Source organism: Peptoniphilus asaccharolyticus DSM 20463 (assembly GCF_900176115.1).
Taxonomy (GTDB): Bacteria; Bacillota; Clostridia; order Tissierellales; family Peptoniphilaceae; genus Peptoniphilus; species Peptoniphilus asaccharolyticus.
This window is the reverse complement of record NZ_FWWR01000009.1, coordinates 692,057-749,727: the sequence shown is the minus strand read 5'-3', so window position 1 is coordinate 749,727 and position 57,671 is coordinate 692,057. Positions and strand designations below refer to the sequence as shown.

56 protein-coding genes, 1 tRNA gene and 2 pseudogenes (2 of these 59 running past the window's edge) are annotated in these 57,671 nt (G+C 33.8%); 54 read left to right on the top strand and 5 right to left on the bottom strand.

The genetic code is table 11. The annotated features are described in order from the left end of the window. From B8869_RS04340 to B8869_RS12430, 3 genes are all read left to right on the top strand, one after another. A protein-coding gene (locus tag B8869_RS04340; protein ID WP_084230488.1) for a hypothetical protein crosses the window boundary here: on the top strand, window positions 1-232 show its final stretch. Its footprint begins 338 nt before the window's first position; only the last 232 of its 570 coding nucleotides appear in the window; its start codon lies beyond the left edge, outside the window; it ends in the stop codon at window positions 230-232. 2 nt (window positions 233-234) lie between these two features. After that, window positions 235-786: a hemerythrin domain-containing protein gene (locus B8869_RS04335; RefSeq protein WP_084230487.1), complete on the top strand. Its 552-nt coding sequence runs from the start codon at window positions 235-237 to the stop codon at window positions 784-786. Window positions 787-921: 135 nt separating this feature from the next. Then, entirely contained in the window at window positions 922-1,137 is a 216-nt protein-coding gene (locus B8869_RS12430) for an MBL fold metallo-hydrolase (RefSeq protein WP_412458528.1), read from the top strand. On the opposite strand, the gene B8869_RS11695 is transcribed toward B8869_RS12430, so the two are convergent. Next, entirely contained in the window at window positions 1,036-1,251 is a 216-nt protein-coding gene (locus tag B8869_RS11695) for a hypothetical protein (RefSeq protein WP_084230486.1), read from the bottom strand. The genes B8869_RS12430 and B8869_RS11695 overlap by 102 nt on opposite strands. 134 nt (window positions 1,252-1,385) lie before the next feature. Between B8869_RS11695 and B8869_RS04325 the strand changes: the two genes are divergently transcribed. The 6 genes and pseudogenes from B8869_RS04325 (at window position 1,386) to B8869_RS04305 (ending at window position 11,513) form a co-directional block, all read left to right on the top strand. Beyond that, window positions 1,386-1,462: transfer RNA gene (locus B8869_RS04325), tRNA-Pro, on the top strand. Between the two features lie 248 nt (window positions 1,463-1,710). Beyond that, complete coding sequence (locus B8869_RS04320) at window positions 1,711-8,382, top strand: S8 family serine peptidase (RefSeq protein WP_084230485.1); 6,672 nt, start codon at window positions 1,711-1,713, stop codon at window positions 8,380-8,382. Window positions 8,383-8,535: 153 nt separating this feature from the next. After that, the gene (locus tag B8869_RS04315; RefSeq protein WP_084230484.1) at window positions 8,536-8,727 is read left to right on the top strand and encodes a hypothetical protein; all 192 of its coding nucleotides are present in this window, start codon (window positions 8,536-8,538) and stop codon (window positions 8,725-8,727) included. Further along, on the top strand, window positions 8,700-9,059 hold the full coding sequence (locus tag B8869_RS04310; RefSeq protein WP_084230483.1) for a magnesium transporter MgtE N-terminal domain-containing protein: 360 nt from the start codon (window positions 8,700-8,702) through the stop codon (window positions 9,057-9,059). The genes B8869_RS04315 and B8869_RS04310 overlap by 28 nt, the downstream gene beginning before the upstream one ends. After that, window positions 9,034-9,300 (top strand): annotated as a pseudogene (locus B8869_RS12015) (transposase); the annotation flags it as partial. The gene B8869_RS04310 and the pseudogene B8869_RS12015, both read left to right, overlap by 26 nt. 101 nt (window positions 9,301-9,401) lie before the next feature. Beyond that, entirely contained in the window at window positions 9,402-11,513 is a 2,112-nt protein-coding gene (locus B8869_RS04305; RefSeq protein ID WP_084230482.1) for a hypothetical protein, read from the top strand. On the opposite strand, the gene B8869_RS04300 is transcribed toward B8869_RS04305, so the two are convergent. Then, window positions 11,426-12,412 (bottom strand): IS30 family transposase, encoded by a 987-nt coding sequence (locus tag B8869_RS04300; protein WP_084229742.1) that lies wholly within the window; start codon window positions 12,410-12,412, stop codon window positions 11,426-11,428. The genes B8869_RS04305 and B8869_RS04300 overlap by 88 nt on opposite strands. A gap of 89 nt (window positions 12,413-12,501) precedes the next feature. On the opposite strand from B8869_RS04300, the gene B8869_RS04295 reads away from it, so the two are divergent. The 14 genes from B8869_RS04295 to B8869_RS04230 all read left to right on the top strand — a co-directional run bounded on the left by B8869_RS04295 (window position 12,502) and on the right by B8869_RS04230 (window position 28,626). After that, on the top strand, window positions 12,502-16,317 hold the full coding sequence (locus tag B8869_RS04295) for an S-layer homology domain-containing protein (protein WP_159445234.1): 3,816 nt from the start codon (window positions 12,502-12,504) through the stop codon (window positions 16,315-16,317). Window positions 16,318-16,677: 360 nt separating this feature from the next. Beyond that, complete coding sequence (locus B8869_RS04290; protein WP_084230480.1) at window positions 16,678-17,346, top strand: GNAT family N-acetyltransferase; 669 nt, start codon at window positions 16,678-16,680, stop codon at window positions 17,344-17,346. A 14-nt stretch (window positions 17,347-17,360) separates the two neighbouring features. Next, complete coding sequence (locus B8869_RS04285; RefSeq protein ID WP_084230479.1) at window positions 17,361-17,645, top strand: ArsR/SmtB family transcription factor; 285 nt, start codon at window positions 17,361-17,363, stop codon at window positions 17,643-17,645. Window positions 17,646-17,906: 261 nt separating this feature from the next. Next, the gene (locus tag B8869_RS04280; protein WP_084230478.1) at window positions 17,907-18,695 is read left to right on the top strand and encodes an electron transfer flavoprotein subunit beta/FixA family protein; all 789 of its coding nucleotides are present in this window, start codon (window positions 17,907-17,909) and stop codon (window positions 18,693-18,695) included. 4 nt (window positions 18,696-18,699) lie between these two features. Next, the gene (locus B8869_RS04275; RefSeq protein WP_084230477.1) at window positions 18,700-19,683 is read left to right on the top strand and encodes an electron transfer flavoprotein subunit alpha/FixB family protein; all 984 of its coding nucleotides are present in this window, start codon (window positions 18,700-18,702) and stop codon (window positions 19,681-19,683) included. Window positions 19,684-19,870: 187 nt separating this feature from the next. Beyond that, on the top strand, window positions 19,871-21,085 hold the full coding sequence (locus B8869_RS04270) for a glycosyltransferase (protein ID WP_084230476.1): 1,215 nt from the start codon (window positions 19,871-19,873) through the stop codon (window positions 21,083-21,085). A 7-nt stretch (window positions 21,086-21,092) separates the two neighbouring features. Then, the gene (locus B8869_RS04265; RefSeq protein WP_084230475.1) at window positions 21,093-21,548 is read left to right on the top strand and encodes a copper amine oxidase N-terminal domain-containing protein; all 456 of its coding nucleotides are present in this window, start codon (window positions 21,093-21,095) and stop codon (window positions 21,546-21,548) included. Window positions 21,549-21,718: 170 nt separating this feature from the next. Continuing rightward, window positions 21,719-22,804, top strand: a complete 1,086-nt coding sequence (gene serC, locus B8869_RS04260) for a 3-phosphoserine/phosphohydroxythreonine transaminase (RefSeq protein ID WP_084230474.1) — start codon at window positions 21,719-21,721, stop codon at window positions 22,802-22,804. Window positions 22,805-22,816: 12 nt separating this feature from the next. After that, the gene (locus B8869_RS04255) at window positions 22,817-23,983 is read left to right on the top strand and encodes a phosphoglycerate dehydrogenase (protein ID WP_084230473.1); all 1,167 of its coding nucleotides are present in this window, start codon (window positions 22,817-22,819) and stop codon (window positions 23,981-23,983) included. A gap of 9 nt (window positions 23,984-23,992) precedes the next feature. Continuing rightward, window positions 23,993-25,225, top strand: a complete 1,233-nt coding sequence (locus B8869_RS04250) for a DUF1015 domain-containing protein (RefSeq protein ID WP_084230472.1) — start codon at window positions 23,993-23,995, stop codon at window positions 25,223-25,225. Window positions 25,226-25,324: 99 nt separating this feature from the next. Next, a complete protein-coding gene (locus tag B8869_RS04245) occupies window positions 25,325-25,816 on the top strand; it encodes a D-glycero-alpha-D-manno-heptose-1,7-bisphosphate 7-phosphatase (protein ID WP_084230471.1) in 492 nt (163 codons plus the stop codon). Window positions 25,817-25,905: 89 nt separating this feature from the next. Next, a complete protein-coding gene (locus tag B8869_RS04240; protein ID WP_084230470.1) occupies window positions 25,906-27,333 on the top strand; it encodes a leucyl aminopeptidase in 1,428 nt (475 codons plus the stop codon). Window positions 27,334-27,536: 203 nt separating this feature from the next. After that, window positions 27,537-28,157 carry a YoaK family protein gene (locus B8869_RS04235; protein WP_084230469.1) on the top strand — a complete coding sequence of 207 codons (621 nt, stop codon included), beginning with the start codon at window positions 27,537-27,539 and terminating at the stop codon, window positions 28,155-28,157. A 172-nt stretch (window positions 28,158-28,329) separates the two neighbouring features. Beyond that, complete coding sequence (locus B8869_RS04230) at window positions 28,330-28,626, top strand: hypothetical protein (protein WP_234989741.1); 297 nt, start codon at window positions 28,330-28,332, stop codon at window positions 28,624-28,626. A gap of 33 nt (window positions 28,627-28,659) precedes the next feature. Here B8869_RS04230 and B8869_RS04225 read toward each other — a convergent pair whose 3' ends face one another. Both B8869_RS04225 and B8869_RS04220 read right to left on the bottom strand, forming a co-directional pair. Next, on the bottom strand, window positions 28,660-29,904 hold the full coding sequence (locus B8869_RS04225) for a coproporphyrinogen-III oxidase family protein (RefSeq protein ID WP_084230468.1): 1,245 nt from the start codon (window positions 29,902-29,904) through the stop codon (window positions 28,660-28,662). Window positions 29,905-29,913: 9 nt separating this feature from the next. After that, window positions 29,914-30,816 (bottom strand): radical SAM protein, encoded by a 903-nt coding sequence (locus tag B8869_RS04220; protein WP_084230467.1) that lies wholly within the window; start codon window positions 30,814-30,816, stop codon window positions 29,914-29,916. Between the two features lie 275 nt (window positions 30,817-31,091). On the opposite strand from B8869_RS04220, the gene B8869_RS04215 reads away from it, so the two are divergent. From B8869_RS04215 to B8869_RS04115, 21 genes and pseudogenes are all read left to right on the top strand, one after another. Then, the gene (locus tag B8869_RS04215; protein ID WP_144017936.1) at window positions 31,092-31,418 is read left to right on the top strand and encodes a hypothetical protein; all 327 of its coding nucleotides are present in this window, start codon (window positions 31,092-31,094) and stop codon (window positions 31,416-31,418) included. Window positions 31,419-31,533: 115 nt separating this feature from the next. Next, window positions 31,534-32,247 (top strand): hypothetical protein, encoded by a 714-nt coding sequence (locus B8869_RS12010; RefSeq protein WP_234989740.1) that lies wholly within the window; start codon window positions 31,534-31,536, stop codon window positions 32,245-32,247. Window positions 32,248-32,262: 15 nt separating this feature from the next. Continuing rightward, window positions 32,263-32,823, top strand: coding sequence for a GNAT family N-acetyltransferase (locus tag B8869_RS04205; RefSeq protein ID WP_084230465.1), 561 nt, complete (start codon window positions 32,263-32,265; stop codon window positions 32,821-32,823). A gap of 215 nt (window positions 32,824-33,038) precedes the next feature. Next, window positions 33,039-33,716 (top strand): hypothetical protein, encoded by a 678-nt coding sequence (locus B8869_RS04200; RefSeq protein WP_084230464.1) that lies wholly within the window; start codon window positions 33,039-33,041, stop codon window positions 33,714-33,716. 99 nt (window positions 33,717-33,815) lie between these two features. Further along, on the top strand, window positions 33,816-34,262 hold the full coding sequence (locus B8869_RS04195) for a 2-thiouracil desulfurase family protein (protein ID WP_084230463.1): 447 nt from the start codon (window positions 33,816-33,818) through the stop codon (window positions 34,260-34,262). Next, on the top strand, window positions 34,255-34,623 hold the full coding sequence (gene crcB / locus B8869_RS04190) for a fluoride efflux transporter CrcB (protein WP_084230462.1): 369 nt from the start codon (window positions 34,255-34,257) through the stop codon (window positions 34,621-34,623). Before B8869_RS04195 ends, crcB begins: the two co-directional genes overlap by 8 nt. Before the next feature lie 197 nt (window positions 34,624-34,820). Next, window positions 34,821-35,807, top strand: coding sequence for an IS30 family transposase (locus B8869_RS04185; RefSeq protein ID WP_084229742.1), 987 nt, complete (start codon window positions 34,821-34,823; stop codon window positions 35,805-35,807). Between the two features lie 62 nt (window positions 35,808-35,869). Further along, window positions 35,870-36,097 carry an acyl carrier protein gene (gene acpP / locus B8869_RS04180; protein ID WP_084230461.1) on the top strand — a complete coding sequence of 76 codons (228 nt, stop codon included), beginning with the start codon at window positions 35,870-35,872 and terminating at the stop codon, window positions 36,095-36,097. Continuing rightward, complete coding sequence (locus tag B8869_RS04175; RefSeq protein ID WP_084230460.1) at window positions 36,097-36,543, top strand: acetyl-CoA carboxylase biotin carboxyl carrier protein; 447 nt, start codon at window positions 36,097-36,099, stop codon at window positions 36,541-36,543. The genes acpP and B8869_RS04175 overlap by 1 nt, the downstream gene beginning before the upstream one ends. Continuing rightward, a complete protein-coding gene (locus tag B8869_RS04170) occupies window positions 36,544-37,923 on the top strand; it encodes an acetyl-CoA carboxylase biotin carboxylase subunit (protein WP_084230459.1) in 1,380 nt (459 codons plus the stop codon). Continuing rightward, the gene (locus B8869_RS04165) at window positions 37,924-38,805 is read left to right on the top strand and encodes an acetyl-CoA carboxylase carboxyltransferase subunit beta (RefSeq protein ID WP_084230458.1); all 882 of its coding nucleotides are present in this window, start codon (window positions 37,924-37,926) and stop codon (window positions 38,803-38,805) included. Further along, the gene (gene accA / locus B8869_RS04160; RefSeq protein WP_084230457.1) at window positions 38,792-39,559 is read left to right on the top strand and encodes a carboxyltransferase subunit alpha; all 768 of its coding nucleotides are present in this window, start codon (window positions 38,792-38,794) and stop codon (window positions 39,557-39,559) included. The genes B8869_RS04165 and accA overlap by 14 nt, the downstream gene beginning before the upstream one ends. Window position 39,560: 1 nt before the next feature. Then, window positions 39,561-40,454, top strand: a complete 894-nt coding sequence (locus B8869_RS04155; RefSeq protein WP_084230456.1) for a beta-ketoacyl-ACP synthase 3 — start codon at window positions 39,561-39,563, stop codon at window positions 40,452-40,454. A gap of 1 nt (window position 40,455) precedes the next feature. Continuing rightward, entirely contained in the window at window positions 40,456-41,382 is a 927-nt protein-coding gene (locus B8869_RS04150; protein ID WP_084230455.1) for an NAD(P)H-dependent flavin oxidoreductase, read from the top strand. Beyond that, window positions 41,367-42,404: an NAD(P)H-dependent flavin oxidoreductase gene (locus B8869_RS04145; protein ID WP_084230454.1), complete on the top strand. Its 1,038-nt coding sequence runs from the start codon at window positions 41,367-41,369 to the stop codon at window positions 42,402-42,404. Before B8869_RS04150 ends, B8869_RS04145 begins: the two co-directional genes overlap by 16 nt. Then, window positions 42,397-43,302 (top strand): ACP S-malonyltransferase, encoded by a 906-nt coding sequence (locus B8869_RS04140; RefSeq protein WP_084230453.1) that lies wholly within the window; start codon window positions 42,397-42,399, stop codon window positions 43,300-43,302. The genes B8869_RS04145 and B8869_RS04140 overlap by 8 nt, the downstream gene beginning before the upstream one ends. Before the next feature lie 2 nt (window positions 43,303-43,304). Continuing rightward, a complete protein-coding gene (gene fabG, locus B8869_RS04135; protein WP_084230452.1) occupies window positions 43,305-44,036 on the top strand; it encodes a 3-oxoacyl-[acyl-carrier-protein] reductase in 732 nt (243 codons plus the stop codon). After that, window positions 44,033-45,256: a beta-ketoacyl-ACP synthase II gene (gene fabF / locus B8869_RS04130; protein WP_084230451.1), complete on the top strand. Its 1,224-nt coding sequence runs from the start codon at window positions 44,033-44,035 to the stop codon at window positions 45,254-45,256. The genes fabG and fabF overlap by 4 nt, the downstream gene beginning before the upstream one ends. A gap of 2 nt (window positions 45,257-45,258) precedes the next feature. Next, the gene (fabZ, locus tag B8869_RS04125) at window positions 45,259-45,678 is read left to right on the top strand and encodes a 3-hydroxyacyl-ACP dehydratase FabZ (RefSeq protein WP_084230450.1); all 420 of its coding nucleotides are present in this window, start codon (window positions 45,259-45,261) and stop codon (window positions 45,676-45,678) included. A gap of 174 nt (window positions 45,679-45,852) precedes the next feature. After that, window positions 45,853-46,839 (top strand): annotated as a pseudogene (locus B8869_RS12425) (IS30 family transposase). A 36-nt stretch (window positions 46,840-46,875) separates the two neighbouring features. Further along, window positions 46,876-47,280 carry a MarR family transcriptional regulator gene (locus tag B8869_RS04115; RefSeq protein ID WP_084230449.1) on the top strand — a complete coding sequence of 135 codons (405 nt, stop codon included), beginning with the start codon at window positions 46,876-46,878 and terminating at the stop codon, window positions 47,278-47,280. 70 nt (window positions 47,281-47,350) lie between these two features. On the opposite strand, the gene galU is transcribed toward B8869_RS04115, so the two are convergent. Next, entirely contained in the window at window positions 47,351-48,202 is an 852-nt protein-coding gene (gene galU / locus B8869_RS04110) for a UTP--glucose-1-phosphate uridylyltransferase GalU (RefSeq protein WP_084230448.1), read from the bottom strand. Window positions 48,203-48,288: 86 nt separating this feature from the next. Between galU and B8869_RS04105 the strand changes: the two genes are divergently transcribed. From B8869_RS04105 to B8869_RS04060, 10 genes are all read left to right on the top strand, one after another. Beyond that, window positions 48,289-48,858, top strand: a complete 570-nt coding sequence (locus tag B8869_RS04105) for an HD domain-containing protein (protein WP_084230447.1) — start codon at window positions 48,289-48,291, stop codon at window positions 48,856-48,858. 9 nt (window positions 48,859-48,867) lie between these two features. Continuing rightward, window positions 48,868-49,545 carry a response regulator transcription factor gene (locus B8869_RS04100; protein ID WP_084230446.1) on the top strand — a complete coding sequence of 226 codons (678 nt, stop codon included), beginning with the start codon at window positions 48,868-48,870 and terminating at the stop codon, window positions 49,543-49,545. Continuing rightward, window positions 49,523-50,947, top strand: a complete 1,425-nt coding sequence (locus B8869_RS04095; protein ID WP_084230445.1) for a sensor histidine kinase — start codon at window positions 49,523-49,525, stop codon at window positions 50,945-50,947. The genes B8869_RS04100 and B8869_RS04095 overlap by 23 nt, the downstream gene beginning before the upstream one ends. Before the next feature lie 151 nt (window positions 50,948-51,098). Then, on the top strand, window positions 51,099-51,530 hold the full coding sequence (gene mraZ, locus B8869_RS04090; RefSeq protein ID WP_084230444.1) for a division/cell wall cluster transcriptional repressor MraZ: 432 nt from the start codon (window positions 51,099-51,101) through the stop codon (window positions 51,528-51,530). A gap of 5 nt (window positions 51,531-51,535) precedes the next feature. Next, the gene (gene rsmH, locus B8869_RS04085) at window positions 51,536-52,471 is read left to right on the top strand and encodes a 16S rRNA (cytosine(1402)-N(4))-methyltransferase RsmH (protein WP_084231054.1); all 936 of its coding nucleotides are present in this window, start codon (window positions 51,536-51,538) and stop codon (window positions 52,469-52,471) included. Window positions 52,472-52,484: 13 nt separating this feature from the next. Beyond that, window positions 52,485-52,901, top strand: coding sequence for a septum formation initiator family protein (locus B8869_RS04080; protein WP_084230443.1), 417 nt, complete (start codon window positions 52,485-52,487; stop codon window positions 52,899-52,901). Between the two features lie 11 nt (window positions 52,902-52,912). Then, complete coding sequence (locus B8869_RS04075; protein ID WP_084230442.1) at window positions 52,913-55,303, top strand: penicillin-binding transpeptidase domain-containing protein; 2,391 nt, start codon at window positions 52,913-52,915, stop codon at window positions 55,301-55,303. A 5-nt stretch (window positions 55,304-55,308) separates the two neighbouring features. Continuing rightward, a complete protein-coding gene (mraY, locus tag B8869_RS04070) occupies window positions 55,309-56,322 on the top strand; it encodes a phospho-N-acetylmuramoyl-pentapeptide-transferase (protein WP_084230441.1) in 1,014 nt (337 codons plus the stop codon). 5 nt (window positions 56,323-56,327) lie between these two features. Then, on the top strand, window positions 56,328-57,623 hold the full coding sequence (gene murD / locus B8869_RS04065; RefSeq protein WP_084230440.1) for a UDP-N-acetylmuramoyl-L-alanine--D-glutamate ligase: 1,296 nt from the start codon (window positions 56,328-56,330) through the stop codon (window positions 57,621-57,623). Further along, window positions 57,610-57,671 carry the 5' end (the start) of an FtsW/RodA/SpoVE family cell cycle protein gene (locus B8869_RS04060; RefSeq protein ID WP_084230439.1) on the top strand. 1,042 nt of this gene lie beyond the right edge of the window, so only the first 62 of its 1,104 coding nucleotides appear in the window; the start codon lies at window positions 57,610-57,612; its stop codon lies off the right edge, out of view. Before murD ends, B8869_RS04060 begins: the two co-directional genes overlap by 14 nt.

Below are 57,671 nucleotides of genomic sequence, written 5' to 3'. Positions count from 1 at the left end.
TCTTGTGAGTTCGAAATTTTTAGATGGTATGCCATGTGATGGTTCGATAACTGTTTTATCAGACGAAGATGACGTTGAGTTTGTAGTATATAAAGATGTGCATGCAGATATTTGGAATAAGTATGCAGGTGTTGAAACATATTGGACATTGAGAGATGAGTTTGTAAGAGGCGTTTTAAACGGCAAGTACACACTTGAGAAAAGAGATAATATATACTCTATAAGAGGTTGATAATGAAAGCTATAGATTATTTAGTAGAAGAGCATGACGAGATATTAGTATTTACAAATAGGCTCGAAGAAGAATGCTTAAAAATAATGGAAGATAAAATAATAGACGAAGAATTTTTCAGAGCTTCAATTAAATTCATAAGACAGTATGCAGATGGAGTTCACCACAAAAAAGAAGAGGATATACTCTTTAAATATATGGAAGAAAACTTGGGTGTTGCTGCTGGTAAGTTAGTCAGAAGTGGGATGTTGGTAGAACACCAATTTGGAAGAAGCTATTGTCTAAACATAGAAGAAAACTTGAATAAGTATTTGGAAGATAAAAAGGAAATTTATATTTTACAAATATTAGCAAATTCTATGGGATATGTAAATCTTTTAAGAGCACATATAGAAAAAGAAAATACTGTAGTATATCCATTTGGAGAAAAGAATTTATCTAATGAATTAAAAGAGAAGATAGAATTGGAATTTGATGAAACTATATCTAAAGAAAAAGAATTAGATAAAGAAAAGTTAAAATTGAAAAAAATTATTTTTAAAGGGGAGCTTTAGGCGGCGTTTTTTCTTGCGGAGAAAAGTCGGCGAAGGGTATGAATCCAAAGAAGTGAGTAAAATGAATATCATGCCCTTGCCGGCACTGTCGGACAATTACATTTGGATCATAGAAAAAACAATCGCATCGTCGTCGTGGATCCCTCAGAAGCGGATCTGCCTCTTCAGCTCATAAAAAGCAAAGGATACATTCTTGAAGCCGTGCTCCTGACCCACAAGCACCAAGACCACATCGGCGGCGTGAGGAAGCTAGCTTTCTTCCACCACCAAGCCGCCGTCGGCTCGGGCCTGCTTCGCCAATGCCAAAAAGACATCGCACATCTCATCACAATTTTCTGCCATGGCTTCTAAAAAAAGATCGCAGAGCTCATGATCGGCGGCAAAGCGGCGATACAACTGTGCCGACTCCGATTTGTTTTCGGCCAACAATTCCAAAATGGCCCTTCCGTTTACTCTTAAACTCATAAACTCTCCTCCGTTCATCGCTCCTATTGTACTCGATAAGAGTGCATGATAGAAGAGCTTCGACGAAAAAATAAAAATATAGACAAGTGCACTTGCAAAGACGGAGTAAAGTTGTTACAATACCATTGTTTTATCGAGATGTGGCGCAGTTTGGTAGCGTACATGTCTGGGGGACATGGGGTAGCAGGTTTAAATCCTGTCATCTCGACCAATAAATGAGAGCTGAATCGTAATGACGGTTCGGCTCTTTTTTTGTGCCGCAAAGAAAAAAGGTGCGGTGGTTGAAAATGGCTTCGCGGGGCGAATTCCTTCATAAAGTGGAAAATTCTATTAAAAACTGGATTCATTTTAGTGAAAATTTATCTTGACGATATCGGGGGGACAGTCATATACTTTTCTAGTAATGGTATTAAGTATCATTACTAATTAAAAATTTTACATGATGATTGGAGGTCATGGATGAAGAAGAAAACTCTTAGCCTTGCTTTGGCGGCGACCATGGTTTTGACGTCTTTTGAAGGCGTTTTTGCCGCGTCGTTTGATGATGCGAAGAAGCCATCAGTTGCCGGTCAAAGTAAGGCGGCTCAGACAAGTCAAATCTTACAGGATTTTGACAAATCACAGCCCCGATTGGAGCAAAAGAAGGAAAAATTCGCCTATATCGTCGAATTTACGAACGAGAACCAACGTCATTCTGTTAAGGATGCGTTGTCGAAGATGAAGGATGTTAAGGTTCTGTACGAATATAAGATTCTGTTTAAGGCAGTTTCTATAGAGACGTATCCCGAACAAGCCGAGATAATTAAAACCATTCCCGGCGTAAAAAGCGTGGAGCGTTGTGGCGAGCTGGAACCTTTAATGGAAAATGCGAGGAAAGTTGTCAAAGCTAACGAAGCCACAGATTACTTAAAAGCCATCAATGCCACGAATCCCGAAATCGGGAAGCATTACGATGGCCGCGGGATGTTGATTGCCAACATCGACACAGGGATGGACTACAAGCACAAGGACATGCGTCTCGATGACGATGCCTTGGCTGCTGCAAAAATGCAGGAAAAGAATTTAAAACCCGAAGACAAGCCCTTTTACTTATCGCCGAAAGTGCCTCGCAGTTTTAATTACTTAAGCGGTGGCGCCATTACCAAGGAAATGTACGACGACGGCAGCGATTATCACGATCCACACGGCATGCACATCTCCGGGATTTTAGCGGCAAATGCTACGGAACAAGATTTACAGGCTAAAAACGGGATTCGCGGCATCGCACCAAACGCCCAATTAATGGCGTACAAAATGTACTCCGACGCCAGCGACGGCTTTGCCGGCGACGAAACCATGTTCCATGCCTTTGAAGACTGTATCCAACATGGTGCCGATGTTATTTCTATTTCATCGGGCTTTACGGGAACCGGTCTTGTAGGGGAAAAATACTGGGAAGCCATTCGTGGCCTGAGAAAAGCCGACATCCCCGTTTGCGTCGCTACGGGCAACTATGCCACATCAGCGTCAGATTCCTCTTGGGATCGCTACAGCAACAACGCGCTGAACATGACTGACACTGGGAACGTCACCCGTACGGCGGCACACGAAGATGCTATTGCCGTGGCTTCATCGAGAAATACGGTAGTGGAATTTAACGGCGTGAAGATCGGCGGAAAAGATATGCGCTATGCGCAAATTGGTGCGTTCTTCGATAAGGAATCCTTTAACAACAAAGAATACGACTTCATTTACTTAGGCAAATGCCAAGACGAAGACATCGCCGGAAAAGACGTTAAAGGCAAAATCGTCGTCATGGACCGTATTTTCTCCACCGATATGAAATACGCCTTCCAAAAAGTTAAAAACAAAGGCGCGGTTGGCGTTGTCGTCGTGAACACCGTATCCTACTACAACCGCGACGACTGGGAAAATGTACCTGCCATGGGGTACGAACAAGACGAGCGTACGCAAGTACAAGTCTTCTCGGTTTCGGGATACGACGGACGTGATCTTTGGGACATGATCACCGGTAAACAGACGACTGTCGATGAAAAGCAACAGACCAAAGGCGATTACCGTATCGACATGAAAGCATTCGATGCCCATAAACCCGCAGTAGGACAGGAAGAGCGTCTCTCCGTGGAATTTTTAAACGACAAAATCAAATGGGGCGACGACGAAGTGCCCGCAGGTTCCACATCCTGGGGTCCCCGTACCGACCTTCTTTTAAAACCAGACGTATCGGCGCCGGGTAAAAATATTTACTCGACCTTAAATGTGATTAATGGCAAGAGCACGTACCAATACATGAGCGGAACTTCCATGGCAACGCCGGTCGTGTCCGCCTCTACTGTATTGATTCGTCCACGCTTAAAACAAATTGAAAAAGATCCACTCATCAAAGGGTCGGGTATCGACCTCGTATCCTTGACGAAGATCATGCTTCAAAATACGGCGCGCCCCATGATCGATCCAACGACGAAGGATGAGAATGGAAATGCTCTTTATGCATCGCCTCGCCAACAAGGGGCAGGCATTATCGACGTAGAAAAGGCGTTGAAAAACAATGTCATCGTATCCGTAAAGGCCAAAGGTGGCGATGGTACGTACAACGATTATGGCTCCGCATCCCTTAGAGAAATTAAAGACGGATCGAAAGATTTCACCATCACCCTGCGCAATATTTCCGATCGTGACTTAACCTTCAATGTATCCGCTAGCCCGGTGACCACCGATGGCGAAACGCCGGTGAAAAAACTGGACGAAGAGTACAAGGATGAAACAAATCAAGACGGACAAAAAATTGTAGCGGAAATCCACCCGAAAAAAGTCGAAGGCGCCCGCCTGAACCTTGCAGCCGAAACTATTACCGTTCCCGCCCACAGCAGTTATAATTTGGCGGCGAAAATGGAAACGGGCAAGGCGAAAGATCAATTTGTCGAAAGTTTCATTACCTTTGAATCCAAAGAAGCCTCCGACAGCAAAAACGAAAACGCACAACCTTCCCTTTCCATGCCGGTGATGGGCTTTGCAGGAGACTGGAATAAAGAAACCATTATCGACAAATGGGCGTGGGAAGAAGGCTCAAAATCCAAGGGCATCGTCGGCTACGACGACGAAGGCAATCTGAAACGCCCCGGCACCATGAACCGCGGTCGTGGCGGCGAACACGGCATCGACCTCTTTAAGCCGGCAGGTGTTATTCAAAACACCGAAGACGGCAACCCGAACTTTGAACAAGATCCCGACTTCTTCTCCTTAAACAACAAAGGCAATTTCGGCGATCAAAAGAGCACTGGCGACAGCAAAATCCTAAAAGACTACACCACCGACAAAATGGTCACACCGACACCTTTGATTCTTCGCTCCGCCTACGATGCGAAAGTGGCCATCGTCAACCAAAAGGACGAAGAAGGCCAACGGAATTTAAAAGTGCTTTCCGTGCAACAATTTATTAAAGGCATATTAAACAGCAAGAGCAACACGGCAAAGGGCTTGAAAAAATCCAAGATGAAAGTGTACCCCGAATTGCAATGGGACGGCAAAGTGTATTCGCCGAAAACATTTAATCCGAACACCGACCAGACGGGGAAACAATTTAACGGGCAAGACGGCAAGCAATACATCGAGCCCGGCTTCACGCCCCTTGCAGAAGGCCAATACTACTATAAATTCCAATACCGCTTAACACCGGATTACCCATATCAAGTATCCTACATTCCAGTGAAGGTCGACAATACGGCGCCGAAAATTCTCTCCGTCGATTGTTCAGATCCTGACGAAATTAAGGTGGTGGCGAAGGATACCTATCACCAAAACCCGGACAAATCCAAGACCTGGTTTAACTACGATCAAAAACAACATCCCGAAGCCTTTGAAGAAGTTTCCAACAAACTTTGGTTCTTAGGCGCATCCTTCGTCGACGAAGACGGCAATTTAATCAAAGAGCCGAGCCTAAAAGTAATAAACAAAGGCTACGACGCCGCCACCGGCGAAACGCGCTACATCATCAAAGGCGCCAATAGCAACCTTCAAGGCAAAACCTTGGAATTGGCGGCTCTCGACGGTGCAGCCAACTTCTCCGACACCTTCCGCGTGAAATTCGACAACAATCTTACCAACGGTAAGCTGAAATACGAAGTAAACGCAAAGGCAAACGAAGATGAAAATGGCTACAAGGCAGAAGGAAGATATGTCATCGACGGCAGCAAACTAAAGACCGCCGCCCCACTTGAAAACAAACCAGCGGAAGAAAAACAAGAAGACGACAAAAAAGTCGAAGGCACGCCTGAAATCGTCTTGAACGAAAAACAGTCAACCATCGGTGCATTGGAAACGTCAGATCTTCGGAAAACGCCGAAGGCAAAGATTACGAAAAAAGCGAATGAATTCACCGGCATCGAGGAAGAAGTTTACGATACCGGAAACATGGAAGGCCCCTTGGATGAAAACGGCCAGCCCCTTCAATACCAAGACGGCAGCCCCATGAAGTACGACACGGAAACGGTGGCCAGTTTAAAAACAAAAGGCTACTGGGGAAAAATTACTCCCGATAAAGACGGCGGATTCCGCGTCTCAGGTACGCTGAAAAATGTATCGAAAGCGGCAAAGCTTTACTATCAATCGGCGACCATGATGCTGACGAATAAGAGAGAGCCGGTCATGACTTTTGGTTACGATGAAAAGACCGATACGATGTTCTTCGATTTCTACGGCAACAAAGACGATGTCAACAACGACAAGGGAACCAATTACGAACGGGACATTAAATTATTTGTCGAAGATAAACATGGCATGAGCAAAGACATCTACTTCAGAATGCCCGAAGAAAAGAAAAAAGATCAAGGCGACAAAAAGGTTCAAAATCCAGTGGAATCGAAAGTCGGCGACATTGAAGAACTGGACAACGGCGATTTAAAAAGCAAAGTCACCCCCGATACCGATGTCAACGGCAAGCCGATCTATAGACTTCGTGAAGAACTCAAAATCTACAAAGGCTACGCTGTAAAAATCACCTCCCTGAATCCGGGCAAAAACGGCTTAAAGCCATTGGGATCCAATGTTTACTACAGCGACGCATCCAAATGCAAGCAAGGGCAAGACTTTAGCCTGGACGACACGGTGCGCATTAACATTCTCCAAGGCTTCAACCACCTGAACTACAAAATCTATAAAATCGACTTGGATACATCAGGCAACGCCAAGATGGTTAACGGCAAAGTGGAATTGAAAGAAGACAATCTCATTTCCGAAAAAGGCAAATGCGTCTACTTTGATAAAGAAGCCGTGCAATTAGACATGGACAAAAACTTCTTTAACCCTACGGCAGACAGCAAGCTTTTCGTTCGCAAGAGTCCATTAGTAATGAAAGGCATCGTCGGCGACAAAGGTGGCTTCAACTGGCATTTAAGAATCAACGAAAGTATTGTGGACGAGTACTTGATCTACGGCGACCTTAAGAGCGACAACAGCCGACCATTTGAAGTGAAGATCCCATTTGAAGACGGCGACCGCATGGATTGGGCGGCAAAAGACTACTCCGGAAACGGCATGCCCGGAGACATCAAAGATAGCGAAGGAAACATCATTCAACGCGCCCTTAAAACCCAATACTACCTCTATTTAGATGATGTAAAACCGACGGTAGCCATTTTAAAAGATCCCGTGGGAAATAGCCAAGCCATTTCCTATGGTACAGATAAAAAACTGTATGTCGACGTAACGGACAAACGTACCAATGGACAAAAAGGAGAAATCCAAGAAAAAGAAATCTTCGTCAACGGCAAAACTTACATCGCCGACACGAACTTAGAAAAATACGGCGACGCGCCTTATGAAATCAAAGTCGTAGCAAAAGACTACGCGCGAAATACGACGGTTAAAATCGTCTCCTTCGATCCTCAAACCGAAACCGTCAAGGAAAAAAGAAATCCGATGGTATCCATCGCCATCCTGCCGGGCGAAGGCAATGGCACCATGGAAAACATACGCGTGAACCAAGGTGAAGACTTCGCTTTGCCAGAATGCACTTTAACGGCACCAACAGGGAAAGTCTTTGCGGGATGGCGCGTAGAAGAAGCCAACGCCTTTACCGATGCGAGCGCCGTTCACTACCACAGCACAGGATTGGCCGATGATCGTGAATTAAACGGTTTACGTCAACCGGGCGAAGTGGTGAACCCGAAGAGCGACATCGCCATTACCGCCATCTTCAAAAACGCCAAACCTATAGAAAAAGTGACCGTCAACTTCGAAAAAGCGGGCGGACAAGGTATGGAACAAACCATGGAAGTAGAGAAAGGCTCTACCATTACCTTGCCGCAAAACGGCTTGCAAGCACCGGCAGGAAAAGTATTTGAAGGCTGGCTCGTATCGGGCGAACTTATGCAACCAGGTGCACAAGTCACCATCAACGACCACATGACCATTACGGCGCAATGGAAAGATACAGCAATCAATCCTGATACCGGAACGAAGCCTGATCCAGGAACTAAGCCAGATCCCGGAACGAACTCCGGAAGTAGCGGATCGAGTCAAAATTGGTTCCACTTCACACCGAACCGCGGATCCGCTTCCCAAGATCCTACAAATGGAAACAAAGCGCCACAAATAAAAGGCGACTTCACGGGCCACTGGGCGGAAGCCGTCATACGAGACGCATTGAAAAAAGGCTACTTCAACAACATTGCAGGCGATGTGGCCTTTAAACCCGACCTACCAGTGACACGGGCACAATTCGTCACCGTATTGGCACGCTACGCTAAGGTGGATGGAAGCAAGTACCAAGCACCTACGTACAAAGACGTGGACACAGGTGATTTCACCGCCCCATACATCGCGTGGGCGGCAGAAAACAAAATCGTACTTGGCGTAGGAGACAATCGCTTTGCGCCGAATAAAACACTGGATCGTGCCGAAATGGCGACCATACTCTACAGATACACCAACACCTTGAAAATTCAATTGAAGGAAACAAAAAAAGTGCCGCAATACAAAGACTTCGACACCATTCCTGCATGGGCTCAAGAAGCGGTAATGCACATGAGCCGCTACGAAATCCTACAAGGAAACGAAGACAAGACCTTCGCTCCAAAAGGAAACTTCACCCGTGCGCAACTGGCAAAAGTCATCTATCAATTCGGCCACTAAAACAAAAAGACAGATCGGAAGGAACGGTCTGTCTTTTTTGTGCAAATTTGCGAAAACTATCTTCTTTTCACGGCCTATTATATAATCGAGCCATTTATAGGAAAGAAAAGGATTGAGTGCGCTCGATCCTTTTTCTTTAGAAAGGGGGACGAGATGACGCATAATTACGATGTGGACGCAATTAAGGCTCTGAAAGTGGAAATCAATCAAATGGATCCGGTGGATTTGGAGGATAGTTTGCAGGACATGGATCCCGTATCCGTGGCTTTATGGCTGAAGCTTTTGGATAAGGACAAAGCGGCGGATACTTTCGCCAAATTGTACGGGACACGAAGCGTCAATTAATCGACAGCCACACCGACGATGCCATACGCTCCCTGATTAAAGAGCTCGACGAAGACGAGCTGGTGGATACCCTGCATGAGCTGTCCGCCAATATGGTGCGCCGCCTCATGGACGAATTCGTCACCGGCGAGCGCCGCATCATAGTCAACAAATTATTAGGCTATCCGGAAGATAGTGTCGGCGCCATTATGATCGTGGAGTTGCTCTACATCAAAGCGTCCTCCGGTGCGGAGTACATCTTGGAGCGGGTGCTGCACTCGCCCCTTGGGCGACAAACTGTAGCAGATTTGGATCACCTAAGTAGGAGAAGTATATTTCTGTCATCCAAATAGTCCTTCAGAGCGAGGTACTAATGAAAGACACAATGGATTAATTAGGAGATTTCTTCCAAAGGGAAAATCATTAACATACTATGAAAAAAATCATTATCTTAAGATAATGAACTGGATGAATAAACTACCAAGAAAAATCCTAAACTATAAAACTCCTTTAGAGTGTTTTGTTCGGGAGCTTAATAATTTAGGATTAATTGATGACTTAGGTGATATAGTTCAATTTGATATTGAAATTTAGAAATAAAAAAATTTTTTTAAGATGCTTTTATATTTATTGCTTACAAAAATAGTTATGCTAAAATATCTATAGATAATATCTATCAATTTAAGGAGGACACAATGATAAAAAAAACATCTGTAATTTTTATCTTGTGCTTAACACTTTTATTCAATTCAATAAGTGTATTTGCACAAGCTACAAATGACAAAAAAGTAAGTTTAAAACTAGAAAAAAAGAATAATGACTACATGGAATTTTCAATAGAGCCAAAAGATATTATTGGCAAAATTTCAGGGGTAAAGACAGACACGGTGTTTATTCATGAAAAAATGAATAAGGCTAGCTTTAGATGGGTTAGTGGGAAAAAAGGATACTCCATTGAAGGAGAAAAACTTTACATACCACCTCTTAAGAACAAGCACACAATAACTCTTAATCTAAATGACGGAAGTGATCTTCATTTTATCCTAAAGGATGGTAAATGCGAAAGTATAGATTTAGCGCATCCACCAAAGGGAAAAATTCACTTAAAGTTAGAGGGTTATTTTGAGGGTGCTCTTGTGGGACAAAGAAAGTACGATGCAGTAAGTGCATCAACTGGAGCTGCAAGTGATAACAAGAACTCCGACATAAAAGTCTATGGTCAAATAACTGAAGAAAATGAAGCTCCTGATCCAAAAGCTTGGAAAGAACTTTCCAAATCTGATATAGAAGTTGATAAGGGATTAACAAAAATAACTTTAGACCCTAAGTCTGGAATGAAAGCTAACTTTAATGCTCTAGACTCTTCTATTACTCTAGCAGGTGAACCAAAAAATGTTGGTGACTATCCTGTGAAGGTTGAACTAGTTGATATATATGGCAGAAAGGCAACTAGTAATGCCGCTTGGTTCTCTGTTTCTGATATAGAATCAACTTACCTAGACAAGGTTATGAAGGATGTAAATACAAAGCTTAAAACAACTCAAAATAACAAGGTTTTATTTAATCAAGAACCTTGGTATATTGGTTACTTCAATGAAAATAATAAGGGAGCTAATCAATCCTTTACTGTTCCAAAGAACATAAATCTATGGCAAGGGTCTCATGAAAGTGGAACCTATGGACAATTAGGATTGATTTTGCCAATAAGTGAAAATCCAGATAAAAATAAATTTCAATACAGACCTGACGAAGAAAGAATTCCTATTCAAAATTTCATCCTAGAAGAAGGAACTAATCTTACACTTGTAAATATGAAGGTCTTCTCTGGAGTAAATATAATAGTAAAAAAAGGTGCTACTTTAAATGTTCATGATTCATCAATTTATGGAAGAATAACAGTTGATGGCGGTAGGCTTAGGATAAACTACGACCCTAATGGAACTTTTCAAGGTGAGTTTGGAAAGTCTTCAGGTGCAAAAGTTGTTTCTGGATCATCTATCCAAGGACAAATTATCCTAAACGATGGAGCGGTTTTGGAAAGCTCTTATATTTATTCAAATACAAATAATTTGACCGATGCCAATAAGGCTATAAAAAATACAAGACCTGTTGTCCTTGTTAAGGGTAAGGCCTTTATAAAGGGAAATGTTTTTGTAAAAGGAGATGAATCTCCAACAGGAAGCGAAGCAGATGGCTCACCTTATAGGGGTCAAACTGGTATGGAAATTGATGGTGGATCTCTTACTGTCTTAAAGGATTCGAATCTTTATGTTTATGGTGGTGGAACTACTGCAACTACATCTCGTGGTGGTAATGCTCTTGTTCTTAGAAATAATGGTAAAGTTCTAGGTGACGGAGGTCTTGCCCTTATGGGTGGAACTGGCCAAACTGGAGTAGGTGGATATGCAGCTTGTGGAGATGGAATCATATCAACAAAGTCTGCTTACCTAAGAGCTGGTAATGGTAGCATTGAAACGCCTGCTAAGGACGGTAATATTGAGATAACAAAAAATGTTATTGGAAGTGAGCATCATGGTGAAAAGGGAACCGGAAGAATAGCAGAAGAATATCCAGAGTTCTGGGGTCATAGTTCTATTCCTAAAAAGTTAGATGATGAAAAAATTGGAAAAACTCTTATCAACCCTAATGGTAAGGATAAGGTTGAGGGTGAAACTCCACCTGTTTTTGAAGAGACGAATTGTCAAATCAAATGCAACACCTATGGTAAGAGACCAAAAAGTTCTTCTTTAGGTGTTTTATATTTTATACATTTTCTAGGTCTATTATTCATTAAACTTAAGTTATAATTTAATTCATCAATATTCACTTCTGATAAATCCATACCCTTAGGATAAAACTCCCTCAAAAGTCCGTTACTATTTTCATTTGTACCTTTTTGCCATGCACAATAGGGATCACAAAAATAAGTTTTGCATCCTAATTCTTTTTCTATTTTCTCAAATTCTGAAAATTCTTTACCTCTATCAAAGGTTATTGTTTTTACTAATTCTTTTGGATAATCTTTTAATGCATTTATTATTGCTGGTGTTACGCTTTCCGACTTTCTATTTTCAACTAGGATTGCTATATAATATCTAGATTTTCTTTCTGCTAAAGTTACGAAACAACATCTACTTTTCCTTTTATGATCTAATCTGCCTGATTCCACTGTATCTGCTTCCCAGTGGCCTAATTCTTGCCTTCTGTATATCTCTTTAGGTCTTTTCTTAATTGTTCTACCTTTATCATTGAATTTTCCTCTTTTTTCTGCTGGCCTTTTAAATTTAGCTTTTCTTCTCAAATTTTTCATACTAGTTTTTGGCAGCTTTTTGGCGTGTATCATTCTATATATCGTTGATGTAGATGGTAATTCATGAATCTCATTTGTGTTTCTATTTGATATTTGTTCAGGGGACCAATGTTCGTTAATCTTTACAGTTAAATAATCAATAACATCTTTAGAAAATTTACTTTTTCTATGGCAGTCTTTTCTTCTATCAATATATTTATCATTTGCCTTTATCGGAAAGTACTTAGTGTAACTTCCCCTACTAACTTTTATCTTAGATGAATTTCTTTTAATTTCTCTAGATATTGTACTAGGTGACCTTTTAAGTGCTTGTGCAATTTTCCTTATACTCATTCCTAAATTTAAAAATTGGTAAATACAAGATCTTTCTTCTATGGTAAGATGGTTATAGCTCATAGTTAATCACTCCTTTTAATATGTTTTGTTTGGTCACTTACATATTAACACAGCTGATTAGCTATGAGTTTATTTATGTTGCACTTGTTATGATAAATTATCAAGACAAAAAACCAGGCAAATTCCTAAAAAGAGTTGAACTTGTTACAAATTTGTTCCACAACAAATCAACACAAATAAATGAAAAAAGCGATGATTCAAAAGAATGGATAAATAAATTAGCTAATGGTGAGGGAGAGGTTAAACTTGGAGAAGAGAAGTTAAATCTTGTTCAAGATGAAATTTCTGGACAAAAGGGCTATAAGGTTGATGGAAACTTCTTATATATCTACGGATTAAAAGTAGACGATAAAATAGATATTAACCTTGATGGATATGTGCCCCTTAGCTTAAAGGCTGTTGCAAGTAACTCCCCAGAAATACCATATTTATTAGTGGCCTTTAAGGGAGAAAAGGAAGAAAGACCTTATCGTCCTGAAAAAGAGGTTGATATTTCAGATGAAAGTGTCAACGCTGCAAAAAATTATATTAATGGTATTACAATAAATGACTCTGCCCTAAAGCAAGCAGGTGTAAATATCGGTAAAAATTCTTCAACTATAGATGCTTTCAAAGAAGCAATTAAAAAAGCTAAAGAACTTGCTAAAAAAACAAGTATTAATGATGAAGAAAAGAAGGAACTTGTTTCTTACTTCAATAATAAGTTTGAAGAACAAACAAAAAATATTAAACTGGATATGAATCTAGAAGATAAAAAAGTTATAACTAATAAATATGATGACACTAGGCTCCATGCACAATTAAATGATGGAAAAGTAAGTTACTCCTCTGAGTTGCAAAATCTATCCAAGGACTCCTATCCTAAACTTACAATTTATAGGATTGATAAAAACTCCTATGAAACAAGGCAAGATTTAGATGCAACTTCTGGGGCAACTGTACCACGCTTTGAAGATAACATCTTGGATGTAAAATACTATGATATTAAAAAGCTTTCAAATAACAATCAAGACAGAACTTCTGCAACAAATAACAAATACGAAATTGATATTAAAGAAAATGATATAAAAAGAGATTTCCCAGAAACGAAACTTTTAAAAATTGTTTTCTCTGTAGAACTTGCTAATGGTATTTATGCAAAAAGCTCTGACTTTGTATTTCTAAATGACACAAAGAATGAAGATAAACCTAGTGAAAATCCATCAACAGAAAATAACAGTACTTCAATTGTCGAAGAAAAAGATCCTATTAAGGAAGAAGCAAATAAAAATGTTGATGGTTCAAAGACAAAATCCACAGGTCATTATGAATACAGGCTAACAAAAAATTATTCGCCAACAAAAGTTAAACATACTAAAAAGACTTCTCAAAAATCTTTTATAGCTGGCTATCCTGATGGCTTGTTTAGACCAGACAATTCTGTTACAAGAGCTGAAGCTGCTCAAATGCTTTTGGTCTTAGAAAATGCCACTGCATCAAACTTAAAAGCAGACTTTAAGGACGCAAAAGACTCTTGGTACAACCAAGCTCTCAACTATACAATATCTAAGGGAATGTTGCTTGCTAAGGATGGCAATATTAGACCTGATGCCCCTATGACTAGGGGAGAATTTGTTAGAATGTTATATCCTCTTCTAGCAGATAAGTCAGGTGAACCAAGATTTAATGATATTGCAGGTCATGAGTTTGAAGCCGCAATAGTAAGAGCTAGTGCCAATGGAATAATAAAGGGTTATCCAGATGGAAGCTTTAAACCTGATGGAAAAGTAACAAGAGCAGAAACGGTTACTATGCTAAACAAATTATCTAATAGATATTTGACATTAGATGACCTTAAGAAAAATAATTCTAAAATAAAAGAATTTTCTGATGTTCAAAAATCTCATTGGGCATACTTGCAAATCATGTCAGCTGTAAACTATCCTATCCTAAATGAAGTTACAGAAACTTATTACACTTATAAGGATGGATATGAAGAATCTTGGGACAAGGTTTGGGTTGAAAATTCTAAAGAAGTTCCCGAAGATAAGAAGCAAAATGATAAACCAGATTCAAATGCAAAAAAGGATTATATTGAAAGTAAATTAGATGACAAAACTTCTAATGTTAATATAGAAGGGAAACTTACGAAAGATGCAAAGCTTGTGGTTGTAGATAAATCCACTACAAAGAATGGTAAAGTTACAATAACAGTTCCTGAAACGATTTTAAAGGATTATAAAACTTTAAAACCTGCACAAGACAAGCTTTATGAAATTGTAAAATCCTTTGATATAAAAATACTTGGTGACTACCAAGGAAAACTTAAAATAAGTTTGCCTGTTGGTGAAGAAAACAATGGAAGAAGGGCTACTATAAAGCACCTTTCAAAAGATGGTTTAAAAACTTATACATCAACTGTCGGAAAGGGCAGCGTAAGCTTTGAAGTAGATAGCTTATCACCTTTTGTTGTTATAGTCGAAAAGGATAAAGTTGATAAGGAACTTGCAAATCTAAAGAAACAACTCCAAGAAAAAATTGAACTTGCAAAGGCAAAAGATGAAACTAAGTTTACAAAAAAATCCTTTGATGCCTTGAAAGCCGAGATAGCAAAAGCAGACTCCTTAAAAGATTCTAATGATAAGGAAGCCTTAAAAGTGGCCTTAAAAGACTTGCAAAATTCACTTGACTCTTTGAAAAAACTTGGCGATTCATCAATTCTAGAGAAAAAGCTAGAAGAAGCCTCAAAACTAACAAAAGATGAATCTTACACAGAAGATTCAAGGAAAACTTTAGAAAACTTCTTAAATAGATTTGCAGGATATGACTTCGATAATGCTACAGAAAATGATATTAAGCATGAGTTAACTCTAGTTGAAGAAGCAATTGCTAAGCTTGTAAAAAAACCAAACCAAGTGATTGTAGAAGTATTGGTTAATAAGGGTGGCTCTTCAAGTGATAATCTAAAGGGAATTCTTGGAAAAACTTTCGCAGATTTGACAAGTAATTCTGGTAGCTACAAGATTGAAGATCCTAGTATAAGCGGTAAAGTCTTCCTTGGATGGAAAATAAATGATGGCTCAGAAATTTTATCAAGTGATGCCTTGAATGCAAAAGTCCTTACACAAGAAATGGTTAAGGACGGAAGAATAAAAATTTCTGCTGAGTTTAAGGATGAAGTCAATCCTTCAAAAGAAGATGCTAAGGCACCTAAGTTTACATTAGAAAAGAAAAATAAGGCAATTGCCATAGACAGAAATAATGAAGAGACTAAAACTTGGCTTAACCTTCTAAAAGGCTCTACTGCTAGCCTTTCTATATATCCTAGTGGAGACAAACTAAATTATACGACAACTAATTCTTCAGAAAGAGGCTACTATGTCTATACTAATTCTTCTCTTGGAGTTAGAGGTATAAATATTGGAGATATAGTGAAAATAGTTGTCCCTGGTTATAAGGATGTCTTTGTTAAGGCTGAAAAATTTGGAGCAAGCTACAACTTAGTTCAAATTGAAAACCCCGAAACTAAAGAAAATAATAAACCAAGCTCCGAAAATAACAATGTACAACCAAGCGAAGGAAAAAATCCTAAGCCAAACACTCAACTTAAAAAAATTATTTTTGCAGAATCTGACTATAGAAAGATAAGACTAAAAAAAGATTACCAAGACAACGGAGTATGGCTAAGTCAAATAGAAGAAAAAGCCATCGTTAAGAAGCTAAAAAATAATTCTTATGTTGACTTAGATAAAGTTAATATCCAGATTTATAATAAGCCCTCTACAAAATCTATAAGTATTTTTAATTTAGAAGCGGACGATATTATAAAAATATCACTAGATGGTTTTGAAGATGTTTATCTAAAGGCCGTAAAAAACGGAAGAAGTTACACATTAAATCACATTGAAAAGCCAACTTCTAACTAAATTAAATAATATAATGTATTTTAAATAGTGTCAGATAAAACTGGCACTATTTTTTTCATACTTTATCAAATCTCAATCATTTTCTTGGTAAAGAAAAAAGAGCAGTCCTAAGGCTCTCTTTTACTTTTATTTTTACTTTTATTTAATTTACAATATATTGTTTAAAGTAGTAGGATAAAAATATACACTGAAAAAATATTTTTTAAATATGTATTTAAAAGTCTTTTTTTATTATATAATGGGTATAGATAAAAATAATACAGTATACGAATAAAAAACTTAGCAGAAAGTAAAATATTTATCTTGTATGATAACTTTGTATACAAATAAGGGTATAAATTCCGTGGAGGTGAACTGTCTATGGAATTATATAGAGATGGTGATTTAGTATACAAAGTTATGCAACAGAGTGATTCTGCTGAAGTTATGGAATTAGTAGAAGATATATACTCAAGAATTGAAGATAAAAATACTTTTATTAGAGATACTAAAGAAGAGATGACAGCTGAAAATACTTTTTTGGTTGGAGTTTATAAAAATGACAAAATAGTGGCTTATAGATATACGAGCTATTCAAATAAAGAAGAAAGTTTAGCGAAGTATGTACAAAATTTAGACATACCTGACGAACCTATAGTTATTATGGAATCGGTGATGGTTCATGAAGATGCTAGAGGTAGAGGGGTTCAAAACAAGAGTAGAGATTTACTTATAGAACATATAAAAGAAAAGGGATTTGGGATTATGATGTCGACAGTGTCACCAGACAACGAACCTTCTTTTAGAAATGTTTTACTTAGCGGGTTTCAATTAGTAGAACTTGCAGATGTACATGCGGATGAAGAAAAGCCGGAAGGATGGACGAGATTTATTTTCTATAGGAATTTAAATAATCCTCTTGAATTCACCGGTGAAGAGAAGTTGGTAAGACCAAAGGATTTCGAAACTATAAAAAATTTACTTAAAGAAAAATTCTTTGGTGTTAATTATAGAGATAGTTATATTGTTTTTAGAAAGTTAAAATTATAGGAGGAGTAAAACAAATGGACTATAACAACAGGCAACTTGAAGAACGCTCAGAAATGTTAAAGGTTTTAGCACACCCAATCAGATTATGTGTGGTAAAGTATTTAATGGAAAATGGAACCAAAAATGTATCTCAGCTACAGGCTATATTAGATATTCCGCAACCTACTGTTTCATCACATCTAGGTAAATTAAAAAGAGCTAGAATATTAAATAGTAGAAGAGAAGGAACAGAGATATATTATGGAGTTGAGAGCAAACTAATTAAAGACTTAATAGTTGCTATATTTGAAGAAGATTAAAAATTAGATATTTTTAATGTTATTGAAAATTGTGTTTGGTATAGTCCTTTTAAATTGTTTGAAAATAGAACTATTAAAAATGCAACACAAAAGTATCTAAATTAATATAATAATCGCTCATTCATTCCACTATACAGTGGAAAAGTGATAGTTAAGTATGTTAAATTTTTACCGATAAAACTTTAACTTTTTACAAAGAGCAATAAAATTAAAAAAAATATTACGGGCTAATTAGCCCGTTTAATTTTGAAGGGGGAAAAAATGGAGTATCTTGTGTTGATGAAACACGTACCTAAATTTACAAGAGTTCAATTAGATCCAATAACTCATAATTTATTAAGAGATGGCATGAGGATGATAATTAACCCAGCGGATTTAAATGCACTTACTATGGCAATCCAACTAAAGAGACAAACTGGTGGCAGCATTACAATTCTTACTATGGGACCTGAAAGGGCAGCAGATATGATTAAAGAAGCTATAGCTATGGGAGCTGATAAAGGTTATGTACTTTCTGGTGGAACTTTTAGAGGATCAGACACTTTAGCAACTTCTTATGCTCTTTCTTCTGCAATAAAACACATAGGAGAGTTTGATGTAATATTAGCGGGAGCTCAAACAATTGATGGTGATACTGGACAAGTAGGACCTGAAGTTGCAGAATTTTTGGGAATTAACCAAGCCACTTATCTAAAAGATGCTAAGTATAAAGACGGAAGTTTTGAAGTTCTAAGAGAGCTATCATCTAATGTTGAAAAACAAGTGGTTAAAGCTCCAGTTCTATTTACAGTAGTTAGAGAGTGTAACGAAGTAAAAAAAGTTAGCAAAGAAAAAATTGAAAGCATAAGTGACGATCTTATAAAATTCATATCTGATGAAGATGCTGGCATGGATTCAGAACAACTTGGAGTTTCAGGTTCACCTACTGTTGTAAAAGAAGTATTTGCACATCAAAATAGAGCAACAGGTTTATTACTTGAAGGAAATATTGAAGAGCAAGTAAATAAGTTAGTTGAAGTTTTAAAAGCAGATGGAATTATAGGTAGGTAATAGTATGGAACATAAAAATATATTAAGTGTTGTTGAAATAAAAGAGGGCGTAACAAAGACATCATACCAAATTTTAGCTAAGGCAAGAGAAATAGCAGATGAATTGGAACAAGAAGTTTATGCTTTGGTTATGGGATCAGATGTAAAACAATATTCTGACGATTTAATAGCTCATGGGGCCGATAAGGTAGTTGTGGTTGATAACCATGACTTAAAGCAATATAGAACTCTTAGCTATACTAAGGCATTTGATAAGGTATTAGATGAATTTAAACCTTTTGCAGTTATGTTGCCTGCAAGTCAAAATATGAGAGACTTGGGAGGGAGAATTGCCGCGAGAAGAAAAATAGGTCTTGTTGCAGAATGTGTTCAAATTTTATTAAATGATGAAAAGAATGACATAAAATGGATTAGACCAACATTTGATGGACAATTGTATTCAGATATAAGAACAAATACTCTACCTCAAATGGGTACAGTGGCAGAAGATGTGTTTAAAGCTCTTGAACCTACAGAGAGGACAGGTGAAGTGATAGAGTTTGAAGCTGATATCAACATGGACGATTTGCTTACTGAAATCTTGGGAAGTGTTAAGAGAGGAAATAGCAATTTATCTTTAGAAGATGCTAAGATAGTAGTGGCTGGAGGTCTTGGACTTAAAGAGCCTAAAAATTGGCATTTGATAAATGAATTGGCAGAAGTTTTAGGCGCCGCTACCACAGGTACAAAACCTATTTCAGACCAACTTTGGATTCCGGCAGACAGATACGTTGGGATGTCAGGAAGAAAAGTTCATCCAAGATTATACTTTGCAATTGGTATTTCAGGTTCAGTGCAACACGTACAAGGTATGAAAGACTCTGATATAATAGTTGCAATAAACAATGACCCGGATGCAGCTATATTTAACGTGGCACACTATGGAATAGTTGGAGACTTATTTGAAGTAGTGCCTATGCTCATAGAAAAATTAAAAAAATTAGTTTAAGAGGTTCACTTAGGTGAGCCTTTAATTTTTGTAAATTAAGAATTTATGTCATTTATAAATGATATGGTATAATAGATTAAATATTAAATAAATTTTGAGTTCTAATTTAGTATGATTACAACTCAATTTTTATTTTATTGACAAAGTTTAGAATACTTTTGATAAAATAAATCAAAAGGAGAATGAGATGAAGGTATTAATCGCTACAGATTTATATAAGCCACAGATAAATGGAGTGGTAACTTCAGTTTTAAATTTATCTGAAGAGCTTAGAAAATTGGGAGTGGAAGTTAGAATTCTAACCCTTTCCAATTCTTTCAAGTCACATTATGAAAATGGAGTATATTATATTTCGAGTTTTCCTGTAAAGGTATATCCAGATATAAGAGCTTCACTTTCAGTTATAGATCCAATTATTTTAAGTGCTATAGAATGGAGACCTGACATAATACATACGCAAAATGAATTTTCAACTTTTAATTTTGCGAGAATTATTGCTACGGCTGCAAAGTGTCCGATAGTTCACACCTATCATACAATGTATGAGCACTATGTAAAATATGTGACAAAACATCAAAAAGCTGGAGAAAAATTTTTACATAGTTTTTTGAAGAGGGTTTTCAAATCATGTCAGAGAGTAATAGCTCCAACGGCTAAAGCTAAAGAATCTTTGATTGATATGGGTATGAATGTTGAGATAGATGTAATACCAACGGGAATAGATTTATCCAAATTTTCAAATGAAGTTGACATACTAGAAAAAAATCAAATAAAAGAAAAATATAATATAGAAAAAGATGATTTTTTATTTATGTTTTTAGGAAGAGTTGCAAAAGAAAAAAACTTAGATGAAGTCATAGAAAATTTTGTTAAATTGCAAAGAGACTATGCAAATATAAGTTTTCTAATAGTTGGTGGCGGACCATATTTAGATGAGCTGAAGAAAAAAGTTTCTCATGAGAAAATAGTATTTACGGGAATGGTGAGTCCAGATGAAGTTGGCAAATATTATGGAGTAGGTGATGCATTTTTATGTGCGTCTCAAAGCGAGACACAAGGTCTTACTTTCGTTGAAGCTTTGGCAAATTCACTACCTCTTTTATGTAAGCCGGATGAGTGCTTAGATGGACTTTTGGAAGTTGGATTTAATGGATATTATTTCAACAACTATATTGAATTTAAAGAGTCGGCGGAAGTTCTATTTGACAAAGTTGTTAGAGATAAGTTGAGAAAAAATGCTTATATATCTTCTAAGAAGTATTCAAAAGAAAATTTTGCGATGGAAGTATTAGAGCTATATAAGATGGTTTTATTAAATTATAATTACATATCTTTACCTAAGAGACCTATAGTAAAGGTAAAAAAGATGGTTAAAAAATATAAAACTTCAAAAAATAATTAGGAGTAATATGAAAAAGTTTATAACGATTTGTATATGTATTTTATCAATGAGTTCCATTTGTTTAGCAAGTGGAAGAGAATTAAAAATTTCTGCATTGGGGAATACAATTGACAGTTCAAAAGGTGTATTTTTAGATACAGATAGTAGTAAGGTTATGGCTCCGGTGAGAGATTTAGTAAAAAATTTGGGAGCTAATGTTGAATATCTACCAGCAACTGAAGATAGAACTGCCGGATTTGTGGTAACTTATAATGATATATCAATTGGAATGTTTGAAAATAGTTCAAGAGCATATCTTATGAAAAATTCAAATACAAAATCTGTTGATATAGGAATTAAAGTAGTAAATATAAATTCTAAAAATTATGTTCCTGTTAGATTTATTGCAGAAAATTTAGGATATCAAGTTGAGTGGAAAAATTTGGATTCACATGACTTGGTGGAAATAACACAAGTTAATTAATGTTTTGTGAAGAGTGTGCTTAGCATGCTCTTTTTTATTATTAAAATTGGTAACGATATCATAAAAAATCTTGTTGCACTATATTCTATAGCATAGTAAAATCTCTACTAAGCATTTAAACGAGAATAAGTTTATTGCAGTAAATAATTATTTTTTAAGGAGGATAAACTATGAATAGGGTATTAAATTTTTCAGCTGGACCTTCTATGTTACCTGTAGAAGTTCTAGAAAAAGCAGCAAAAGAAATGTTAAATTGCAATGGTAGTGGAATGTCAGTTATGGAAATGAGTCATAGATCATCCTCCTATGAACAAATACAAGAGGAAGCTAAGAACACATTCAAAGAACTTATGGGATTGGACGATGAGTATGAAATTTTATTTTTACAAGGTGGAGGACATACTCAATTTGCAATGATTCCGTTAAATCTACTCGCAGAAAATGAAAAAGCAGACTATTTGGTAACTGGTTCATGGGCTAAAAAAGCTTATGAAGAGGCAAAGAGATATGCAGATGTGAAGGTGTTGGCTTCTTCAAGCGATAAGAATTTCAGTTATATTCAAGAGATAGTAGAAGATGAGATAAGAAAAGATGTAAAATTCCTTTATGTTTGTACTAACAACACAATATATGGAACGAGAATACGTCCTGAAACTATAGAGAAAATCAATGTGCCTATAGTTGCGGATATGTCATCTAACATCTTATCAGAAGAATATGACATGAAAAAATTTGATTTAATATTTGCAGGGGCTCAAAAAAATATTGGGCCGAGCGGAGTAACTCTTGTGGCTATGAAAAAGAATTTAGCTGGAAATGCGCAAGCTATAACTCCTACTATGTTAAATTATCAAACTCATTTAGAAAAAGATTCAATGTATAATACACCGCCATGCTACAACATATATATTTCAGGACTTGTAGCTCAATGGGTTAAGGAAAATGGCGGAGTAAAGGAAATGGAAAAGAGAAACAAAGAAAAAGCTAAGTTAATCTATGATTTTATAGACAATAGCAAACTTTTCCAAAATCCTATAGAGCCAAAGGACCGTTCTCTTATGAATGTTGTATTTGTTACAGGCAATAAAGACTTAGACGCACAATTTGTAAAAGAAGCGAAAGCAAAAGGTTTTGAAAATTTAAAAGGGCACCGTTCCATTGGTGGTATGCGAGCAAGTATCTACAATGCTATGCCAAAAGAAGGCGTAGAGAGATTGGTTGAATTCATGAAGGAATTCGAAATAGCAAACCGTTAATGGAGGTAAAATATGAAAAACTACACAATAAAAATAATAAATAATATTTCTAAGAAAGCTTTAAATTTGTTGGCAGATAATTTCTTGATAGAAGAAGAGAACGAACCGGTTGGAATTTTAGTTAGAAGTGCAGAGATGCATGATTATGATTTTTCACCTAAGACACTATATGTTGGAAGAGCAGGTGCTGGAGTAAACAATATTCCGATTGAAAAATGCTCTGAAAAGGGAATTGTTGTATGCAATGCTCCAGGTGGGAATGCAAATGCAGTAAAAGAGCTTACACTTATGGCGCTACTTTTAGCATCAAGAAAAGTGGTTGAAGGAATAGAATGGACTAAGACTTTAAAAGGTCAAGATGGAATCGATAAATTAGTTGAGACTGGCAAAAAAGAATTTGTAGGGCCTGAACTATATGGTAAAAAACTTGGCGTCATAGGTCTTGGAGCCACAGGGCAGTTGGTTGCTGAAACAGGAATTAATATGGGGATGCAAGTATATGGCCACGATCCATTTATTTCTTTAAAGAATGCACTACACCTAAATTCAAAAGTAAATTATGTGACAGAAGTTAGAGATATTTTTAAAAATTGTGACTATGTTACTATTCATATACCTAAGACAAAAGACACTGAAAATTTCATAAACAGAGAACTTATAAATATAGCAAAAGATGGCATTAGAATTATAAATATAGCGAGAGGCGGATTAGTGGATATAGAGGCACTAAGAGAAGCTTTGGAAAGTGGAAAAGTTGCTAAATATATAGTGGATTTTCCGGATAAAGAAAGCCTTGAACTACCAAACACTATAAATATTCCTCATTTAGGGGCATCAACTCCTGAAAGTGAAGAGAATTCAGCCGTAATGGTTGTGAATGAAATGATGGAATATTTATCATTTGGAAATATTAAAAATTCAGTAAACTTCCCAGATTGTGATATGGGAGTTTGTAATTCAGTCAATAGAATTACTGTAAACCACAGAAATATTCCAAATATGATTGGTCAAATAACAGCCATACTTGCCGAAGAGGGAATTAATATAGCAAATCTTTTAAACCGTCACAAAGGCGATTGGGCATACACTATGATTGACATTGATAGTGAAGTGAACGAAGGTTTGAAAGAAAAACTAAATGGCATAGATGGCGTAGTAAGAGTTCGTTTTATGAAGTAGGAGGGAATTATGGTACAAATTAAAAGATTTAGTGCTATTCGTCCTATAAATGAATTGGCAAGTAGAGTGGCGGCACTTCCATACGATGTTTACAACACAGAAGAAGCTAGAGTGGAAATAGAAAAAGAGCCTTATAGCTTTTTAAAAGTTGATAGCCCTATAGCAACATTACCTGTTGGGACTGATGAAAAATCTCAAGAGGTTTATAAAAGAGCTAAAGAAAATTTTGATGAGATGAAAGAAAATAGCTTAGTAAAAGATATTAAGTCAAATTTATATCTATATGAACTAACTTTTGAAGGAAGAAGCCAACTTGGGCTCGTGTGTTGCACAGCTATAGATGAATACTTAGACGGCACTATAAAAAAACACGAAAAGACAAGGCAAAGTAAAGAGGAAGACAGAATTAAACACATAGATGTCTTAGATGCCAACACAGGACCGATATTTTTAACTTATGAAGATAGCGAAGAGATAAATTCAATCTTAGAAGCTATACAAAATACTGAACCTGAGATAAATTTCAAATCAGCAGATAATGTAATTCACAGAGTCTGGACTATCGACGAAGAGGAGACTATTCAAAAGTTAGAGACAGAGTTTAAGAATATAGAGAATTTATATATTGCTGATGGACATCATAGAGTAGCTTCTGCGGCAAGAGTTGCAGAGATGAGAAGAAGAGAAACTCCTAACTATAACGGAGAAGAAGAATTTAACTTCTTTATGTCAATTCTATATCCTAAGAGTCAAGTTAAAATATATGACTACAACAGAGTAGTAAAAGACTTAAATGGTTTGTCAGCAGAAGAATTTATAGCTGAAATAGAAAAAGACTTTGATGTAGAATTTGTAGATGGCGAATTTGCTCCAAATCAAAAAAGTGAATTTGGAATGTATTTAGAAAATAATTGGTACAGACTAAATTTAAAAAATCAAAAAGCAAACACAAGTGTCATAGAAAACTTAGATGTATCTATTCTTCAAAACAATATTTTAGAAAAAATACTTGGCATTAAAGACCCAAGAACTGATGATAGAATTGATTTTATCGGCGGTGTAAGAGGTCTAAAAGAGTTGGAGAGAAGAGTGCATGAAGATATGAAAGTAGCATTTGCTCTTTATCCTACATCTTTGGAAGAATTGATGACAGTTGCAGATTTAGGAGAAGTAATGCCACCGAAGTCAACTTGGTTTGAACCAAAACCACGTTCTGGATTGTTCATACATGAATTAAAATAAATTAAGTAACGTAAGACGAGTTCTTACGTTATTTTTATACCTAAATTAAGTTTATATGATATATTTAACTTAACATTTATAGGAATTTGCAGGTGAGAAATGAAAATAGCTTTTTTAGACAGAGATGGTACTATAAACTTAGATTATCCTGATGAAGAATGGAAAAATATCAAAGAGCCTATTATTTTAGATAGGGCAATTGAAGGGATGAGAGCCTTAATTTATATGGGATATAAAATAATTATTATAACCAATCAATATTTAATAGGTGATGAGATAATAAGTTTAAAGCAATATGAAGATTTTACGAGCAAATTATTGAAGAAATTGAATGATAATGGAGTGGAGATATTGGACATATTTTTCTGCCCGCATTCTAAAAGTGAAAATTGTGATTGTTGCAAACCTAAGACGGGGATGTTAGAGCAAGCTTTGAGAAAATATCCAGATATAAATTTGGAAAAGTCGTTTTATTGTGGCGATTCTAAATCAGATTTAGAGTTCGCTAAAAGTTGTAATTTGAAGTTTTATGGAATAAATTTTGGAGAGGACAGTGTATCAAACTTATCTGAATTAAAGTTTAAACTTTGATGGGTAATTAAGTTTAGCATTGTTGTTTAACTTTAATTAATTAGGATATAATAAGATTAAGAGTAAAAGTAATAAGAAAGGAAATAGATATGAAATTTAATTTAGACAAAAAAGACGGAGCAAAAGTTATATTTTCTTTTTCTGATGTATCAAAAGATTTACCTTTAGTAAAATGGGCGAATGAACACGGATTTGAAAGTAAAGTAGGGGAAGTAGTTTATTTTCCAAATTTAGAATCAGATAGTTCTTTTTTAGTTGGACTTGGTGAGAAAAGCAAATTAGATGAAGAAAGTATCAAGTTGGCAACTTTTAACCTATATAAAAGCTTAAAGAAAAACAAAGAAAATGTAGTTTCTTTTGAAATGGAAGATTTTGGAATATGCCATAGAAAAACTATGATGGCGGTTTATGAAGGGCTTTGTCAAGCAAGCTACAACTTTACAAAAAAATCTTCAAAAGAAGAAGAGTTTGAATTAGAAGTTAACTACACACCTTTTATAAGACCTGAAGGAAAGTTGGAAGAAGGATTAAAATACATCGAAAACCAAATGAATGGAGTTTTCTTTGCACGTGAATTATGTAATGAAACTGCAAATGTAATGACACCTGACTTTTTAGCAACTTCAGTTAAGACTAATCTATCTCCATTGGGAGTGAAAGTAACTGTATTTGGAAAAGAAGAGATAGAAGATATGGGCATGGATGCATTCATGTCAGTTGCAATGGGTTCAGATAATGACCCAAGGTTTATAATTATGGAATACACTGGAGACCCAAGATCTAAGTTTAGAACAGGACTTGTAGGAAAGGGTATCACTTACGATAGTGGTGGATATTCTATAAAACCGGCTCCAAGTATGGTAAGTATGCACTCAGACATGGGTGGGGCTGCTACTGTTATAGGGACTATGATGGCAATAGCAAGATCAAAGGCTAAAGTTAATGTGGTTGGGGTAGTTGCAGCTTGTGAAAACTTAATATCAGGCCATGCATATAAGACTGGTGATGTAATTTCTTCTATGGCAGGAAAGACAATTGAAGTTGAAAATACAGATGCTGAAGGTAGACTTACACTTGCAGATGCAGTTTACTTCGCAACAAGTGAACTAAAAGTGGATAGAGTTATAGATTTAGCAACACTTACTGGAGCTGTATTGGTAGCTTTAGGAGAAGAATATACAGGAGTTCTTACAAATAACAAAGAATTCTTAGAAGAAGTAAAAGTAAGTGCGAAAAATGCTGGAGAAAAAATTTGGGAACTACCTAATGACCCAGCTTATAAAAAATTATTTGAATCAAAAGTTGCTGATTTAAAGAATACAGGAGGACGCTACGGTGGTTCTATAACAGCGGGACAATTTGTAGAGTGTTTTGTAGATGGAGATACTCCATGGATTCACATGGATATAGCTGGAACAGCATACCTTTCAAAGGCGAACGGGTATCTTCCAGAGAGAGCAACAGGAGTGCATGTAAAGACTCTTTACCAATTATTAAATCCTATGAAGGAGTGCTAAATAAAAATTTACTAAGGAGCAGAAATTATCTGCTCTTTTTTTATTTTAGTTTGTATTTTGTCTTGTGAAATACGCTTAAATAAATTAAATTTAATATATAGAGTTAACTAATATAAACAATAGAGGAGATTTATGAAAAAAAGCTACAATCAGCAAAAGCACATGAGATTGCTAACTATAGATTTATAACATGGATATATTGGATGACTATACTTACAGGTGCGATTAATGTATACGCAATAAAAGAGTTGGGAACTCCAATAACACATCACACTGGAAACTCTAGTGAAATAGCTATAAGTTTATACGAAAATGTTGATATCCCATATAGACTATTTGTTTTACTAGGTAGTTTTTTTGTGGGTTCAGCTCTATCAGGTATTTTATATTATGACAAGATAAGAACCCCCAAAAAGAGATATGGGTTTTCTCTTATAGTTGGTGGATTCGCTTTAATGGTAACTGAATTTTTAGATCTTGATTCATGTAGATTATTTTTACTTTCGCTATTGATAGGTATGCAAAACGGTATGTTTATAAAATACAAAGGCACACTTATTAGAACAAGTCATGTAACCGGATATTTAACTGATGCAGGATTTGCTTTAGGTTCGTACATAAGAGGCGAAAGAACAGAGTTTTGGAAAGTTAAATTTTATATATTATCTATTTTATTTTTTATAATTGGTGGGATTGTTGGATATGTTGTTTTAGAGGTATTTGACTATCCGCTGAGTGTAATAGGAATTTTGTACTTACTATGTGGTCTATATTACTTCTATCTGAGAAAATATAACCAAATTCATTTAATAAACACTAAATGAAATCTATAATAACTGATTTGATAAGCTAACACTTTAAAAGTGTTGGCTTTATTTTTTAGGATATAACAGATTTAAAGTAGTAAATAGAGAAACAAGTTTTAAATTGGAAATTAGGTTGATAAAGGAATATTTATGAAAAAGATTTTAATTTATACAATGGAAGGCAAAAGATGTGTTTTTACATGCTCTTATGAATGCCAAACAGTTAAAAGAAAATGGAAATGAAGTAAAGATTGTATTGGAAGGGCAATCAGTAGCTTTGCCAAAAGAACTTGAAGCAGAAAAAAATCCACTATACTTAGCTTTAAAAGAAAATGGCACTATAGTTGGAGCATGTTATGCTTGTTCGGAACCTTTAGAAGTGCTAGAAGATAATAAAAATGACGGACTAGAATTGATACAAGATATGAACGGGCATGCTGGAGTTTCGAAATATATTGAAGATGGGTACGAAGTTTTAGTATTTTAAATAATAAGGGGGCAGTAAATTATACTGCTCCTTTTAAAGTTCAATTTTCTCTGGAAAAGCTTCTTCTCGCATAATTCCCCACATCTTATCAATATAGGAGAGAGTGTAAAAATTTTCATAGTGATGAAAATAAAATGCACCTTTAGGAGTTAAAGTATAGTTTCCACTATCTTCTTTTATAAAACCCAATATTTTAGATAGCTTAAGTTCAAATCCAAAATATTTTTTTAAAGAACAGCTGAAAAATTTTTCAAAGTCTTTTTCTGAAAATTTTGTAGAGTAAGCTGTCCAAAATAAATAGTAGAGCATTCTCTGTCTTAATGTGAATCTAGTTGTGAGAGAAGTTGGCAATAGATTATTTTCTATTCTATTTATATATTCATTAATAGAGAAAGTATTAATTTTAAATTGTTCTTTTAGTAGTGTTGTTGCAGAACATCCAAAGCCAATATAATTTTCTCTAGTCATAGAAGAATAGCTGGAGTTATCTTTTGAAAAAGTCCAGATAGAGTTTTTAGAATATCCTTTCTCTGTAAGGTAGCTATCTATTGAATAATACAAATTTCTTTTTTCTCTTTTACTCATAGACTTAACAGAGCTCTTGGTGAAGTCAAAGTCAATAAATGGATAGAGAGCTACATGGTTTGCTCCTATCTCAAATGCCAAATCTATATCATTTTTTAAGTCCGAATAATTTTGACCAGGAAGAGCAAATATAAAATCCATTGAAACAGTTTCAAAATTTACTTTTGATAGAACAGTTGAAATAGAACTTATATCAACAATTTGTCTGTCTAGGATATTTTGAAATTTATTTTGGAAAGATTGTATTCCTATGCTTATTTTGGTAATCCCAATGCTTTTTAATCCCTGCAAACAGTCCACATTCACATCACTTGGATGTAGTTCAATTCCTATACCATCTCTTATAGAAAAATATTTAGAAATAGCATTTATAATATCAGATAATCTGTCAAGCGCAAGAGCAGGGCTTCCACCTCCAAAGTAAAGTGTAGTTACATCTTTTTTAGTAGGATACTGTTTGCCAACTAATTCAATTTCTCTTATTAAATAATCAATATATTTATCACACTTTTCTTTGTTATATACTGTCTTACAATAAGGACAAAAATTACATAATTTTTTACAAAAAGGAATGTGAATGTATAGTCCTAAGCTATCTAAGTCCAAATAAGGTAAAAATGAATCGTATTCATTTGTAAATTTAAATGGTTTTGTGGAGCGAGTTAGCCATATTTTCCCAAGAGTTGTAAGCATATTATCTCCTTAAATAAATTTTAAATAAGTTTTTAACATTTCAAATATAATTTTTATATTTCCACTAAACAATAAAGTGTATTCAGCTACGAAAAAATAACCGCAATTGTCGCAAAGACCTAGAACGTCAATACATCTTCCACATGTAGAAATTTTTCCGTTTTCAATAACTAAACATTGATGACAAGGAGTTGGAAAGCTATTTTCTACTAAGTAAGGAAGAGCTGCCTTTAAATTAAATATAGGCTTTCCGCTATCAATCTCGTCTGAAATAACTTGTGCAATTTTAGATTTTTCATCTTTTAATAATTTTAAATACTCTGTATCTGGATAAGGTGTATGGAAATTAAAAGATACAGCGCGAATATTTTCATTCTCATTAGCTACATTGCAAACGTGGCTGACTGTATCTTTGTTTATCTTATTGATGGCCATATATAGGCAAATATTATTAAAAGGGGATTGTTTTATATTTTCCAAAATTAAATCGTAAGTATCGCCTCTAATAATATTGTGAATTTCTCTATCTCCATCTAAACTCAAGAGAATTAAATCAGCTTCAGGTAAATTAATGGGGTAAGTTCCATTGGTTACAACATTTACTATTAGAAATCCCATTTCCTTAGCTTCTATTACTAAATCTCTTAAGTTTTTACCAGAGTCTTTCCAAAGAAAAGTTTCACCACCACAAAAAAATAAAATCCTCACTCCCATATTGTAGAGTGTTTGCATTTCATTTTTTATTTGTGAATAGGGATGAATTACAGATGTGATATTATTTACTGAACAGTGTTTACAGCTCAAATTACATTTATCCGTAATTATCACAGTACCAAGAATAGGTTTTCTTTTCTTAAAAATTATTGTTTTTAATCCAAAGTTTGCAAAATATAAAAAAGACGAAAGCTTCAAAATTACCTCCAAATAAATTGAGTAAATTCTCGTAATTTATCAAGATTATACCATAAAAAATAATATAAATAATTTAGATGGATAACTAATTAATAAATGGCAACACTAATTAAGTCAACAATAAAGCTTAAAAATATAAATGTAAGATTATTAATATATAACCTGAATAAATACGTAAAAATCAATATTTATCGCTACATTAATAAAGATGAAAGTGTTATGATATAAGTAAATATAAATAATAATTAGGAGGATTGTATGAAGAAAATAGTTTTATGTATGGTAACGTTTTTATATGTTTTAAGTATACCTTTTATAACGTTAGCAGAGGTACAAGTGGAGCGTTAGTTGGACAAGGTCATTCTTGGAATAAAGTTAAGATTGAAGATAATTACTATAATATCGATTTGACATGGAATGATCCTGTGACTTTTGATCACACCACATCATCAGGTTCTGAAGTGGCGAAATCTAATAATGAAAGATATGATTTCTTTTTGAAAAGTGATGAATTCTTTAGAAAGAATCTTCAAATTGAAAGTTGTCTAGATAAAATAGCAACTAGTAATTATAAGAATGTGCCAACAGGAAAAGTTAAATAAAATTTTTAAGAAGACTGTAAAAGGTATTCTTTTTATGTTTTAAATTGTCATTATTATTTTTTGTAGATATAATAATTTTAATTTAACAGAAGCAAATTATTAAAAGAGGTGAAATATGAAAAGAAAAGATTTAATTTTAATTTCAATTTTATTTTTATTTCCTTATGCATTTGTGGGACTGTATATTGATGCACACTACGGTTCTTTAATTGGTTATATGTTAGGTTTAGTTGTAATATGCCTTACAGTTCATTTTATAAGGAGATACAGTATTTTATTTCCGATAATCTTAAGTAGTATAGGCTCTACAATTATATCTATAGAAAGAGTTGGAAAATTTTTAGGACCTGAGTGGAACTATTTTTTCAAACCATTTAGTGCGATGCAACTGGTGTTGATAATTGGGTCTATTGTAATAATAACGCAAGTCACTACATATTTTTTTACTGGTGGAAAATTTGATATATCTAACTATTGGAAAGATACACTTGAACAAAACAAAGATGCTATGAAAAAATATTTTGATTCAGAGGCGAAAATATATTGGTATAACACCAACGAAGAATTTACTGTGGATGAATATATAAGAGCGAATTGTGAGTATCCGGGAGACTGGGAAGGTAAAATAGAGAAAGTTGAAAAGAAACATAATTTGATAATTACAGCTGTAAAAGTAGTTTTAAAAAATTCTGATGAGTCTTACCATGTAGTATCTTTTATAACATTAAAAAATAATAAAATTATTTGTCTGGAAGAGTATTGGGGAGATGATTCTAATATTCCAGAATGGAGAAAAGAGATGAAGATAGGTAGAAAAATTATGCAATAGATACTGGAGGAAGAGATGGAACACAAAGGAACTGCAAATTTAGAAACAGAGAGACTTATTTTAAGAAAATTTATGAAAGAAGATGCAGAAGCATTTTTCAAAAATTGGGCTAATGATTCAAATGTAACTAAGTTTTTGAGATGGAAACCGCATGAAAATATTGAAGTTACTAATTTGATTTTAGACGAGTGGATAGAAAATTATAATGACTTAAGTTTTTACCAATGGGCAATTGTTTTAAAAGACATAGAAGAGGTGATAGGCTCTATCTCTGTAGTAAAGATAGATGAAAAAATAAGTAATTTCCATATAGGATATTGTATAAGTGAGAAGTGGTGGAATAAGGGAATTACTAGTGAGGCATTTACAAAAGTTATTTCTTTTTTATTTGAAGAAGTTGGAGCATTGAGGATAGAATCTCAGCATGATCCTTTAAATATAGGTTCCGGAAAGGTTATGGAGAAGTGTGGACTTTTTTATGAGGGCACACTTAGAAATGCTGACTGGAGTAATAGAGGAATAGTGGATGCAAGTATGTATGCAATATTAGCTGAAGATTATTTTACGAACAAATAAAGTTAATATTAGATTTAAAATAACTAATTAATTTTTAGTTACTTTTTATTTTTAGCAAAACTTCCGCAAAAATACTACATTAAAATGAATTATATAAACAATTAAAAAACAAGTTGATAATTATTATCTATTAGTTTATAATCTTAAAAGTGTTCACAAAACAATAATTAAAATTATCGATAATATTAATGGACTTTGAAAACAAGGAGATATATATGACACTTATAATAGGAATGATTTTAACATTGGCAATTATTTTTGGTGCCAAAGATTTTATAAAGAAATATCCTGTAGCTAGCTACTTGATTTCTTTAATATTTTCGATAGCAGTAATTTACTTAGTTTATACAGAAACAGCTAAGATGCTTCCAGAATGGTTTGGAAGATACTTCTTAGAAACTTTTGTAAGAGGCGTTTTTGCAACAACCATATTTATGGTAGTTATGTTTTTAGGATGTGTTAGAAAGCACACTCCACTTACAAGAAAGCTTATGGAGATAAGAGCTGAACTTTCAATTATAGGATGTATATTTGCATTAACGCATAATGTAATTTTTGGTAAGAGATACTTTGTATGGCTTTTAATGGATAGATCTCAATTCCAAACTACAAATCAATTAGTTGCAGCAATAATTTCTGCAATATTAGTGGTATTGATGTTAATATTGATGATTACATCTTTTAAATGTGTGCGTTCAAAGATGTCAGCTATAACTTGGAAGAATGTTCAAAAATTGGCATACCCATTCTTTTATTTAATCTATGTTCATATAATGGTACTATATGCTGCTAAGTTTAATGAAAAAATTCTTGATATAGCAATTTATACAATCATATACTTAACATACACAGCTTTACGTTTAAAGAAAGCAAATTCAAAGATGTCTCGTTAGTGAGACATCTTTTTTATTGTTTAAATATATTATTTGAGGGGTTATTCTAATTAAGAATGTGATAAAATTTTAATTAAATAATTAGTGAAGAGGTTTATAATGAAAATAATGGTGAGTGCTTGTCTTTTGGGAGAAAATTGCAAGTATAACGGTGGAAATAATTTAAATCAAGAATTAAAAAATTTTTTAAAGACTCATGAAGTTATAAAGGTATGTCCTGAGGTTATGGGTGGGATTTCAACTCCAAGAGTACCTGCTGAAATAGTGAGTGGAGAGGTTATAAATAGAGAAGGTCAGAGTGTTGATTTTGAATTTAGAAATGGTGCATTAAGAGCTTTAGAAAAAGCTTATGAAAATAGAGTAGATTTAGTTGTATTACAATCAAGAAGTCCAAGTTGTGGTGCTAAAGAAATATATGATGGAACTTTTTCTGGCAAGCTAATAGAAGGCAAAGGAATTTTTGCTAGGCTATTAGAGGAAAATGGTTTTAATGTAATAGATGTAGAAGACTTTTCTCGTTTAAGATTAGGAGGAAAAGATGATTAAGTGTCTGATAGTTGGATTAGGAGGATTTATAGGAAGTATTTTAAGATATTTAATCGGCTTGCTACCAATAGGGAGTAAAATTAATTTTCCTTTAAAGACTTTAATAATAAATATAGTTGGTTCATTTATAATAGGAACTGTGGTAGCTATAGCATTAAAAGATAAAGAAGTTAGCGAAGAACTTGCACTATTTTTAAAAGTAGGAATTTGTGGTGGGTTCACAACTTTTTCGTCTTTTGCATTTGAAAGTTTTGATTTATTTAATAAAGGTGAATTTATAGTGGTACTTAGCTATATTTTAATCAGTGTAGTTTTTAGTATACTGGCAATTGCTTTGAGTCAGTATTTAATAATTAGATAGTATTTTGAGTAGAAGACAAAGGTCTTCTACTTTTTTTTAATAAAATTACTTAAAAAGTTTGACATAATGGTAAAATTGTAATAGAATTATTTACAGATAATTTATCATAACAAGTGCAACATAAATAAACTCATAGCTAATCAGCTGTGTTAATATGTAAGTGACCAAACAAAACATATTAAAAGGAGTGATTAACTATGAGCTATAACCATCTTACCATAGAAGAAAGATCTTGTATTTACCAATTTTTAAATTTAGGAATGAGTATAAGGAAAATTGCACAAGCACTTAAAAGGTCACCTAGTACAATATCTAGAGAAATTAAAAGAAATTCATCTAAGATAAAAGTTAGTAGGGGAAGTTACACTAAGTACTTTCCGATAAAGGCAAATGATAAATATATTGATAGAAGAAAAGACTGCCATAGAAAAAGTAAATTTTCTAAAGATGTTATTGATTATTTAACTGTAAAGATTAACGAACATTGGTCCCCTGAACAAATATCAAATAGAAACACAAATGAGATTCATGAATTACCATCTACATCAACGATATATAGAATGATACACGCCAAAAAGCTGCCAAAAACTAGTATGAAAAATTTGAGAAGAAAAGCTAAATTTAAAAGGCCAGCAGAAAAAAGAGGAAAATTCAATGATAAAGGTAGAACAATTAAGAAAAGACCTAAAGAGATATACAGAAGGCAAGAATTAGGCCACTGGGAAGCAGATACAGTGGAATCAGGCAGATTAGATCATAAAAGGAAAAGTAGATGTTGTTTCGTAACTTTAGCAGAAAGAAAATCTAGATATTATATAGCAATCCTAGTTGAAAATAGAAAGTCGGAAAGCGTAACACCAGCAATAATAAATGCATTAAAAGATTATCCAAAAGAATTAGTAAAAACAATAACCTTTGATAGAGGTAAAGAATTTTCAGAATTTGAGAAAATAGAAAAAGAATTAGGATGCAAAACTTATTTTTGTGATCCCTATTGTGCATGGCAAAAAGGTACAAATGAAAATAGTAACGGACTTTTGAGGGAGTTTTATCCTAAGGGTATGGATTTATCAGAAGTGAATATTGATGAATTAAATTATAACTTAAGTTTAATGAATAATAGACCTAGAAAATGTATAAAATATAAAACACCTAAAGAAGAACTTTTTGGTCTCTTACCATAGGTGTTGCATTTGATTTGACAATTCGTCTACATAAAAAAATTGAAATAAATCGGAGGGTTAAAATGACTTTTGAAGAATTAAAAAATTTAATTTGTGAAAATTTTGGAAATGATATGGATGAGATTACTGAAAGTGCTAACTTACAAGAGGATTTAGGTTTAGATTCTTTAGATGCAGTTGAACTTTCAATGGCAATTGAAGAAAAATACAATGCAGAAATTCCAGATGAAGATTTTGCAAAATTCATAACTGTTGGAGACGTTTTTAAATATATTAACGATAAAAACTAATGGAAAAGTACTTAGAGTTTACAAAGAGTTTATTAAAAGAGTTTGATAATTCAAAAACTAATTTTTTTGAAATCAATGTGGAGAATTATTCTTTAAAGCTAAAAAAAGAAGGTTCTAAAATTTTTAATGCTGAAGAGTTTGAAACAGAAATCGAAACAATTACAGCTAAAAATGAAATTAAAGAATCAAAAGTTGAAAATATTTCTTTAGAGGAAATTAAAGCTCCATTGGTTGGTGTATTTTATTCTGCTAAGGATCCTGAGTCAAAACCATTTGCGACTGAGGGAGATAATATCAAAAAAGGTGATGTGATTTGTATTCTTGAATCGATGAAGATGATGAATGAAATCAAATCTCCTTTTGATGGGATTATTAAAGAAGTTTGTTGCAAGAATGAAGAGCTTGTGGAGTTTGAACAAGTGCTTTTTATCTTGGAGAAAATATAGATGATAAAAAAATTGTTGATTGCAAATCGTGGTGAAGTCGCATTAAATATTTTAAGAAATTGTAGGGAGTTAGGTATAAAGACTGTTGTTGTCTATTCGAATGTGGATAGAGAACAGCCTGCTGTCTACCTGGCTGACGAAGCAATATGCATTGGAGAAGCAAAGAGCCAAAGTTCATATTTAAATCAATCAAATATTTTGATGGCGGCATTGGAAACGGGCTGTGATTCAATTCATCCTGGATATGGATTTTTATCTGAAAATGGGGATTTTGCGGATAAAGTAGAAAAGTGTGGTTTAAAGTTGGTCGGCCCTAGTTCCAAAGTAATGAAACTTATGGGAGATAAAATTTCCTCTAAAAATCTTATGATAGAGAATAGCGTGCCAACTGTACCAGGATTTAATAGAAAAATAGAAAATAAAGAAGAATTAATTGATATAGCTTCTGAAATAGGATTTCCAATTCTCTTAAAAGCTTCTGCTGGCGGAGGTGGAAAGGGAATGAGAAAAGTTTCAAAAGATGAAGATTTAGTTTTTGCTTGGGAGATGACTAGAAAAGAAGCTATGTCATCTTTTTCAAACGACAGCATATATATTGAGAAATTTATTGAAAATCCTAGACACATAGAAGTGCAAATTTTGGCTGATGCTTATGGGAATGTAATACATTTATTTGAAAGAGAATGTAGTTTACAGAGGAATAACCAAAAAATTTTGGAAGAGAGCCCATGTAATTTTCTAAGTGAAGATTTATTGAGCGAGATAAGAAATGCTGCAGTTAAATGTGCTAAGGCATGTAAGTATGAAGGCGCGGGAACGGTTGAGTTTATAGTTGAAGAGAGTGGTAATTTTTATTTTATGGAAATGAATACCAGGCTTCAAGTTGAACATTCTGTTACCGAGATGGTTACTGGAATAAATATTGTCAAAGAGCAATTAAAAATAGCATCAGGATTGCCGCTTTCTATAACACAAGAAGATGTGAGAAAAGAAGGGCATTCAATAGAGGTGAGAGTAAATGCACAAAATCCTTTATTGGATTTTCAACCTCAGTGCGGAGAAGTTACTTTTTATTTACCGCCCGGAGGTATGGACACTAGATTTGAATCTTCTCTTTACAAGGGGGCTAAAATCTTGCCTTACTATGACCCTATGATTGCAAAGCTTATAGTAAAAGATAAAACCAGATTGGGTGCTATAAAGAAGTTAAGACGAGCGATAGAAGAGACCATTATTGATGGAATAAAAACTAATTTGGGATTTCAATATGCAATACTACACGACAAAGATTTTATTAGAGGCAAAATAGATACTGGCTTTTTGAAGAGAAAGGAAGAGACTCTTCTTGAAGCGATGAGGCATGTGGAAAAAGGTGAGTAGATGGGAAGTTTGAGTAAGAGAAAAAATCTACTGGATATTGTGCGTAAAGTTAGAATTCCTCATTCAAAGAATAAAATAAGTAAAGATATACCTGACCTGTTTAAGGCTTGTAAAAAGTGTAAGAAAGCAGTTGAAATAGAAAAGTTAAAAGAGAATTTGTATGTATGTCCAAATTGTGGCGAGCATATGAAAATTCGTGGGATAGAAAGGTTTAACTATCTTTTTGAGGATGATTATACTAATTTAAATTTTAATTCTAAAATTTTAGATCCTATTTCTTTTCTAGATTACAATGAGTTGCGAGATGAACAGAAGAAAAAAACGGGTTTGGAAGAAGCAATTTCTATTGCAAAGGGCAAGATTGGAGATATTGAAACTGTAGTTGCTGTTTTGGAACAAGACTATTTGATGGGAAGTTTGGGAACTTATGTGGGTGAAGAGATAACTTCCATGTTTGAGTATGCGATTGAAGAAAAATTGCCTGTTATAATTTTTTCTTCAAGTGGAGGAGCGAGAATGCAAGAGGGAATATTTTCGTTAATGCAGATGGCGAAGACAGCAGCTGTAATAAATGAGTTTTCAAAACACGGACTACTTTATATAAGTATACTAACTCATCCGACTATGGGAGGAGTGAGTGCGAGTTTTGCAGGATTAGGGGATATTATAATTGGCGAGCCGAAGGCTTTAATAGGTTTTGCTGGGCCGAGAGTAATAGAGCAAACTGTAAGGCAAAAATTGCCTGAAGGATTTCAAAGAGCAGAAAAGCTTGAAGAGTGTGGTTTTATAGATTTTATTTGTTCAAGAAATAAGCAAAGAGAAGAGCTGTATAAAATTTTAAAGTTACATCAAAAGACGGGGGCAAGATATGAGTGTATATGAAATTGTAAAGAATGCGAGATCGGAAAAGAGAGTTAGAACTAAGGAAATAATTGAAAATATTTTTGAAGATATAATTTATTTAAAAGGGGATCGCAATTTTGGCGATTCTCATTCTATTATTGGGGGAATTGGTAGTTTTGAAAACACTCCAATAACATTTATAGGAATAGAAAAAGGAAATGGAATAGAAGATAGTTTAAAAAGAAATTTTGGAATGCCAATGCCGGAAGGTTATAGAAAGAGCATGAGGCTAATGAGACAAGCTGAAAAGTTTAGAAGGCCTATTATAACATTTGTAGACACTCCTGGAGCATATCCAGGGATAGATGCAGAAGAGCGTGGACAATTTGAAGCAATAGCAAGTAGTTTGAAGCTGATGTCTTCATTAACTGTGCCTGTAATAGCATTTGTTATAGGAGAAGGAGGCTCTGGTGGTGCTTTGGCACTTTCTGTAGCTAACAAAATATATATGTTTGAAAATGCAATTTATTCCATACTTTCACCTGAAGGGTTCGCATCTATATTATGGAAAAATTCTAATTTAGCTGATAAAGCTGCAGAGGTTATGAAGATAACGTCTAAGGATTTATACGAATTTGGAATAGTGGATGAGATAGTGAGAGAGAGAAACAACTTGCCTGATTATATGCAGATAAAAAAGCTTATAGCTGAAGAATTAAGTAGGACTAATTTTATGACGGCTGAAAGTTTGCAAGAAGAACGTTATGAAAAGTTTCGAAAGATAGGGAGATAGGATGGGATTAAAATTTTTAGACATAAAGAAAATAGACTTGGAAAACAAAATTGAAAATGAATATTTCACAAAAATTTTAGACACTTCTGATGAGTGGATAAAGAGTAGAACTGGAATAAGTTCAAGATATTTTGCTAAAGAATCTGTTTCTGATATGGCTGTAGAGTTGGCTAATAAACTGAATTTTGATAGAGAAAAAATAAGACTTGTATTGGTAGCGTCTTTTACATCGGAGAGAATATTGCCATCAGTTGCTGGATTAATAAATGAAAAGCTAAATTTAAATGAGAATTGCCTCTCAGCTGATATAAATATGGCCTGCACAGGATTTGTCGGTGCAATGATTTTGGCGGAAAGATTTTTAAGAGATGGAGAGTGTGCAATATTAATTGCTGCTGAAAAAATTTCAAGCGTATTAGATTTCTCTGATAGAACAACGTCTGTATTGTTTGGAGATGGATGTGCTGGAGTTGTTGTTGAGAAAAATAATAAATTATGGGTTACAGATGAAAAGACTTACGGAGATGAAAAAGCTCTTTCTATGAGAAAAGGTGAATTTGTAAGTATGCAGGGAAAAGATGTATATAGATTTGCGGTAGACAAGGTTCCAAAGTCAATAGAAAAGCTTTTTGAAGAAAGTGGCATAGAAAAAGAAGATATCGACCATGTCTTTGCTCATCAAGCAAACATAAGAATTTTGGATCAAATTTCAAGTAAATTAGATTTAGACATAGATAAATTTATGGTTAATGTAGATAAGCATGGAAATACATCTGCGGCTTCTGTGCCTATATTACTGGCTGAGAAAAAAGAATTTTTAAAAGACGGAGACAAAGTTATTTTTTCTGCTTTTGGAGCGGGACTTAGTATTTGTTCGGTGTTGATGGAGTGGTAATTTGAATATTAACAATTTATTAGATATAAAATATCCTATTTTACAAGGTGGAATGGCACATGTTGCAACCGGAGCATTTGCAGCGTATGTATCAAATGCCGGAGCAATGGGGACTATAGGGTCAGGTGGAATGACACCAGAGATATTAAAAAGAGAAATTGAAATATGTAAGTCTAATACAGATAAGACATTTGCAGTCAATTTGATGATGTTAAGGCCTGACATAGAAGAGATGGTTGAGGTGATAGTTGAATCTGGGGTCAAGGTAGTGACAGTTGGAGCAGGTAGTCCAAGTAAGTATATGGAAATTTTTGAGAGAGAGAAGATAAATGTTTTGCCGGTTATCTCATCTCCAGTTCAAGCTAAGAGACTATCTAAGTTTCCACTTCAAGGAATAATAGCTGAAGGAATGGAAGCAGGAGGGCATATAGGAGAAATGACATCCATGGTCTTAGTGCCTCAAGTGAAAAATGAGGTTGATATTCCAATAATAGCAGCGGGTGGAATTGGTTCTGGAAGTCAGATGTTAGCTGCGGAAATTTTAGGTGCTGTTGGAGTTCAAATAGGGACGGCATTTTTATTTACGGAAGAATGCCCAATACATGATGAGTATAAAAAATCGCTGTTAAAAGCCAATGCATCGAAAGTTACAACTGTAGGGAATATAAATGGCTTGCCAATGAGACTATTGAAGAACAATATGACCAGAGAGTATAAAAATCTTGAAAAGAATGAATCTAATATAGAGGTTTTAGAAATTTTCACTGTAGGCAGACTCAGAAAGGCAGTAGTGGAAGGTGATATTAAAAATGGTTCTTTAATGACGGGATATACTGTTGGTCAGTTTGATAAATTGATGCCGGTTAAAGATTTAGTTGAGAACCTTATGGGTGAATATGAAGAGGCTAAGAGATGTCTATTAAAATAAAAGAAAAATTTATGAACATTCCAATAGTTCAAGGTGGAATGGGAATAGGAATTTCAATGGGAGAACTTGCGGGTGCAGTTGCAGCCGAAGGCGGAATGGGAACAATATCTTTTGTGAACTGTGGTTATAGAGAAAGTGACTTCTTAGAGAATTCTATTGATGCCAACAAGAGAAGTTTTATAAATGAAGTTGAAAAGGCAAAAAAAATTTCAAAAGGCAATGGCATAATAATGGTTAATATAATGCACGTTGTAAACAATTTTGAAAACTATTTAAAATTTATAAATGATACAGATGTTGATGGTGTTGTAGTGGGAGCGGGTCTTCCTTTAGAATTGCCTGAATACATAGATAGTAAAAAAATAATTGCACCGATAGTATCCTCTGCAAGAGCTCTGAATTTAATTTGTAAAAAGTGGTTGAAAAAGTATGATCGGAGACCGGATTTTATAGTTTTTGAAGGACCTGAAGCTGGAGGACACTTGGGATTTAAAAGAGAAGAGTTGAATATTGACATCTTTGAAGAACTAAAAAGGATTATAGATGTAAAAAAACAATTTGAAAAAATTCATATTCCAGTGTTCATTGGAGGTGGATTTGGGACTAAGAACAGAATTTTAGAAGCACTTAAAAAAGGTGCTGATGGAGTTCAAATAGGAACGGGATTTTTATTTACAAAAGAATCTTCGCTAGAAGATATAGCTAAACAAACTTTGCTATCAACTAAGGAAAGGATAGTTGAAGTTATACAAAGTCCAGTTGGATTACCTGCACGAGCGTTGAAAACTGATTTTGTAGATTTTACATCTAAAAATAGATGTCCGGCAAAGCGTTGTTTAAATTGTATCTCAACTTGCGTTCCTTCAACTACACCTTATTGCATAAATGAAGCTCTTATACGAGCGGTGAAAGGCGACTTGAAAAACGGATTATTTTTTTGTGGAACAGATGTGAAAAATATAACTGAAATATTATCTGTTAAAGAGTATATAAAAAATATTTTGGGAGGAAGAGATGAGTAAAACAGCATTAGTTTTTGGTGGGCAAGGCTCTCAATATTCGGGTATGGGATTAGAATTATTTGAAAAATATCCTGTCGTATCTGATATTTATGGAGTCTTAGGAGAAAATTTAAAAGAAATTTCATTTCATGGAGAGATTGAAGAAATTTCAAAGACAGAAAATCTTCAACCCATAATGGTTGCGTTCCAATTGAGCACAATTAAACTTTTAGAAAAAGAAATTAAAATAGATGCGACTTGTGGATTGAGCTTGGGAGAATATTCAGCGCTTGTTGCAAGTGGTGTAATTGATAATAAGGATGCTATAGAGCTTGTAAAGAGTAGGGGAATGGAGATGCAAAAAGCTTCAGACTCTATAGAAAGTGCTATGGTAGCAGTTTTGAATGCAAGCGAAGAATATTTGAGAGAGATTGTAGAAAAGGATACATTAAAAGGAAAAGTATTTATAGCCAATATAAATAGTTCAAAACAAATTGTAATATCTGGTGAAAAAGAAAGCATAGAAAAATTAAGGGATATTTTAAAAGCTGATGGAATAAAAGCCATTCATTTAAAGGTGAGCGGAGCATTTCATACGCCATTTATGGAGAGTGCAAATTTAAATTATGTTAAGTCGCTGCAAAAAGTTGATTTCAAAGAACCAAAATTAGATTATTATCCTAATTTGACAGGAGAAAAGTATGCTGGAGAAAAAATGGTTGAACTGCTATGCAAGCAGATAGTGTCTCCGGTTCTATTGTTTAAGACTTTGAAGAACATGGTGGATGATGGAGTAGATAAGTTTATTGAAATAGGCCCTGGAAATGTTATTTCATCAATAATAAAAAAAGAATTTAAAGATGTGACTGTAGAAACACTTAAAAATGATAAGGAAATAATAAATTATATTGAGAGGTAGAGATGGAAGATAAAAAAATTGCATTAGTTACTGGAGCGACAGGTGGCATAGGAAGTGCTATAGCAAGAGATTTAAAAGCTCAAGGATATTCATTAATAATACATGGAAACTCAAATTTGGAAAAGTTGGAAAATTTAAAGTATGAACTTGGAGAAGATGTCTATACAGTTGTAGGAGACTTATCAAAATTTGAAGTGTGTGAAAAAATTGCAAAAGAATGTCTGGAAATAGCTGGACATTTAGATGTATTGGTAAATAATGCAGGAATAACTAAGGACAACTTAATACTTAGAATGACGGACGAAGATTTTATAAAAGTAGTGGAAACTAATTTGAACAGTGCTTTTTATTTGACTAAGTTATTCTGTAAATCGATGATAAAAAATAAGTATGGAAGAATAATTAATATAACATCAATTAGTGGAGTGCACGGAAATGCGGGGCAAGCTAATTATTCATCTGCAAAAGCAGCTATGATAGGACTAACAAAAGCCACAGCTAAAGAGTTGGCTTCAAAAAATATTTTAGTAAATGCAATAGCTCCGGGATTTATTGAAACTAAGATGACAGACAAACTTGGGGATTCAACTAAAGAAAAAATATTAACTGAAATACCTCTTAGAAGAATAGGACAGCCTGAAGAGATTGCAAAAGTTGTAAGCTTTTTAGCTTCAGAGAGTGCAAGTTATATAACAGGTCAAGTTATAAATGTTGACGGAGGAATGGGAATATGAGAAGAGTAGTGGTTACTGGAATAGGGATAGTCTGCCCTATAGGAAATGATAGAGACTCAGTAGTAGAAAATATTAAAAATAAAATATGTAGTATAGATAAGATAACACATTATGATACAATAGAGCGAGAAGTTAAACTTGCCTCAGAATTAAAAGATTTTAACGTGGATGAACATTTTGACAAAAGAGAACAAAAGAGATTAGACAGAGTCAATCAATTGGGAATAGTGGCAGCAAGAAGAGCTTTAAAAGATTCTAACTTGACGATTGAAGAAGTTGAAAAGATGAATGTTGGGGTCTATGTAGCTTCTGGAATCGGTGGACTTGGAACAATTGAAAAAGAACATGAAAGAGGAATGAAGAGAGGATTTGACAAGGTTAGTCCATACTTTATTCCAATGGCAATCTCTAATCTAACAGCATCAAATATCGCCATGGATATACATGCTCATGGATCATGCCAATGTCATGTGACAGCATGTGCTAGTTCTACTAATGCAATAGGAGAGGCGTTTAGAGATATAAAACATGGCTACGAGGATATTATTTTTGCTGGCGGAAGTGAGGCAAGTATAACAGAACTTGGCATAGGTGGATTTACATCTATGAAGGCACTTTGTACTTCAGAAGACCCTACAAGAGCATCAATTCCTTTTGACAAAGACAGAAGTGGATTTGTAATGGGAGAGGGAGCTGCAATATTGGTTCTAGAAGAATTGGAACATGCCAAGAGTAGAAATGCCAATATTTTAGCTGAAATAGTAGGATATAGCACAAACTGTGATGCATACCATATTACATCACCATCTCCGAATGGAGAGTATGCTGCTAAGGCTATGGCAGCTGCAATAAAAGAAGCTGGAATAAAAGAATCAGAAGTTGACTATATAAATGCCCACGGAACTTCCACAGAGCTAAATGATAAATACGAAACTGCGGCGATCAAAAAAGTTTTTGGAGCCGATACTGATGTTTTAGTATCATCTACAAAATCTCAAATAGGGCATTTGCTTGGAGCATCAGGAGCCGTTGAAACATCTATCAGTATATTTTCTATGAATGAAAATATTCTTCCTCCATTGGTGAACTATAAGAACTTGGATGAAGATTGTGACTTGAATTTTGTAACTGATGTTAAAGAATATAAAGCTAACTATATATTAAAAAATTCTTTGGGATTTGGCGGACACAATGCCACTTTGATAGTGAAGAGGTATTGATTATGAAGTTGAATTTCGAAGAAATAAAAAATATTCTACCACATAGGTATCCATTTCTAATGGTAGATAGAATAATTGAATTAGAAGAGGGTAAAAGTGCTATAGGGATTAAGTGCGTGAGTGGAAATGAACCATATTTTCAAGGACATTTTCCGAACTATTCAGTAATGCCGGGCGTATTACAAGTTGAAACAGTTGCTCAAGTTGGAGCAGTGGCGCTTTTATTAAATGAAAAGGGAAAGAATGTATTTCTTGGAGGAATAAAAAAGGCTAGGTTCTATAGACAAATTGTTCCAGGAGATGTACTTGAAATTCATTGTGAAATAATAAGTAAAAGAGGAAATATAGGCTTTGGCGAAGGCTACATAATTGTCGGAGAAGAGAAAGTTATGAGTTGTGAAATATCCTTTGCAATTGCCTAAAATATTAGGGGGATATTATGTTAAATGAGAAGTTTTCAGAAGTTTATGATAAGTTTAAGTTGAATTTATATAGATAATTTATCATAACAAGTGCAACATAAATAAACTCATAGCTAATCAGCTGTGTTAATATGTAAGTGACCAAACAAAACATATTAAAAGGAGTGATTAACTATGAGCTATAACCATCTTACCATAGAAGAAAGATCTTGTATTACCAATTTTAAATTTAGGAATGAGTATAAGGAAAATTGCACAAGCACTTAAAAGGTCACCTAGTACAATATCTAGAGAAATTAAAAGAAATTCATCTAAGATAAAAGTTAGTAGGGGAAGTTACACTAAGTACTTTCCGATAAAGGCAAATGATAAATATATTGATAGAAGAAAAGACTGCCATAGAAAAAGTAAATTTTCTAAAGATGTTATTGATTATTTAACTGTAAAGATTAACGAACATTGGTCCCCTGAACAAATATCAAATAGAAACACAAATGAGATTCATGAATTACCATCTACATCAACGATATATAGAATGATACACGACCAAAAAGCTGACCAAAAACTAGTATGAAAAATTTGAGAAGAAAAGCTAAATTTAAAAGGCCAGCAGAAAAAAGAGGAAAATTCAATGATAAAGGTAGAACAATTAAGAAAAGACCTAAAGAGATATACAGAAGGCAAGAATTAGGCCACTGGGAAGCAGATACAGTGGAATCAGGCAGATTAGATCATAAAAGGAAAAGTAGATGTTGTTTCGTAACTTTAGCAGAAAGAAAATCTAGATATTATATAGCAATCCTAGTTGAAAATAGAAAGTCGGAAAGCGTAACACCAGCAATAATAAATGCATTAAAAGATTATCCAAAAGAATTAGTAAAAACAATAACCTTTGATAGAGGTAAAGAATTTTCAGAATTTGAGAAAATAGAAAAAGAATTAGGATGCAAAACTTATTTTTGTGATCCCTATTGTGCATGGCAAAAAGGTACAAATGAAAATAGTAACGGACTTTTGAGGGAGTTTTATCCTAAGGGTATGGATTTATCAGAAGTGAATATTGATGAATTAAATTATAACTTAAGTTTAATGAATAATAGACCTAGAAAATGTATAAAATATAAAACACCTAAAGAAGAACTTTTTGGTCTCTTACCATAGGTGTTGCATTTGATTTGACAATTCGTCTATAAAAATATGTTTCATAATTTACAAGACAGAGAAGCGACTTTAACTGCTACAGAAACATTTACTATAGAGGTTATACATGCTTTAAAAAGACCGAGAGTTAGTGACTTGACAGAATTTTTGGAAATGTCTCATCCGAACATAGCTTATAAAATAGCCTCATTAGTTAAAAAAGGCTATCTTAAAAAGATTCAATCTAAAGAAGATAAGAGAGAATTTTATTTAGAAGTAACTCAAAAGTTCTATGACTACTATGAGATAAAAGAAGAGTATGTAAATGTGGTTATGGAGAGATTAAAAGAGAGAATTGGCGAAGAAGATAGCAAGAAATTAGAAGCCTTACTCACTATAATGAGTGAAGAATTGATGCCAGAGGTAACTAATTTTATATCTAGACAAGAACAAAATAAATAAATCGAAAAAGACGTCTTAATTTAAAAATTAAAACGTCTTTTTTATTTAAGTAATTTAATTATAATGATGATTAGTCTTTTAAAATTTCTAAAAGATAATTTCTAAATTCAGAACCTAACTCCTTATCTTTTAGAGCATACTCAACTGTGGCCTTTAGATATCCAATCTTTGAACCGGTATCAAATCTTTTTCCAGTAATTTTTTGACCTAAAATCTTTTCGTAGTTTAAAAGTTCTAACAATGCATCTGTGAGTTGGATTTCTCCGCCATGACCTGGCTTGGTGTGAGATAGAATTTCGAATATCTTAGGTGTGATTACATATCTACCTATTATGGCGAGATTTGAAGGAGCATCTTCTACTTTTGGTTTCTCAACCATATCCACAATATCATCATTTAAAAGTTTTACTATACCGTATTTACTAACATCATCCTTATCAACTTCCAAAAGACCTATTACACTATTACCTGTTTGGTTAAATTTTTCAATTAAAGATTTTGACGCATTATCTTCTAAATCTATTATTTCGTCTCCAAGCAAAAGTAGAAATGGCTCGTTAGATACGAATGATTTTGCACAATTTACAGCATGACCAAGTCCTAAAGCTCTATGTTGTCTTATAAAATGAATTTTAGCAAGTGAGTTTAATTCATTTATTCTATATAGCTCTTCAAATTTTTCTGTTTCTTTTAACTTTGATTCAAGCTCGATATTAGAATCAAAATAGTCTTCGATAGAGTTTTTGTTTCGACCTAAAATTATTAAAATTTCTTCTATTCCAGCTTCTACAGCTTCGCGAACTATATATTCAATGTTTGGAGTGTCTATTATTGGCAACATCTCTTTGGGAACGGCTTTTGTGAATGGTAAAAATCTTGTCCCCAGACCAGCTGCAGGAATTATAGCTTTTTTTATTTTCATAATTCACCTCTTGGTTTATAATACAACAAAGCACAAATCTTTTAAAGTTTTAAGAATTCATAGTATAATGATATAAGAGGTGGAATATGAGACCTACAAGGGAAAAAGCATTAGAATTATTAAAAGAATACACTAAGACAGATGCGCTTATAACTCATGCATTACAAGTTGAAGCTGCGATGATGGAATTTGCAAAAATGTTTGGAGAGGATGAGGAACTATATGGCATAGTTGGCTTATTGCACGATATAGACTATGAAAAATATCCAGACGAACACTTAAAGGTTGCTCCAAATATTTTAAGAGAAAACGATATAGATGAAGATATAATACGTGCTGTACTTTGCCATGGATATGGAATGTGTACCGATATAAAACCAGAAACTAATATGGAAAAGTCGATTTATACAGTGGATGAATTAACAGGCATTATAAATGCTTGCTGTTTATTAAGACCTTCTAAATCCGTTCTTGATTTAAATTTAAAATCTGTAAATAAAAAGTTTAAAGATAAAAAATTTGCAGCAGGTTGTGATAGAGAAGTTATACTTAGCGGATGTGAAATGTTAGGTATGGATAAAAACGAAGTTATTGAACACACTATTAAAGGTCTTCAAGACAGAGCTGAGATAGTCGGCTTAAAGGGAGAGCTCTAAGGAGATACTATGTTTAAAATTTTAGTAGTAGACGATGAACCTAAAATAAGAGAAGTAATAAAAACTTATGCTGAATTTGAAGGCAATGAAGTCATCGAAGCAGAAGATGGATTAGAAGCTATAGAAAAAGCAAAGTCCGATAAATTTGATGTCATAGTAATGGATATAATGATGCCTAAATTAGATGGCTTCTCAACATACAAGGAAATAAAAAAAATAGCAGATATTCCAGTGTTGATGTTATCTGCAAGAGGTGAAGAATACGATAAACTATTTGGTTTTGAAATAGGGATAGACGATTATGTTGTAAAACCATTTTCTCCAAAAGAGTTAATGGCTAGATTAAATGTAATTGTAAAAAGACATCAAAAGACAATTGAGAATGAAACATTAGAATTTGAAGGTTTAAAAATAGATTTAGATGGCAGAGATGTATATGTTGATGGTGAAAAGGTAGATTTGACACCAAAAGAATATGATTTGTTGGTCTATCTTGCAACAAATGAGAATATAGCCCTATCAAGGGACAAACTATTATCCAAAGTTTGGGGATATGATTTTTACGGAGATGATAGGACTGTAGATACTCACATAAAAATGCTTAGGAATTCAATAAGAGATTATAGAAAGTTTATAATTACAGTGAGAGGAACGGGCTATAAATTTGATACATCAGAATTTGAATAATAAAGTATTAGACAAAAAGAGCATGATGTTTAACTTTTGGAAATATTTTATGCTCTTTGCAGCTGCAATTCTATTAGCTCTATGGTTGTTTCAAATTGTATTTTTAAATAGATTTTATGAAACTATGAAAATTAGAGAAGTTACAAAGACAGGAGATTCTCTAAAAAATGAATTTAAAAATAAAAATTTTGAAAATATAATTTTAAATTATTCTCAAAACAAGGGGATGAACATAGAAGTTATAGATGAGGAAGGCTACTTAGTCTATCCACTAAATTGGGTGGAAGTTATAATGAACCCAAGAGTGTTGGATGAAAGAGGTTTTGAAGAATTTTTTGAAAATGTCGGACCTGGCAAAAAAACATATAGAGTAACACTTAAAAAGTTTAAGTATTTGGAAAATTCATCAATAGTTTATGGTGGATACTTAGGCAAGGAAAGTGGTAAAGATCACTACGTTCTAATAAAGACAAATTTAGAACCGGTGGATTCTGCTGTAGACATATTGAAAAATATATTGTTAATAGTATTGGGACTTTCTTTTGCGCTTTCCGTTATCTTGTCTTACTTTATCTCTAAAAGATTGTCTAGACCACTTGTAGAAATGTCTAAAACAGCTAGAAAACTGGGGAAAGGGAATTATGAAGTCAACTTCAAGTATGGAGATTATACAGAAATAAATGATCTTTCAAAGACTTTAAACTATGCTACTAATGAGTTGACGAAAACTATTGAGATGAGAAAAGACTTAATAGCAAATGTAAGCCATGATTTAAAAACTCCACTTACAGTAATAAAATCGTACGCTGAAATGATAAGGGATATTTCTGGAAGTAATGAAGTTTTGAGAAATGAACACATAGATATAATTATTTCTGAATCTGATAAATTGACACAACTCGTAAATGATTTGTTAGATATCTCTAAGATTGAATCATCTCTAGAAAGTGCTAAAAGAGAGAGAGTAGACTTGGTAGAGTTGTCTAAGAATGTGATAGATAGATTTACAGTTCCGTCAAATGTAATAGAGTTGGCAACTAATGGTGAGTGTGTAATTTTTGCAGACAAGAGAAGAATAGAACAAGTAATATACAACTTTATAAGTAATGCTTTAAAGTATACTGGCAAAAATAAAAAAATCCTAATCAAAATTGTCGAGGATGGAGATTTAGTGGTATTTAATTGCATAGACAACGGTGTTGGAATTGCAAAAGAAAATATAGATTCTATATGGAACAGATTTTATAGAATAAGAGATAACCATACTAGACCTAGGGTCGGAACCGGTCTTGGACTTCATATTGTAAAGAGTATTTTAGAAATCCATCAGTATGAATATGGAGTGGAGTCGGAAGTAAACAAAGGGTCAAGATTTTATTTTAAAGCTAAAAAATATAAATAATTTTAAGTATTAGAAAAGCCTAAAGGTCAACAAAAGGGACCTAAGGCCTTTTTTTAATTGGGAGCAAAATAAGATGGATATAAACAAAAAAATGATGTAGAATAGAGGTAAGTGGAAGATAGTGGTTTGAAGTGGTATATAATGGTGCGAAATGTTAATTGGTGAATACAGACATACCTTGGATGCAAAGGGAAGGGTTATTATACCTTCTAAATTCCGAGACGAATTAAAGGACAATTTCATTATTACCAAGGGTTTGGACAACTGCCTTTTTATTTATCCAAAAAGTGAATGGATAAAAATAGAAGACAAGTTGAAAGAACTACCTTTGACTAACAGAGATGTAAGAAGTTTTGTGAGAACTTTTTATTCTGGTGCAGTTGATGAGTCATTGGATAAACAAGGTAGAGTTGTTATACCGCAATCACTACGTAATCACGCAAGTATTGAAAAAGATGTTGTAATTATAGGAGTTAGTACAAGAGTTGAAATCTGGAGTACAGAAAATTGGGATAATTACAACGATTCATTAGGATTATCATACGAAGACATAGCTGAAAAAATGCAAGAATTGGGGATTTAAAAATGATAGAGTTTGCTCACAAGTCTGTTTTATTAGACGAGACAATAGACCTTTTAAATGTAAGAGAAGGTGGAATATATATAGACGGCACTATAGGTGGAGCAGGGCATTCTCGTGAAATCCTAAAACGTATCGGAGAAACTGGATTACTTATAGGAATAGATCAGGATACAAATGCTTTGAAGAAAGCAGATTCAGTTTTAAGAGAAGTTGGGGATAACTACAAACTTTTTCATGCTAATTATAAAGAATTTGAAAACATTTTAGATGAACTCAATATAGATAAAGTAGACGGAATTTTACTTGATTTGGGAGTTTCTTCTTATCAGTTCGACGAAGGGGATAGAGGATTTTCATATAACTATGATGCAAGACTAGATATGAGAATGGACCGTTCTTCGAGCTTGAGCGCTTGGGAGATAGTGAATGAATATTCTAAAGAAGAACTTACCAAGATAATTAGGGACTATTCCGAAGAAAGGTTTGCATCTAAAATAGCGGATAAAATAGTAAAAAAGAGAAGTATAAAAACTATAGATACAACTTTTGAATTGGTCGATATAATAAAAGAGTCAATACCTATGAAGTTTAGAATTAAAGGCGGACATCCTGCTAAAAAGACTTTTCAAGCTTTGAGAATTGAAACAAATGATGAACTTGGAGTATTGAGAAGTGCTCTTGATAGAATGATAAATAGATTGAATTCAAAGGGAAGAATGGCGGTTATATCTTTCCACTCTCTTGAGGATAGAATTGTAAAGGAAACTTTTAAATACAGATTTTTAGACTGTATATGTCCTCCGGAAAGTCCGATATGCACTTGTAATAAGAAGAGAGAAATTGAAATCATTACAAGAAAGCCAGTAGTAGCTACAGAAAAAGAATTGGAAGAGAATAATAGAGCACACAGCGCTAAGTTGAGAGTGGCAGAAAAAATATAGAGGTATTGCATAGATGTCTGATCAAAGAAAATTTAGGCAGGTAAAATTAAATAGTAGACAATTAAAGGTCAAAAAAAGAAAAAATTTGGCAAAACCATTGTATATGACAATTGCAATTGTTATTATAATGTTCTTAGGGGTTTCTATAGCTTATTCTCACCTATCAAGTATAGATAAGGAGATTATGGCAAAAGAAAAAGAAATTTCTGATTTAAAAAAGACTAAATTAGCTTTAGAAGCTGAAGTAAAAGGAATAAAAAGTTCTGCCGAAATACAAGATGAAGCAATGTATAAATTGGGAATGGTTTATCCATCACAAGAACAAATTGTTTACGTCGATATAAGTGAAAATAAAAAACAGTTAGATGTTAATAACAATGTTTTTTTGAGTCCAATTTTGTCGGTGCTCAAATCCTTTACCAAGGATTAGGGGGAGTATAATTGAAAGTAAAATTAAAAAGAGCTCGTGAGATTAATGGTTCACAAAAAAATGTGAATTTTAAGATATTTGTAATTTTTCTCGGGATGGCTCTTTTCTTTTGTATAATAATAATTAGATTACTCTACATAAATATAGTAAGAGGAGAAGAGTTGACAAGGAAAGCTCTAAACCAATTGACTAGTACAGAAGTCGTACAAGCTGATAGAGGTATAATCTATGACAGAAATAACAAAGAACTTGTAGTGAACATTACAAAATCAAATGTTTATTACAATATGGATTTTAAAAAGGGCGATAAATACACAGAAAAAGAAATAGCTGAAAAGAAAAAGAAGGTTGAAAAACATTCTCTTGAAATAGCAAAAGTATTAAAAGTCCCTCAAGCTGAAATAAAAAAGAAATTTGTTGGTGATAAGGTAGTTCAAATAGCATCTAATGTAGATAGAGATAAAGCCAATGAATTAAGAAATTTAAAAATAGAAAAATTATCAATAGATGATGTACCAAGAAGATTTTATCCTAACGGTAGTGTATTATCTGAGGTTTTGGGTTTTGTAACAGATGATGGAAATGGACAATATGGTCTGGAATCAAGTTACGATACTGCAATGAGTGGAATAGCTGGTAAAAATATATCTATAAAGGCTAATACACGTATGCAAATACCTTTAACTGATGAAGAATCTTATGCTCCAAAAGAAGGACAGAATTTAATTTTAACTATTGATGATAATATACAGAAATTTGCTGAAGAAGCTGCTGAAAAATCTAGAGTAAAACACAATGCCGAAGAAGTGAATATAATAGTTCAGAGTACCAAGAGCGGCGAAATCCTAGCCATGGCATCTGCGTTAAGCTATGATGCTAACAATCCTAAAGCTCCTGTTGGAGATGAACAAAAAAAGGATTGGGACATGCTTACACAAGATGAAAAAACCGTAGCTTGGTACAAAAACTGGACGAATTTCAATGTGAGTTCTCAATATGAACCCGGTTCAACTTTTAAGTTGATTACTGCAGCTGCTGGTCTTGAAGAAGCAACAACTTATCCGTTGAAAGAGTACCATTGTCCAGGTCAAATAAAATTCTTCGATAGAGTTATAAAATGTTCTTCGAAGAGTAGTGGTACAAAAACTATGCAACAAGCTCTTGTGGAGTCTTGTAATATAACACTTATGAAAATGGCCGAAGAGTTAGGGCCTGAAAGATTTTATAAGTATGTAAAAGCATTTGGATTTGGAGAAAAAACTGGAATAGATCTTCCAGCAGAGGCATCAGGCTCTATACCAAATAATTATAAGGATATCTCAGCCATAAGACTTGCTACTATGAGTTATGGGCATGGTATAGCAGTAACACCAATACAACTTATAAATTCAGTTTCTGCTATAGCAAACGGTGGAGATTTAAAAATACCAAGAGTTGTAAAAAGATTAGAGGACAGAAACAAAAATGTCTTAAAAAAATACGATTCAGTATCTAGAAGAAAAGTAGTTTCAGCGGAAACTTCAAAGAAAATGTTAGATATAATGTATAAGGTCGTTGAAGAAGGTACTGGTAAAAATGCTAGGGTAGAAGGGTATAAGATTGGCGGGAAGACTGGTACAGCATACGTTCCATCAAAGGCCGGTGGATATGAAGATGAATATATTTCTTCATTTGTAGGAGTAGCTCCTATAGACAACCCTGAAATTACTGTGTTAGTAGTTGTTCAAAAACCTAAGGGAGACTTTTTTGCGGCAACTGTTGCTACGCCGGCTGCTCAAGAAGTTTTAAAAAATTCTTTGGAATATTTAGGGGTTGAAAAAACTCAGCCTGTAGAGAAAAAAGAAAAATCTGACGAGCAAATATTAGTTCCTAATTTTAAAAATATGCTGGTAAGCGATGCAGGAAAAGAGTTAGTAAGCCTAGGACTAAAGTTTAATACTAATCAAAATTCATTGTTTGATGCAAGCATAGTTATAAAACAAGAGCCAAAAGCTGGAAGTTTAGTAAAACCAGGCTCAATAGTAGACTTATACGTTTCAAGCAGCAAAGAAAAATATATGCCTGATTTAGTAGGTAAGAGCAAGGAAGAAATAGAATTAGTTTTAAAAGCTTTGGATGTGAGCTATAATATAAACGGAAATGGTGTGGTTTTAGGACAAACCATAGCTCCGGGCACTAAATTAGGTGTTGATAGTAAAGTTGAATTTGAAATGAGTAATAGTGATGATAAATTAAATGCCAAGTTAGATGATAAAGGTGACAGTAATAAATCTGATAAAGTTGAAGATAAAAATCAAACTAAGGATAAAAAATCAAATTCAAATAGTAAAAAAACTGAAAATTCAAAAAAAATAAAAAAACTGAAAAGAAGGACAATAAAAACAGTTAAATCTGTGAGGTAGGTTAAATGCAAAGTATCAAAAATAATTTGTGGCTGATAATTGTGTGTATTGCAGTCGCATATGCTTTTCCGATTTGGGGAGCAATATCTATAGTAGTTTCAATAATATTAGGTCATTATTTAATACCTATTTTAAGACGTTTAAAAGCTGGACAGGCAATTAGAGAGGATGGGCCTCAAACGCATTTGGTAAAGAGCGGGACTCCTACGATAGGAGGAATAATATTTTTATTCACCGTTATAATAGTGAATGTGTTGGCTAGAAATTTAAATTTAGACTCTCTTATGATATTATTTTCAACCTTGGCATTTGGTGCAGTTGGATTTATTGATGACTATATAAAAGTTGTAAAAAAGAGAAACTTAGGTCTTACAGCTAAACAAAAACTTTTACTACAGATATTTGTAGCAGTGGTACTTTTGGTCTATCAATATAGTGGTGAAGCAGGCGCTACAGATATAATAAATCCTTTTACAATGAATAGAATTAGTTTACCTATGATATTGTATGTTCCTTTTATAATATTTGTAGTTGTGGGAACTGTTAATTCAGTAAATTTAACTGATGGATTAGATGGACTTTCAAGTGGAGTAACTATAATTTGCATGGCATTCTTTGGAATTGTTGCATATAAATTACAAAATATCGGAATAGCTTTATTCTGTTTGATATTTGTAGGAGCACTAATAGGATTTTTATTCTACAATAAATATCCTGCGAAAGTATTTATGGGAGATACTGGTTCTTTAGCGCTTGGAGGTGCTGTTAGTGCCATAGCAATTCTATTAAACTTGCCTTTGATTTTACCGATTGCAGGGGGGATTTATTTTATAGAAACTCTATCTGTAATAATTCAAGTAATATCATTTAAGACAACTGGAAAGAGAGTTTTCTTGATGTCTCCACTACACCACCATTTTGAACAACTTGGTTGGAAAGAGACAAAAGTAGTAAAAACTTTTTACTTTGTAGAGTTAGTTCTATGTTTGATTTCGTATTTTATGATTTTTGGATGGTGATATAAATGATAAACAATATATTAATACTTGGAATGGGAATAAGCGGAAAAGCAATTTATAAAGAGTTGAAAAAGAGAGATATAGATGTATTTGTGTATGATGACAATAAAGACAATTTAAAAGAATATGAAGAAATCTTTAAATCTCTTGATGAAAACAAAATTGAATTAATTGTAAAAAGTCCGGGAATTAAACCAACAAATGATATTTTGGTTGAAGCCAAAGAGAAAAATATAGAAATAATAACAGACTTAGAATTATTTTATATGTTATCAAATAAAAACATAGTGGCGATAACTGGAACGAATGGAAAGACAACAACAACATCTTTGATAGAATCTATATTAGGTCTTGAATATAAAGCTAAGGCTGTTGGTAATATAGGTGTTGGAGTAATGGATGTGGTGGATGAAGAATTAGATTATGTAGTTATAGAGTCAAGTTCATTCCAATTAAATGATGTTAAAACTTTTAAACCACATATTTCGGTTATAACGAATATCACACCAGACCATTTAGATTGGCATGGAAACTTTGAAAATTATAGAGATGCCAAATTAAATATATTAAAAAATCAAGACGAATCAGATTATGCCGTCTTAAATTACACTGATGAAATCCTAAATAAAGTGAACTCAAAAGCAAAAATATATTATTTTTCAATTAAAGACCATGGATTGAAAGGTACTTTTGTAAAAGATGGAAGTATTTATTTCAGGGACGATAAAGAAACTAAAGTTTTTGATTTAAAAGATTTAAAACTTTTAGGAGATCACAATTTAGAAAATGTATTAGCAGCTGTTTGTGTTTCTGAGATTGCAAATGTGAAAACGGAGTCTATTCAAAAAGCTTTGAGTGAATTTGCTGGCGTTGAACATAGACTTGAATTTGTAAAAGAAGTTAGAGGAGTTAAATACTTCAATGATTCCAAGGGAACTAATCCGGCTTCAACTATAAAGGCGGTTGGGTCATTTGATGGTAACTTGATCTTAATAGCAGGTGGATATCAAAAGAATGCTGATTACACTGAATTACTTCAAATTGCAAAGGATAAATTAAAAGCTCTTATCTTGTTAGGAGAGACTAAACACGATATAGAAAGAACGGCAAATAAACTTGAAATAGAAAGTACATTGGTACAAGATTTAGAAGAAGCAGTGTCTTTAGCTAAGGATATAGCTGTTGAGGGAGACAATGTTTTGTTAAGTCCTGCTTGTGCTTCGTGGGATATGTATAGTTCTTACGAAGAGAGGGGAACTCACTTTAAAAAGTTGGTGATGAATTTAAATGAAGAAATATAAAGAAGCTCTCAAGTCTTTGGACTTGGGTCTTTTTATAACAATACTTTT

Coding starts and splice junctions, on each gene's coding strand:
- B8869_RS04335 (WP_084230487.1), top strand. CDS start 235: ATGAAAGCTATAGATTATTTAGTAGAAGAGCATGACGAGATATTAGTA.
- B8869_RS11695 (WP_084230486.1), bottom strand. CDS start 1,251: ATGAGTTTAAGAGTAAACGGAAGGGCCATTTTGGAATTGTTGGCCGAA.
- B8869_RS04320 (WP_084230485.1), top strand. CDS start 1,711: ATGAAGAAGAAAACTCTTAGCCTTGCTTTGGCGGCGACCATGGTTTTG.
- B8869_RS04315 (WP_084230484.1), top strand. CDS start 8,536: ATGACGCATAATTACGATGTGGACGCAATTAAGGCTCTGAAAGTGGAA.
- B8869_RS04305 (WP_084230482.1), top strand. CDS start 9,402: ATGATAAAAAAAACATCTGTAATTTTTATCTTGTGCTTAACACTTTTA.
- B8869_RS04300 (WP_084229742.1), bottom strand. CDS start 12,412: ATGAGCTATAACCATCTTACCATAGAAGAAAGATCTTGTATTTACCAA.
- B8869_RS04295 (WP_159445234.1), top strand. CDS start 12,502: ATGATAAATTATCAAGACAAAAAACCAGGCAAATTCCTAAAAAGAGTT.
- B8869_RS04290 (WP_084230480.1), top strand. CDS start 16,678: ATGGAATTATATAGAGATGGTGATTTAGTATACAAAGTTATGCAACAG.
- B8869_RS04285 (WP_084230479.1), top strand. CDS start 17,361: ATGGACTATAACAACAGGCAACTTGAAGAACGCTCAGAAATGTTAAAG.
- B8869_RS04280 (WP_084230478.1), top strand. CDS start 17,907: ATGGAGTATCTTGTGTTGATGAAACACGTACCTAAATTTACAAGAGTT.
- B8869_RS04275 (WP_084230477.1), top strand. CDS start 18,700: ATGGAACATAAAAATATATTAAGTGTTGTTGAAATAAAAGAGGGCGTA.
- B8869_RS04270 (WP_084230476.1), top strand. CDS start 19,871: ATGAAGGTATTAATCGCTACAGATTTATATAAGCCACAGATAAATGGA.
- B8869_RS04265 (WP_084230475.1), top strand. CDS start 21,093: ATGAAAAAGTTTATAACGATTTGTATATGTATTTTATCAATGAGTTCC.
- serC (WP_084230474.1), top strand. CDS start 21,719: ATGAATAGGGTATTAAATTTTTCAGCTGGACCTTCTATGTTACCTGTA.
- B8869_RS04255 (WP_084230473.1), top strand. CDS start 22,817: ATGAAAAACTACACAATAAAAATAATAAATAATATTTCTAAGAAAGCT.
- B8869_RS04250 (WP_084230472.1), top strand. CDS start 23,993: ATGGTACAAATTAAAAGATTTAGTGCTATTCGTCCTATAAATGAATTG.
- B8869_RS04245 (WP_084230471.1), top strand. CDS start 25,325: ATGAAAATAGCTTTTTTAGACAGAGATGGTACTATAAACTTAGATTAT.
- B8869_RS04240 (WP_084230470.1), top strand. CDS start 25,906: ATGAAATTTAATTTAGACAAAAAAGACGGAGCAAAAGTTATATTTTCT.
- B8869_RS04235 (WP_084230469.1), top strand. CDS start 27,537: ATGACTATACTTACAGGTGCGATTAATGTATACGCAATAAAAGAGTTG.
- B8869_RS04225 (WP_084230468.1), bottom strand. CDS start 29,904: ATGCTTACAACTCTTGGGAAAATATGGCTAACTCGCTCCACAAAACCA.
- B8869_RS04215 (WP_144017936.1), top strand. CDS start 31,092: ATGTATGGTAACGTTTTTATATGTTTTAAGTATACCTTTTATAACGTT.
- B8869_RS12010 (WP_234989740.1), top strand. CDS start 31,534: ATGAAAAGAAAAGATTTAATTTTAATTTCAATTTTATTTTTATTTCCT.
- B8869_RS04205 (WP_084230465.1), top strand. CDS start 32,263: ATGGAACACAAAGGAACTGCAAATTTAGAAACAGAGAGACTTATTTTA.
- B8869_RS04200 (WP_084230464.1), top strand. CDS start 33,039: ATGACACTTATAATAGGAATGATTTTAACATTGGCAATTATTTTTGGT.
- B8869_RS04195 (WP_084230463.1), top strand. CDS start 33,816: ATGAAAATAATGGTGAGTGCTTGTCTTTTGGGAGAAAATTGCAAGTAT.
- crcB (WP_084230462.1), top strand. CDS start 34,255: ATGATTAAGTGTCTGATAGTTGGATTAGGAGGATTTATAGGAAGTATT.
- B8869_RS04185 (WP_084229742.1), top strand. CDS start 34,821: ATGAGCTATAACCATCTTACCATAGAAGAAAGATCTTGTATTTACCAA.
- acpP (WP_084230461.1), top strand. CDS start 35,870: ATGACTTTTGAAGAATTAAAAAATTTAATTTGTGAAAATTTTGGAAAT.
- B8869_RS04175 (WP_084230460.1), top strand. CDS start 36,097: ATGGAAAAGTACTTAGAGTTTACAAAGAGTTTATTAAAAGAGTTTGAT.
- B8869_RS04170 (WP_084230459.1), top strand. CDS start 36,544: ATGATAAAAAAATTGTTGATTGCAAATCGTGGTGAAGTCGCATTAAAT.
- B8869_RS04165 (WP_084230458.1), top strand. CDS start 37,924: ATGGGAAGTTTGAGTAAGAGAAAAAATCTACTGGATATTGTGCGTAAA.
- accA (WP_084230457.1), top strand. CDS start 38,792: ATGAGTGTATATGAAATTGTAAAGAATGCGAGATCGGAAAAGAGAGTT.
- B8869_RS04155 (WP_084230456.1), top strand. CDS start 39,561: ATGGGATTAAAATTTTTAGACATAAAGAAAATAGACTTGGAAAACAAA.
- B8869_RS04145 (WP_084230454.1), top strand. CDS start 41,367: ATGTCTATTAAAATAAAAGAAAAATTTATGAACATTCCAATAGTTCAA.
- B8869_RS04140 (WP_084230453.1), top strand. CDS start 42,397: ATGAGTAAAACAGCATTAGTTTTTGGTGGGCAAGGCTCTCAATATTCG.
- fabG (WP_084230452.1), top strand. CDS start 43,305: ATGGAAGATAAAAAAATTGCATTAGTTACTGGAGCGACAGGTGGCATA.
- fabF (WP_084230451.1), top strand. CDS start 44,033: ATGAGAAGAGTAGTGGTTACTGGAATAGGGATAGTCTGCCCTATAGGA.
- fabZ (WP_084230450.1), top strand. CDS start 45,259: ATGAAGTTGAATTTCGAAGAAATAAAAAATATTCTACCACATAGGTAT.
- B8869_RS04115 (WP_084230449.1), top strand. CDS start 46,876: ATGTTTCATAATTTACAAGACAGAGAAGCGACTTTAACTGCTACAGAA.
- galU (WP_084230448.1), bottom strand. CDS start 48,202: ATGAAAATAAAAAAAGCTATAATTCCTGCAGCTGGTCTGGGGACAAGA.
- B8869_RS04105 (WP_084230447.1), top strand. CDS start 48,289: ATGAGACCTACAAGGGAAAAAGCATTAGAATTATTAAAAGAATACACT.
- B8869_RS04100 (WP_084230446.1), top strand. CDS start 48,868: ATGTTTAAAATTTTAGTAGTAGACGATGAACCTAAAATAAGAGAAGTA.
- mraZ (WP_084230444.1), top strand. CDS start 51,099: ATGTTAATTGGTGAATACAGACATACCTTGGATGCAAAGGGAAGGGTT.
- B8869_RS04080 (WP_084230443.1), top strand. CDS start 52,485: ATGTCTGATCAAAGAAAATTTAGGCAGGTAAAATTAAATAGTAGACAA.
- mraY (WP_084230441.1), top strand. CDS start 55,309: ATGCAAAGTATCAAAAATAATTTGTGGCTGATAATTGTGTGTATTGCA.
- murD (WP_084230440.1), top strand. CDS start 56,328: ATGATAAACAATATATTAATACTTGGAATGGGAATAAGCGGAAAAGCA.